The 53242-nt window shown below is 33.2% G+C and carries 45 protein-coding genes, 7 tRNA genes and 1 riboswitch; of the genes, 29 read left to right on the top strand and 23 right to left on the bottom strand.

What is annotated here, in order from left to right:
• Positions 1–109 precede the first annotated feature (109 nt).
• From M947_RS22030 to M947_RS22010, 5 genes are all read right to left on the bottom strand, one after another.
• Positions 110–430, bottom strand: a complete 321-nt coding sequence (locus M947_RS22030; protein WP_021288328.1) for a hypothetical protein — start codon at positions 428–430, stop codon at positions 110–112.
• A gap of 67 nt (positions 431–497) precedes the next feature.
• A complete protein-coding gene (locus M947_RS22025) occupies positions 498–4304 on the bottom strand; it encodes a hypothetical protein (RefSeq protein WP_021288327.1) in 3807 nt (1268 codons plus the stop codon).
• 80 nt (positions 4305–4384) lie between these two features.
• Positions 4385–4630, bottom strand: coding sequence for a type II toxin-antitoxin system BrnA family antitoxin (gene brnA / locus M947_RS22020; RefSeq protein ID WP_021288326.1), 246 nt, complete (start codon positions 4628–4630; stop codon positions 4385–4387).
• On the bottom strand, positions 4620–4880 hold the full coding sequence (locus M947_RS22015; RefSeq protein WP_021288325.1) for a BrnT family toxin: 261 nt from the start codon (positions 4878–4880) through the stop codon (positions 4620–4622). The genes brnA (M947_RS22020) and M947_RS22015 overlap by 11 nt, the downstream gene beginning before the upstream one ends.
• A gap of 139 nt (positions 4881–5019) precedes the next feature.
• Positions 5020–6630, bottom strand: coding sequence for a hypothetical protein (locus M947_RS22010; protein WP_021288324.1), 1611 nt, complete (start codon positions 6628–6630; stop codon positions 5020–5022).
• A 282-nt stretch (positions 6631–6912) separates the two neighbouring features.
• On the opposite strand from M947_RS22010, the gene M947_RS22005 reads away from it, so the two are divergent.
• Positions 6913–7881: an integron integrase gene (locus M947_RS22005; RefSeq protein WP_021288323.1), complete on the top strand. Its 969-nt coding sequence runs from the start codon at positions 6913–6915 to the stop codon at positions 7879–7881.
• On the opposite strand, the gene M947_RS23795 is transcribed toward M947_RS22005, so the two are convergent.
• Positions 7859–7990: a hypothetical protein gene (locus M947_RS23795; protein WP_021288322.1), complete on the bottom strand. Its 132-nt coding sequence runs from the start codon at positions 7988–7990 to the stop codon at positions 7859–7861. The genes M947_RS22005 and M947_RS23795 overlap by 23 nt on opposite strands.
• Complete coding sequence (ileS, locus tag M947_RS22000; RefSeq protein ID WP_021288321.1) at positions 7983–10742, bottom strand: isoleucine--tRNA ligase; 2760 nt, start codon at positions 10740–10742, stop codon at positions 7983–7985. Before ileS ends, M947_RS23795 begins: the two co-directional genes overlap by 8 nt.
• Before the next feature lie 146 nt (positions 10743–10888).
• Here ileS and M947_RS21995 point away from each other — a divergent pair, with 146 nt between their 5' ends.
• The 8 genes from M947_RS21995 to M947_RS21960 all read left to right on the top strand — a co-directional run bounded on the left by M947_RS21995 (position 10889) and on the right by M947_RS21960 (position 16645).
• On the top strand, positions 10889–11977 hold the full coding sequence (locus M947_RS21995) for a CinA family protein (protein ID WP_021288320.1): 1089 nt from the start codon (positions 10889–10891) through the stop codon (positions 11975–11977).
• 74 nt (positions 11978–12051) lie between these two features.
• A tRNA-Lys gene (locus M947_RS21990) sits at positions 12052–12127 on the top strand.
• Between the two features lie 221 nt (positions 12128–12348).
• A tRNA-Asp gene (locus M947_RS21985) sits at positions 12349–12425 on the top strand.
• Between the two features lie 246 nt (positions 12426–12671).
• A tRNA-Val gene (locus M947_RS21980) sits at positions 12672–12747 on the top strand.
• Between the two features lie 132 nt (positions 12748–12879).
• A tRNA-Asp gene (locus M947_RS21975) sits at positions 12880–12956 on the top strand.
• 137 nt (positions 12957–13093) lie between these two features.
• Positions 13094–13170: transfer RNA gene (locus M947_RS21970), tRNA-Glu, on the top strand.
• 33 nt (positions 13171–13203) lie between these two features.
• A tRNA-Val gene (locus M947_RS21965) sits at positions 13204–13279 on the top strand.
• A gap of 333 nt (positions 13280–13612) precedes the next feature.
• Positions 13613–16645 carry a MutS-related protein gene (locus tag M947_RS21960; protein WP_021288319.1) on the top strand — a complete coding sequence of 1011 codons (3033 nt, stop codon included), beginning with the start codon at positions 13613–13615 and terminating at the stop codon, positions 16643–16645.
• Positions 16646–16723: 78 nt separating this feature from the next.
• Here the strand turns inward: M947_RS21960 and brnA (M947_RS21955) are convergent, their stop codons facing one another.
• The 13 genes from brnA (M947_RS21955) to M947_RS21905 form a co-directional block, all read right to left on the bottom strand.
• A complete protein-coding gene (gene brnA, locus M947_RS21955; protein ID WP_021288318.1) occupies positions 16724–16996 on the bottom strand; it encodes a type II toxin-antitoxin system BrnA family antitoxin in 273 nt (90 codons plus the stop codon).
• Positions 16968–17261 carry a BrnT family toxin gene (locus M947_RS21950; protein WP_021288317.1) on the bottom strand — a complete coding sequence of 98 codons (294 nt, stop codon included), beginning with the start codon at positions 17259–17261 and terminating at the stop codon, positions 16968–16970. Before M947_RS21950 ends, brnA (M947_RS21955) begins: the two co-directional genes overlap by 29 nt.
• Positions 17262–17744: 483 nt before the next feature.
• Positions 17745–18041 carry a zinc ribbon domain-containing protein gene (locus M947_RS21945; protein WP_021288316.1) on the bottom strand — a complete coding sequence of 99 codons (297 nt, stop codon included), beginning with the start codon at positions 18039–18041 and terminating at the stop codon, positions 17745–17747.
• A 169-nt stretch (positions 18042–18210) separates the two neighbouring features.
• Complete coding sequence (ribB, locus tag M947_RS21940) at positions 18211–18828, bottom strand: 3,4-dihydroxy-2-butanone-4-phosphate synthase (RefSeq protein ID WP_021288315.1); 618 nt, start codon at positions 18826–18828, stop codon at positions 18211–18213.
• Positions 18829–18921: 93 nt separating this feature from the next.
• A riboswitch (FMN riboswitch) is annotated at positions 18922–19065 on the bottom strand.
• Positions 19066–19153: 88 nt separating this feature from the next.
• Positions 19154–19267, bottom strand: coding sequence for a GNAT family N-acetyltransferase (locus M947_RS23880; protein ID WP_021288314.1), 114 nt, complete (start codon positions 19265–19267; stop codon positions 19154–19156).
• Between the two features lie 63 nt (positions 19268–19330).
• Positions 19331–20212, bottom strand: coding sequence for an antibiotic biosynthesis monooxygenase (locus M947_RS23650; RefSeq protein ID WP_021288313.1), 882 nt, complete (start codon positions 20210–20212; stop codon positions 19331–19333).
• Between the two features lie 242 nt (positions 20213–20454).
• Positions 20455–20742, bottom strand: coding sequence for a type II toxin-antitoxin system RelE/ParE family toxin (locus M947_RS21930; protein ID WP_021288312.1), 288 nt, complete (start codon positions 20740–20742; stop codon positions 20455–20457).
• A complete protein-coding gene (locus M947_RS21925; RefSeq protein WP_021288311.1) occupies positions 20739–20984 on the bottom strand; it encodes a hypothetical protein in 246 nt (81 codons plus the stop codon). Before M947_RS21925 ends, M947_RS21930 begins: the two co-directional genes overlap by 4 nt.
• A 68-nt stretch (positions 20985–21052) precedes the next feature.
• A complete protein-coding gene (locus M947_RS21920) occupies positions 21053–21481 on the bottom strand; it encodes a P-loop NTPase family protein (protein ID WP_021288310.1) in 429 nt (142 codons plus the stop codon).
• Positions 21482–21530: 49 nt separating this feature from the next.
• Positions 21531–21956, bottom strand: coding sequence for a hypothetical protein (locus M947_RS21915; RefSeq protein WP_021288309.1), 426 nt, complete (start codon positions 21954–21956; stop codon positions 21531–21533).
• Positions 21957–21960: 4 nt separating this feature from the next.
• The gene (locus M947_RS23555) at positions 21961–22143 is read right to left on the bottom strand and encodes a hypothetical protein (RefSeq protein ID WP_156022387.1); all 183 of its coding nucleotides are present in this window, start codon (positions 22141–22143) and stop codon (positions 21961–21963) included.
• A 311-nt stretch (positions 22144–22454) separates the two neighbouring features.
• Positions 22455–22784, bottom strand: a complete 330-nt coding sequence (locus tag M947_RS21910) for a type II toxin-antitoxin system RelE/ParE family toxin (RefSeq protein WP_021288306.1) — start codon at positions 22782–22784, stop codon at positions 22455–22457.
• A complete protein-coding gene (locus M947_RS21905) occupies positions 22781–22999 on the bottom strand; it encodes a hypothetical protein (RefSeq protein WP_021288305.1) in 219 nt (72 codons plus the stop codon). Before M947_RS21905 ends, M947_RS21910 begins: the two co-directional genes overlap by 4 nt.
• Before the next feature lie 1095 nt (positions 23000–24094).
• Here M947_RS21905 and M947_RS21900 point away from each other — a divergent pair.
• Complete coding sequence (locus M947_RS21900; protein WP_021288303.1) at positions 24095–24556, top strand: DUF2231 domain-containing protein; 462 nt, start codon at positions 24095–24097, stop codon at positions 24554–24556.
• A gap of 72 nt (positions 24557–24628) precedes the next feature.
• Here M947_RS21900 and M947_RS21895 read toward each other — a convergent pair whose 3' ends face one another.
• Entirely contained in the window at positions 24629–25534 is a 906-nt protein-coding gene (locus M947_RS21895) for a hypothetical protein (RefSeq protein ID WP_021288302.1), read from the bottom strand.
• Between the two features lie 175 nt (positions 25535–25709).
• Between M947_RS21895 and dapE the strand changes: the two genes are divergently transcribed.
• From dapE to selD, 16 genes are all read left to right on the top strand, one after another.
• On the top strand, positions 25710–26807 hold the full coding sequence (gene dapE, locus M947_RS21890; protein WP_021288301.1) for a succinyl-diaminopimelate desuccinylase: 1098 nt from the start codon (positions 25710–25712) through the stop codon (positions 26805–26807).
• A gap of 174 nt (positions 26808–26981) precedes the next feature.
• Positions 26982–27356, top strand: a complete 375-nt coding sequence (locus tag M947_RS21885; RefSeq protein WP_021288300.1) for a RidA family protein — start codon at positions 26982–26984, stop codon at positions 27354–27356.
• Between the two features lie 221 nt (positions 27357–27577).
• A complete protein-coding gene (gap, locus tag M947_RS21880) occupies positions 27578–28573 on the top strand; it encodes a type I glyceraldehyde-3-phosphate dehydrogenase (RefSeq protein WP_021288299.1) in 996 nt (331 codons plus the stop codon).
• Positions 28573–29811 (top strand): glucose-6-phosphate isomerase, encoded by a 1239-nt coding sequence (locus M947_RS21875; RefSeq protein ID WP_021288298.1) that lies wholly within the window; start codon positions 28573–28575, stop codon positions 29809–29811. The genes gap and M947_RS21875 overlap by 1 nt, the downstream gene beginning before the upstream one ends.
• 2 nt (positions 29812–29813) lie before the next feature.
• Positions 29814–31469, top strand: coding sequence for an alpha-glucan family phosphorylase (gene glgP, locus M947_RS21870; protein WP_021288297.1), 1656 nt, complete (start codon positions 29814–29816; stop codon positions 31467–31469).
• An 83-nt stretch (positions 31470–31552) separates the two neighbouring features.
• Positions 31553–31828, top strand: coding sequence for an early set domain-containing protein (locus M947_RS21865; RefSeq protein ID WP_021288296.1), 276 nt, complete (start codon positions 31553–31555; stop codon positions 31826–31828).
• Between the two features lie 25 nt (positions 31829–31853).
• On the top strand, positions 31854–34355 hold the full coding sequence (locus tag M947_RS21860; RefSeq protein WP_021288295.1) for a sugar phosphate nucleotidyltransferase: 2502 nt from the start codon (positions 31854–31856) through the stop codon (positions 34353–34355).
• Positions 34356–34365: 10 nt separating this feature from the next.
• A complete protein-coding gene (locus M947_RS21855; protein WP_021288294.1) occupies positions 34366–36387 on the top strand; it encodes a glycoside hydrolase family 57 protein in 2022 nt (673 codons plus the stop codon).
• 10 nt (positions 36388–36397) lie between these two features.
• Complete coding sequence (locus M947_RS21850) at positions 36398–38431, top strand: alpha-amylase/4-alpha-glucanotransferase domain-containing protein (RefSeq protein WP_021288293.1); 2034 nt, start codon at positions 36398–36400, stop codon at positions 38429–38431.
• Entirely contained in the window at positions 38424–39437 is a 1014-nt protein-coding gene (locus M947_RS21845; protein ID WP_021288292.1) for a galactose-1-phosphate uridylyltransferase, read from the top strand. Before M947_RS21850 ends, M947_RS21845 begins: the two co-directional genes overlap by 8 nt.
• Before the next feature lies 1 nt (position 39438).
• Complete coding sequence (gene pgm, locus M947_RS21840) at positions 39439–41079, top strand: phosphoglucomutase (alpha-D-glucose-1,6-bisphosphate-dependent) (protein ID WP_021288291.1); 1641 nt, start codon at positions 39439–39441, stop codon at positions 41077–41079.
• A complete protein-coding gene (locus M947_RS21835; RefSeq protein WP_021288290.1) occupies positions 41079–42455 on the top strand; it encodes a glycogen synthase in 1377 nt (458 codons plus the stop codon). Before pgm ends, M947_RS21835 begins: the two co-directional genes overlap by 1 nt.
• Positions 42452–43285: an ROK family protein gene (locus tag M947_RS21830; RefSeq protein ID WP_021288289.1), complete on the top strand. Its 834-nt coding sequence runs from the start codon at positions 42452–42454 to the stop codon at positions 43283–43285. The genes M947_RS21835 and M947_RS21830 overlap by 4 nt, the downstream gene beginning before the upstream one ends.
• Entirely contained in the window at positions 43282–44742 is a 1461-nt protein-coding gene (glgA, locus tag M947_RS21825; RefSeq protein ID WP_021288288.1) for a glycogen synthase GlgA, read from the top strand. The genes M947_RS21830 and glgA overlap by 4 nt, the downstream gene beginning before the upstream one ends.
• 1 nt (position 44743) lies before the next feature.
• Complete coding sequence (gene glgB, locus M947_RS21820) at positions 44744–46663, top strand: 1,4-alpha-glucan branching protein GlgB (protein ID WP_021288287.1); 1920 nt, start codon at positions 44744–44746, stop codon at positions 46661–46663.
• Between the two features lie 190 nt (positions 46664–46853).
• Positions 46854–47888 (top strand): selenide, water dikinase SelD, encoded by a 1035-nt coding sequence (selD, locus tag M947_RS21815; protein WP_223175390.1) that lies wholly within the window; start codon positions 46854–46856, stop codon positions 47886–47888.
• A gap of 3 nt (positions 47889–47891) precedes the next feature.
• Here the strand turns inward: selD and M947_RS23550 are convergent.
• Positions 47892–47989 (bottom strand) — tRNA-Sec (locus M947_RS23550).
• Between the two features lie 55 nt (positions 47990–48044).
• On the opposite strand from M947_RS23550, the gene selA reads away from it, so the two are divergent.
• The 3 genes from selA to mnmH are packed head-to-tail and all read left to right on the top strand — an operon-like array spanning position 48045 to position 52325.
• Entirely contained in the window at positions 48045–49388 is a 1344-nt protein-coding gene (gene selA / locus M947_RS21810) for an L-seryl-tRNA(Sec) selenium transferase (RefSeq protein ID WP_021288285.1), read from the top strand.
• Entirely contained in the window at positions 49369–51249 is a 1881-nt protein-coding gene (selB, locus tag M947_RS21805; RefSeq protein ID WP_245541266.1) for a selenocysteine-specific translation elongation factor, read from the top strand. The genes selA and selB overlap by 20 nt, the downstream gene beginning before the upstream one ends.
• Before the next feature lie 11 nt (positions 51250–51260).
• Positions 51261–52325, top strand: a complete 1065-nt coding sequence (gene mnmH / locus M947_RS21800; RefSeq protein WP_021288283.1) for a tRNA 2-selenouridine(34) synthase MnmH — start codon at positions 51261–51263, stop codon at positions 52323–52325.
• Here the strand turns inward: mnmH and M947_RS21795 are convergent.
• Positions 52315–53178 (bottom strand): diguanylate cyclase, encoded by an 864-nt coding sequence (locus tag M947_RS21795; protein WP_281166953.1) that lies wholly within the window; start codon positions 53176–53178, stop codon positions 52315–52317. The genes mnmH and M947_RS21795 overlap by 11 nt on opposite strands.
• Positions 53179–53242: the final 64 nt, after the last annotated feature.

Genomic DNA, 53242 nt, shown 5'->3' with positions numbered 1-53242 from the left:
GTTTTGTAAGTATAACGGTCACGCAGTGAGCGGATAACGTTTGAGTTGAGAAATATTTGAGCCGCAAGGGTCAAATATTTCTCTCCAATGATTTGTTATGTATTTATGATTATTCATCTATTCTTTTATCACATATTTGTTTTATTTCATTAGCATTAGAACGAAACCATTTGTATGCTTTAGCTTCTGAGGAGTTAGAATTCATTAAATCATTATGTTTTTTCATTGTTATAGCAATCGAATCTAACTCTATGCCATTAGACATAAATTTTTCATGCGATTCTATGTCTAAATATCCTTCATTTAATGCTTGAACTTTGATACATATATTTTCAAGGTCTTCACCAGTCTTATAGTGTGAATATATTGAAAAAATTAATAAGCCAACTAATATCCAAACACCAATATTTTCTATAAATTTATTTTTCATAACTACCTTTTCCTATACATAACGGTTGACTTCACTGACAGGGGAACCTGTTCGGTGCAAGGATTTGTTATAAATTTTCATCTTGTTGTAAAAACTTACCTAAATCATCAATCAAAACAAAGTCAACTTTTTCTTTGTAAAATGCAGAAATGTATAGCGTATTAACAACAAAGCCTTTTTTAACTTTCCATCCACTTTTATCTTCTATTTTGAAATGCTTTAGTATTTCATCTTTATTTTCTTCAATAAAATCAAATTTTTTATTTAACTTTATTAAATATGATTTTTTGCCTTTAAGAAACTTATTCAACTCTCTATCTATCGCTGACATGTGGAGTTTCTTATTTACATTTTTAGCATCCATTATAAATACCATTTTGGTATTGGGATTTATAACAAGTAAATCTATTTCTCCACAAGATGGCTTCTGTTGAAATTTTTTAGAAAGTGTTTGGAATTTATCTATATTGCATCTGACAAACTCTTCACCTAAAGACTTTACAGCTTCCTTACATGTCAAAATTTCTAGATCTTTATCAAGTTTATCATGAATTTTAGTTAGTTCTTTTTTTACCAAATTTGTATCATCAATACTAAAAGGACTATCCCCTTCAAATAATGGAAAAGTCCAACCATCTATAGCATTTAAAAGTAATTGATGTCCAAAAAGATATTTGTCATCTATTCTTATAAAAGGAGATAAGTTTAATCTTTCCTTTTTTCTCATCAGCCTATCGATACTATAATCAATATATTTGTAATTACTATATGTTTTAAAGTCCAATGATAAAAACGCTAATATTTTTTTTATTTCACCAAGTGCTACCGTTTCTTTAAAAATATTTTTTAAATGTTCAAATATTTCTTCTACTGATAAAAGAGATAATGGAAAATATGAGTCTTTTTTAATCTCAAATCGTCCTAGAGCCATCATGACTTTTATCATATTCTCTAAATAAAACCCATACTCACTATTCCATGCTGAATTTAATTGTTCATTAAAAGGAGATGATACTTTTGTATTTTCCTCTTCTTCTGATGATTCTGTAATTGTAGATTCATTTTTAGCTGAAATGATTTGTGAACTTGTAGTTTGCTTATAATGTGCGTTAAAATCAATATCTGAAGATTTATCTATATCTATCAATTCATAGGAACTTGTAATCTCAATACCAGTTTTCGCTAAACGATAATGTAATTGATCACTTCTTTGGATTGTTTCATTTATTATTTTTGAACATGCCATTAGATAATACCAATCATGTTCAGAAATACTTTTAGCACCTTGTGGTGTTACTTTTAAAGTAGTATGCAAAATATGTTTAGCTGAAACTGCTAATTCAGACGTTTCAATTTTTTCTTTGTAATATCTTTCATGAATATCAAACTCTATATATTTTTCTACATCAAACTTCATTTGATTTTTTTCTTTTTCTCTTTTGCCTTCTATATATTCAATTTGTTTATAAGCATATATTAAGATGGAACTATCGAATTGACTAATTCTATCTTCTAGTTTTTTTTGTAAAAATTCAAAAATTAAATTATTAAGTTGTTTGGCATCTTCTACCCAATACTCTTTAGACTCAATACTAAGTTGTTTAAGATAGTTAACCATCTCTTGGTTAACATTTGCGATAAATGATGGTTGAAACAATAAAGGTTTCTGATAACCTTCAAGTCTAGCATTATCAACAGGTTTGTTTTCTAAAACAAAAGCTCTTTCTTTTATATCCCAAATATTTTCAATAAATTTAGATACCGAGTTTTTTTGAGATTGAATATTTAATGCAAGCAGTAAAGATTCAATGAATTTTTTAAAAATATATTTCTCTGGATTTATATGCTCTTTGTATCCAAATGTATTTTCTAGTCTTTCCAATTTAGATGTAATTACAACAGCTGTAAAAATTTCATTATAGATATATTTACGAATTTGCGAAGAAAAAACAATATTTTCTTTATCATCTATTTTATTCGCATATTGTAATAAATGTTCTAAATCTTCATTTTGTTTCACAAAACTATCTGGGAAAATAGATATCATAAAATCTTGAGTGTTGATATCAAAACTAAAATTCTTTAAAAATTCAAAAATACTTTCTTTATATCTATCTATATAAAAACTTAAAAACTCTGCTATAAACATAGATACTCTTATCTCTTCATCTTTTAGATTAAATCCATTAGAGGGATAAACTATCCATATAAGTTTGTTTTGATGTTTCACACACCGACCACCATCTATCATTGAAGTATCAATATATTCATAAGTCGAATTACCAAGATGAGCAATTCTATTAAATTTATTGGGAAAACTAGATTCAACTAATTCATAAATATTGTCTTGATATTTTTCATAAAGGTGTTTATGGTAAAAATCACTCCAAGAATGAGTAACAAACATCATCAAATCAGGTTGTTGACCCATTATCGCAAATGATTCATTTTCGTAATAAACTGCAAAGCTATCAAGTGCATCCATTTGTATAGGGTTATTATTGTGCAAAGATTGTCTTTTTTCTGCTTCTAAATATTGCCAAAGTGTTGTATTGTTATCTGTCTCTTTTTCACTAAGTAACTGCAAAATAGGTTTTATATCTAAAGAGTTATAAATAAAAATATTTTTTTCTTTCCAATCCTCTGCAAAACCTAACATATAGTTTAAAGTTAGTTCTTCAAAAATAATCATAATTTTAATTTCAGACATATCAATAGGTGTTTGATTCATGTTAACCATATGTTTTTTTCTCTCGAAACGAAACATAAAAAGTTCATCTACCAATTTCATTTTTTCTAACTCTTCAAATGATTTCTGTGCAATATCACCTATAGAATTTTGTAAATTATTTGAATGAGGAATGAATTTAAACAAAATAACTTTATTTGAGTCAATTTGAGCTAACGTATCAAAATATTTTGAATGAATATTTTTTGACATATCCATTAATCCATCTAGTCTATGTGGAGGACTAAAAAAATATGAAAGCATCTTCATCATTCTTTGAAACATAGAATCATTTATTCTATCCATGTATTGAAATTTTTCATTATATATTATTTTTGATGTTAAGTTATAGATAGTTTCTATGTGCGATTCAAATGGAATAATAAAAAACTTATTGTCAATCTTTGTATATAATCCATTAAAATTATTTATACCCATTTCATAAAAATATATTGAGTCTTTTAAGTCTGTATCATCAGTTTCTAATTGAGGAATTTTGGCATTGCTAACACTATCATCAATGCCAAAATCAAACATTTTTTCTGTTTCTGTTAAAGGAGGTATTTTTTTGGAGTTATGCAGGTGCTTTATATCTACACAATCAACTTCAAAAAAAGATTTATATTTATTAAAAAACTCTAAGCTCGGTATATACATGGAAGTATTTTCAGACTGAGCCTCGTAGTCACTTCTCAACTTAGTTAAAATATCTGTTTGTCGTTGTAACGAAAATAAAAATTCAGATTTAATATTATTTAATTCTTCAATATTTACTGAAAAAACAATTTCATGAAATTGTTTTAAAGCTTCGTAAGGTCGTTCAAGTGATCCATAAAAGAAATAATACTTTTCCCCATCTAAAAAAAGTGGTATTAATTTAGCCTGTTTAAATGGTTCAAAATCTTCCATCATTAAAAAATGATTAGAATATTTTTGCTCAAACCAAGATATAAATTCTTCAAACTCTTCTCTTATTAATATTTTATTTGAAAATTTCTCTTCATTGATTGATATAAGGGTATGAATAAGTAACTCACATCTAATCCCAAATTTCTGATTTGAAGGATGAACCATAGAAACAATTAACCATTGGTAAAACTCTTTTTTGTTGTATTGAGTAAATTGTTCTATTAATTCATTCTGCAAGATAAGTTCCTTTTGTATCTATAACGACTATAGTGAGCTAATAAGTTGCCGCTAGGTAATTTATTGGCTACTATGTTTTATTATACAGCTTCTTTGTGATGTTCAATTTGCATAATTTTGTCAGCTAACCAAGTTTTTATGATTGCTTGACGACTTACTCCAATGTGTTGTGCTTCTTCATCAAGTTTTTTAACCATCCATGTAGGAAAGTCAATATTAATTCTTTTTGGTTCTAAGTTAGGTCGTTTAATCGTTGATAAATCAAGATAATCTATTATATCTTTCTCATTTTCATCAAAGATTTTGTCAAATTCTTCAGCTTTCATAGATTTCAATCTCCTTTTTTCTTGCTCTTCGTGCAGAGATAATTCTAATTTTATCTTCACGAATTGTTGAAACAACAGTATAAAACTTGGAGTTAATTTTGCCAATGTTAATAAATCTTTCTTCATCTTCATAAGATGTTAAAATTTCAACCATCCTATCATCATTCCATAGAAGTTTAGCATCTTCAAAATCAATTCCATGCTTTTGCTTATTTGATAAGCTTTTGTTACTATCATATTTATATTTCATATAAGAAGTATATCATTATTATATGAAATAGTAAAACTGTGAGAAAATTTACTGTGACTGTGGATGTATAACGGTTAAAATGAGCAATCAGTAACCCGCGTGCGGGTCACTGATTGGCTCCTCTGGTTTGTTATGTAATCTACTCAAAAAAAGAAAAAAACCTTTTGAATAAATTTTTTTCTTGAGATATTTTTACTGCTTGTACTTCTTTTTCAAATGATTGAATATCCGTTTCTTTTTGTGTAATAATCAATTTTTCTTTATTTAGTTCATCTTTTTCATAGTCTTTCATCATCTGCTCCAACTTTTCAATATCCATTTGAAACATACTATTACACGCATTACAATAGAACCTCTGAATGTATCCATTTTTACGTCTTCTTTTATCTTTTTTATGTATATTTGTTTTTTCTCCGCAATTTGGACATTCTACGTGTCTTAACCATTTTGCTCTTTCAAGTTTTTTATTACTTGTTGTTTCATCTATGATTTTATTATTTAATTGACTGTTTTCAATCTCTTGTTTAACAAGTTGATAAAGTTCATTGAATTTATTTTTTTCAAACAAAGTAGAAGTCATTTTAATATTGAAATTAGATTCTAATTTTATGAGTTTCATTTTTGTATTATCAAATATGTGTACTTTATACCAGTCAGGTATATTTTCATGCATATATTTGGAATCTTTAATTAAATTAATTCCATACTGCAATCCATCACCTTTTAGTATCCAATCATTTTGATTTAATGTTGATTCTTTCACAACAAAATTTAAATTTTTTAATGCTTTATTGAATTTCGCAGTTGTAATATCTATTGAAAATTCTTTTATTAGATGTTGAAGAGTATTATAGTTACCAAGTATTGAGTTTTTTACTTTTTCGTATTCGTCCCAAGATAATCCGTCGGGATGATTATAAATATTTTGAATATCATATAAATCACCTTCATAATCCTGAACCAAAATATAGCTTTTTTCTATAGCAATTTTTCTTTTTTGTTTTAATTCTTCTTCATACTTTTGCCTCTCATTATCTAATCTTTCTTGTTCTTTTTGTTTTTTGTTTTCAAGAAATGATTTAGCATATTTATAATCTCTAGTGTATTTAAATATTTTTCCGTAATACATTTCAATGATTATTTCATCGTTTTTTACAATAATATGTCTAACTTCATCTTCCAAAGAATAATCACTTGTTGATTCATAAAGACAATAATATATTCCGTCAGGCGACGGCTCATATTGGTCATCTTCTATTGAAAATTGAATATTTTGTTTACTCGGAATAACCTCTTTAATGTAGTTGGCTATATCTTGTTTCTCTTTGCCTTGCAGGGGTAAAGGAATAGTGTCAAAGCGTTTTTTAAAAAAAGCTTCGATTTTTTCGTATCCTATAGGTTTGTTTTGTTTAGACCACCAATTTTCACCAGTATAGCTATCATTTAAATATCCATATCTCGTACCATCTCCATCAAAAACATCTATCCAGCTAACACTACCTAGTAAAGTAAAATTACCTATCTCAATGATTTCATCAAAGTCTCTTTTAAAACCCCATTCTTTTTCTTGATAAAATTCAATAGACTCTTTAAATTTTGATATTCCAATTGGTAAATTATTTATATCAAGTTTATTGATAATATGTTTACATAATCTTCTTGGGTCATTTAATTTATATTGCCATCTTGTCTCTTTCCAGTCAGGACAAGAACAAGTAAGTTTGACAATATCTGTATTATATTCATTCATGGGCAATCTTTTTTACATAACTATTTAATCAAACACATTCTATATAAAACGACCTTAAATACAACAATTAACAATCACATTTAATGTGTGTTAAAAATGCAAATTTATCAAAAAGTATGTCATTTTGTCATATTTTTTAGTCAAAAGATAAAAATACTATAAAGTGTTTAAATATTATATGTGTGTTAAGTAGATTTTAGAGAGTTTAATACACACTTTGTGAGTTAAATGTTGCATATAGTACTTAACACACAAAATGTAGCTTAAGCGGAGGGGTTTTTTATGGAAGTTAAAAAGAAATTGTTGGACATAGTAAGAGATAAGATTCGTTTTAAACACTATAGTTTCTCAACTGAAAAAACTTATGTGCATTGGATTAAGCATTACATCTTATTTCATCACAAAAAACATCCCATCGAAATGGGTAAAGCAGAAATAGAACAGTACCTTACTAAGTTAGCGGTAAAAGACAGAGTTTCGCCAACGACTCAGAACCAGGCTTTTAGTGCTATCTTATTTTTATACAAAGAGGTGCTTGGTGTTGATATAAGCGAGTGGAATATTCAGGCATTTCGTTCTCAAGAAAGAAAACATATACCAGTTGTGCTTACAAAAGATGAAGTGAAAAGAGTACTACAAAATATACCTATGGACTATAGTGTTATAGTACATCTTATGTACGGATGTGGGTTAAGAATGAATGAGGCTTTAAATCTCAGAATAAAAGATATTGATTTTGGATATGAAAAAATATATATTTGGGATTCAAAATCTTTAACAGACAGAACTATCCCTCTTCCTAAAAAGCTAAAAGAGCAGCTCTTAGCTCAAGTAAGGCTAGTTGAAAAGCTGCATAAAAATGATATAGACAATGGTTTTGGAAGTGTTTATTTACCTTACTCTTTAGAAAAAAAATACCCATCAGCAAAGTATGAAACCAAATGGCAGTACCTATTTCCTATGAAAAACATATCTAAAGACCCAAGAACACATGAAAAAAGAAGACATCACATCCATCCGCAAACTTTAGGACGAAACATAAAAGCAGCATCTCAAAAGGCAAACCTAAACAAGCGTGTAACTTCACATATTTTTAGACACTCTTACGCTACGCATCTACTACAAGCTGGGATAGATCTCAGGAGTATACAGGAGCTTTTAGGTCATAAAAGTGTTGAGACAACCATGATATATACTCATGTAGTGAGTGAGATGAACAAGGCTAAAGTTATAAGCCCTTTGGATTTCTAGACTTCTTCCCCATCTTAACAAACACAATAGCAATAGCAATTCCTACAAATATCACAGCTACTGTAACTGCGATAAATGTAGCTGAAACTGGCTCTGCAAAATTAGGCATTTACAACTCTTGCACATCTCTCGCATGTTTCATCTTCATTTGCTGCTTGGTACTTCCAGCATCTTGGGCACTTGTGAGCAGTTGCTTTTGTGATGGTAAATGAGTCATCACCAACTTTGAAGCTTCCTAGAGACTCTTTTTCTTCTTCATCAGATACTTTTGAGACTACAAACCAGTCCTCAGCATCGGTTGAGTCCATGTCGAGGATTGCTTTAGAATTACATGAGATGGCTAACTCTAAAGTGTTTTTTATGATTTTTTCTTTTTTAAGTGTATCTACTATAGTTGCAAAACTCTCTCTTGCTTTTACCATATACTCTTCATCAAATGAAGTCTCTATCTCTTTTATCTCTTCATAAACCATATCAAAGATGCTCGATGCATCTCCTTTTATGATAGCAGGAGCATTCTCAACTATCTCATCTGCTGTATATGTGAGTATCGGAGCTATTAGAAGTAGCATCGACTTTGTGATGATAGCCATCGCACTTTGAGATGCTTTTCTCTTTTTGTCACTCTTTGCATTACAGTAGAGTGAGTCTTTTGTCATGTCTATATACATTCCGCTTAACTCATTTACTATAAAGTTGTTTAGCAGACTCATTCCATGAACATAGTTGTACTCAGAAAATGACTTATGAGAGTTGTTAAAAACTTCTCTAGCAACGCTTAGTATCCATCTATCTAGCTCTCCCATCTCCGAGTACGGGCTTAGAACTTCAAGGTCGTTGATGTTTGCAAGCATGATTCTAAAAGTATTTCTGAGCTTTCTATAGTTTTCGGAGTTTTGTTTTAAAATACCCTGAGAAATCTTCAAATCCCCTTGATAGTCACTAGATGCTACCCAAAGGCGAAGTATCTCACTTCCATACTCTTTTAAAACTTTCTCAGGAGCGACAACATTGCCTTTTGATTTTGACATCTTCTCGCCCTTTTCATCGACTGTGAAACCGTGAGTTAGGACTCCTTTGTAAGGTGCTTGATGTTCAACCGCGGCACTTAAAAACATAGAAGATTGAAACCAACCACGATGCTGGTCACTTCCCTCTACATAAAGATCAGCTGGGTAATCGCCAGCATCGTAGTTGCGAGACTTTAAAACACTATACCAAGTTGAACCACTATCAAACCAAACATCTAAAATATCTGTTACTTTTTCAAGCTCGTCCGCCTTGTAGCCGCTTCCAGGATATAAAAGCTCTTCTATAGACATCGAGTACCAAGCATCACTACCTTGCATCTCAAATATCATAGCTACAAAGTTTAAAACCTTCTCATCAAAGAGAACTTCACCACTGGATTTAACTCTAAAAAATGCTATAGGCACACCCCAATCTCTTTGGCGAGAGATACACCAGTCAGGGCGATTTGCTACCATGGATTCTAGTCTTTTTTTACCTGTTTTTGGAAAGAAAAGAGTCTTTTGGACTTCACTAAGAGCTATCTCTCTTAGAGTCTTGTCTTGTGTCTTTGGTTTTTCATCTACAGATATAAACCACTGCTTAGTTGCACGAAAGATAAGAGGAGTGTGACTTCTCCAGCAGTGTGGATATGAGTGAGTAAACTTTGACTCATAAAGAAGCGCATCGCCTAAAAGTTCTAGGATTTTATCGTTACACTTAAAGATAAGTTGTCCTACAAACCCCTTGGGATTTGGAAGAAGCTTCTCTTTTACTACGGTCTCATCAAAGCATCCAGTCTCATCAACTGGCATAAGAACTTCTAAGCCGTACTTTAGTCCAACTCTATAGTCATCTTCACCGTGTCCTGGAGCAGTGTGTACACAACCAGTTCCACTGTCCATCATTACATGATCGCCTAAAACTACTGTAGAAGTTCTACCGTTTAGTGGGTTGATTGCTTTTTTGTTCTCTAGAGTTTTAGGGTCTATCTCTTTAGCTATTTCGCCTTTTACAACTCCTAACTCTAGTAGTGATTCGTGCAGATCACGAGCTACAATAAAGCCATCAGTAGTTAGTGCGTACTTCTCCTCTGGGTTTAAAGAGATGCCTGTGTTTGATGGAAGAGTCCACGGTGTAGTTGTCCAGATGACAAGGGCAGCCTTGCCACTTAGTCCTGTCTCTGCTTTTGCCTCATCGCTTAACTTAAATGCTACATAGATAGAGTGAGACTCTTTGTCCTCGTACTCAACTTCCGCCTCTGCAAGTGCAGTTCTTTCAGCCCATGACCAGTAGACTGGTTTGCTACGCTCTATAAGAAGTCCAGCTTTTGCAACACTGCAAAGAGTTCTGTATATATTTGCCTCAAATTTAAAGTCCATAGTCACATAAGGGTTTTCCCAATCAGCCAAGATACCGAGTTTTTTAAACTCATCTCTTTGTATATCTACAAATTTTCTAGCATGCTCACGACAAAGTTCTCTTACTTTAGAGACTTCTAAAAGCTCTTTTTTCTTTTTGCCACCAAGTTTTTTCTCAACTTGTTGCTCGATTGGAAGACCATGACAATCCCAACCCGGAGTAAAACGGACAGACTTGCCGGCAAAATAGTGTTGTTTTACAATGATATCTTTTAAAATCTTGTTTAGTGCATGACCTATATGAGTGTTTCCGTTTGCATATGGAGGTCCATCATGAAGAGTAAAACTAGGTGCATCTTTGCGGTTAGCTTTCATCTTTTCATAGACTTTGTTTTCATCCCAAGCATCATATCTTAAAGGCTCATTGTTTATCAGATTGCCTCTCATGGCAAAGTTTGTAGTAGGTAAAAGTAGTGTCTCTTTGTAGTCCATCTGTATCCCATATAGAGGGCATCTCTAGAAGCGCCCAATAGATTAAAATTTTTGGATTATATCTTTTGTGTCTTTAAAAGCTTCTTTAAAGCAAAGAATGGTGCTATAATAAGCCGAATTAAAATCTGATAAAAAGGCTATATTTAATGAAGCTGCATCTCATATTTATTGGCAATAAATTTTTTTACAATACCTCGCTCCAAGACTATATTATAAGAAAAGTGAGACAAAAGTGTGACTTTATAGACTCCATAACCTACTTTAAAGAGAGTGATAACTCACTTTTTTTGTACCTTGAAGAGGAGATAAATACAAATAATAAGCTCCTCATCATAACAACAAAGCAAAACTTCTCAACCATAGGAAAGCTTATCTGCACAGTTACAAGTGACAACCAAATTCTAAAAGATAATATGCTTATTCCCTCAAATAGTTCAGCTTATGAAGATAACAGTTATCTTTTAGAGTATAAAGATGCGATGATAAATGTGCTTCATATAGATGAGATGCAAAAAATGCCAGAGGTCTTATTAGCTGCACAGGAAAATAGTGCAGTTGTGCATATTTTTGAAAAAACTGGGGATGAAGCAAGTAGAATTTTAAATCCAATAGCTCAAACATTTGATGTCAATATAGATGTCATAACTCTTATAGATGGCTGGCTTAGAGTGGATATTGTGAGTAAAAAGTTTGGAGAGATGTCAAATTTTATAAGATCAGCAAAACAACTTTTACCCCAAAACCTTATAGCCGCTTCAAATATGACTCATTACATCATAGAGACACTCTCAAGAGCTCAAAAAAGAGTAACTTTTGCAGAGAGTTGTACAGGTGGGCTTTTATCTTACTACTTTACAAGAGAAAATGGAGCTTCTAAAATCCTTGATGGTGCACTGATTACCTACTCAAACTCCATAAAAGAAAATTGGCTCGCAGTAGATGCTAATATCTTAGAGAAAAATGGAGCTGTAAGTGCTAAGGTAGTAAAAGAGATGTGTGAGGGTGCTCTAAATGTAAGTAGTGCAGACTATGCACTAGCCGTTAGCGGTATAGCAGGAGACACTGGAGGAACTGAATATAAGCCAGTTGGAACTGTTTATGTGGGAGTTAGCTCAAAAACCCATCACGCTCATATGCACTTAAGATTAGATGGAGATAGGAACTATGTACAGAGACAAAGTGTGTTATTTGCGATAAAAATGCTTATTTTAATAGACAAAGAGATATTTTTTTAAATTTAGTCACAAATATCTTGACTTCTAAAATCTATTTGTCTATAATTTCGACCTCTTAACTATAAGAGGGTAAAGTCTTGTTAGCTCAGCTGGTAGAGCACGTCACTTTTAATGATGTGGCCGATGGTTCGAATCCATCACAGGACACCATTTATTTTGTACGCGAAACGAGCAAAAGCCCGTTTCACTACGTTAACACTAGGTTTTACTCAGCGTAAGGCTCATCGAACTAGTTCGATTTTAGTTATAGTATACAAAATTGCGATTATTTGAACTGCTTGTTTTTGCTTCGCCAAAAACTTCAGCACAACTAATTCAAAAAACAAATATTGATAAATTCTTGATTTTTGTTTTAATCAAGAAAAAAATCAGCGGTGGTAGTTCAGTTGGTTAGAATACCTGCCTGTCACGCAGGGGGTCGCGAGTTCGAGTCTCGTCCACCGCGCCATTTTTTGATTATTTGCACTCAAAACTTTGACTCATGTACTACAGTACACTTCGCCAAAGCTTTAAGCACAACTAATTCAAAAAAACTATTTTATACGCGAAACGAACAAAGTCCGTTTCACTACGTTAACACTAGGTTTTACTCAGCGTAAGGCTCATCGAACTTGTTCGATTTTAGTATTAGCAACTTGTTTAAAAACAAGTGACAATTTAGTTCTTTGATATTTTAAAATATTGTTTAAAAAATGGGCGTTTAGCTCAGTTGGTAGAGCGCTACCCTTACAAGGTAGATGTCACTGGTTCGAGTCCAGTAATGCCCACCATTTTTTGATTATTTGCACCCAAACTTCTAACTCACATACTTAAGTATGCTTCGCTAGAACTTTAGGCACAACTAATTCAAAAAACAAATATTGATAAATTCTTGATTTTTGTTTTAATCAAGAAAAAAATTAGCGGTGGTAGTTCAGTTGGTTAGAATACCTGCCTGTCACGCAGGGGGTCGCGAGTTCGAGTCTCGTCCACCGCGCCATTTTTTGATTATTTGCACTCAAAACTTTGACTCATGTACTACAGTACACTTCGCCAAAGCTTTAAGCACAACTAATTCAAAAAACAAGTTTTGAGATTTTCAAAACAAAAACTTATAAGCCTTATGTTTATGAAAGTGACCCTTTCGTCTAGTTGGCCAAGGACGCTATCACTTCATGGTAGAGACAGAGGTTCAAATCCTTTAGGGGTCGCCACAAACTGTTGGTGTAATAAATAGTTTAAAAGATGGGCGTTTAGCTCAGTTGGTAGAGCGCTACCCTTACAAGGTAGATGTCACTGGTTCGAGTCCAGTAATGCCCACCATTTTTTGATTATTTGCACCCAAACTTCTAACTCACATACTTAAGTATGCTTCGCTAGAACTTTAGGCACAACTAATTCAAAAATTATTTTTGATTATTTGCACCAAAACTTTTAACTCACATACTACAGTACACTTCACTAAAAACTTCAGCGCAACTAATTCAAAAAACAAGTTTTTTCATCTTCAAGTTCAAAACGTTAACTAACAATTAACACCTTACCACTCAAATTTTAACATCACAAATCAACTTACTAAACAAATCTTGCTCCTCTTAGTTTTACGCACTTTTATATGATATAATTGCCGCATATTTAACAGTGGAAAAGTACTATATGCTCTCATCAGATGTAAGTTTTATACTTAACAACAAAGAAAATTTATTAACTCAAACATATTTTGAACTCCAAACTCATTTTGAGAAAAAGTACGGCAAAAATACCGTTGTTTTTATGGAGATTGGAACTTTTTTTGAGGTTTATGAAGTTAACAACGATGAGTTACAAGTTGGTAAAGCAAAAGAGATGGCTGAGCTTTTAAATATCCAACTTACCAAAAAAAACAAAAGCATAGTTGAAAATTCAGTTAGAAATCCACTCTTAGCTGGTGTTCCCTCGGTCTCTTTTGAGAGATACTTAAACCGTCTTATCCAAGAGCAAAAATACACAATCATCATCGTAAAGCAAAAAGGAAATCCACCAAAAATTAGCAGATATATCTCACAAATTGTCTCACCCGGGACCAATTTTGAGCATATTGTGGACAATGATGATAACTTTATTGTCTCTATCTTAGTTGATTGCTACAGAGGCATCTACAATATTGGATACTCTGCCATAGATGTAACCACAGGAAAGACTTGGCTCTATGAGACACATGGAACAAGTGAAGATCCAGCATATGCACTAGATGAAGTTTTTAATCTTTTAAACATATATAGGACCTCAGAAGTAGTGCTTACTTTTTTAGATGGAGTGAGTGATCAGAGGCATGTTTTACAGTATCTTGAAATTGCCGAACATTATCACTACTGCATAAACAATAAGCGACCACGCATAGAGTTTCAAAATGAACTCTTCAAAGAAGCCTATCAAATCGAGTCACTACTCTCTCCCATAGAACACCTTGACCTTGAGCGAAACCCGATGATAACGGAAGCTTTAGCTATTTTAATCCACTTTGTAATAGAGCATGATATACATATAGTTCAAAAACTAAATACTCCGAAACTCATAGATAACCGCCGCTTTATGTACCTTGGAAATAATGCACTAGAGCAAGTTGGAGTCATCTCAAAAGATAGAAATGAATTTACACTTTTAAAGATGATGGACAAAAGTTCAACAGCTATTGGTAGAAGGCTTTTAAAAGAGAGGCTTCTAAACCCTATCATAGAAAAAGATGAGCTAGAACGTCGTTACAACCTTATAGAGAGGGTTTCATCCCATACAAGGTTTTTAGATGAGACTATGAGAGGGATTTATGACTTAGAGAGACTCTCTAGGCGGCTAAATCTTGGGCGACTTCACCCTTTTGAGATGAACCATATATATGAGTCGATGTTAAATGTAAAAGATTTGATGTTATATGCTAAAAAACATAAAATTCAAAAAACTCCTTTTCATGAGAGTGAGCTTGATGAGTTTTTAAGAGATATAACAAAAAGCATAGACTTAGATGTCTCTCGTCGTTTTACAAACAACAGTGTTGATGAAAACTTTTTGATGAGAGGAGTTGATGAGGCTGTAGATATCTTAGTCGAGCAAAACAGAGCTATGCTTATAGCATTTGGGGACATTATGGCTAAAATTGAGCAGATGCTAGAGAGTACAAATGCAAGTACATCTGGTCGCTTTGTAACTTTGGGGCTTTTAGAAAAAGAGGGTTACTATATCTCTCTTAGTAAGACTCGTTTTTCTATGATAGAGAGTGAGTTTAAAAAGCATGAAGAGTTTAAAGATTTTAGTGTTAAAAAGCTCACAAATAGCGTAAAAATAACCTCTGCCTTTACAGATACCATCTCTGACAATATCATGAAAAATCGTAGAAAAATCGTAGTCTTAGTAAAAGATAGATTTTTAAAACTTCAAGCTCTTTATGAGAGAAGATATTCTCTGCTTTTTGATAGAGTTATAGCCTATATTTCGGACTTAGATGTAGCTGTAAGTTCATCAAAAGTAGCACAAGAACATAACCACTCACGACCTATGATAATCGACGTTAAAGAGGATGAAAACTTTATGCAAGTTATGCAGCTAAGACATCCACTTATAGAGACTCAGCAAAGAGTTGGCATCTATGTTCCAAACGATATTGTAATGGGTAATCGCGCATATATGGACTTACCACATCCAAACACTGTAATGCTTGATGTTGGTGTGCATGATGGGCATGACATAAATGGTGTGCTTTTGTATGGTATAAACTCTAGTGGAAAGTCTTCACTTATGAAGAGTATCGCCATAGCTGTTTTGATGGCACAAGCTGGCTTTTTTGTAAGTGCATCTGTTATGAAGTTCTCTCTCTTTGACTCTCTTTTTACTCGTATAGTCTCAAAAGACAATCTTGCAAAAGGACTCTCAACTTTTGCAGTGGAGATGCTAGAGCTTAAAAATATATTTAACCGTGCAACAGTTCGCTCACTTATACTCGGAGATGAGATAAGTCACGGAACTGAGACACTCTCAGGCGTAGCTATAGTCTCATCTGCCATCATCAAACTCTCACAACTTCGTTCACTTTTTCTCTTTGCAACGCACCTGCATCAACTCTCAAGCATGAAAGAGATAAGCACGCTTGATAATGTAGTAAACTTGCATCTAAGTGTTGAGTACGATGAGCTAAAAGATGCACTTGTCTTTAACAGAGTTCTACAGGCTGGAAGTGGAAGTAGCATCTATGGTTTAGAGTTTGCAAAGTCTCTACATATGGATGAAGATTTTTTGAGTATTGCAAACAAGATAAGAAAAAGACTTGCAAATGACTTTGATGAGTTAGAGCTACTTGTAAAGAAAAAAACGAGCAAGTATAACAAAGAGCTTTATGTGACAAAGTGTGTTATTTGTGGAGCCATGGCAGAAGATGTCCACCACATCTCACAACGCTCACTTGCAGATAAAGCTGGTTTTATAGGTCACTTCCACCAAGACAACAAACACAATCTTATCCCTCTTTGTAAAGAGCATCATAACGAGATACACAACGGTAAACTCAAGGTTGATGGCTTTGTAATGACTTCAAAAGGTTTAGAATTAAAGTTTGAAGAGCAGATGAGTAAACCCAAAGAAGTTGAAGTAAAAGAGCCAGAAATTAATAATCCTAAAGCTCAAGATGACTCTGATGAATTTGTTTTGGATGATTGGGATTAACGGTCACGCAGTGAGCGGATAACGTTTGAATAGAGCCAATGAGTGACCGCTAGGTAACTTATTGGCTCCTATGTTTTGTTAACTTATTTTTTTAAAGCTCCCAGTTTCTTCTTTTAATCTTTCAGCAATCCAAACTTTAATAATTGATTGTCTTGTTACTCCAATCTTCTTAGCTTCCTCATCAAGTAAGTTTATTATCCATTCAGGGAAGTCAACATTGACTTTTTTAGTCTCCGTTTTTAGTTTTTTTATATCTTTAAGTCTTATTGCAGATGAGAAATCTAAATACTCAGTAATATCTTCACTATCATCAAACTTTTTATCAAACTCTTGGGCCGTTATCTTTTTCATAATTTTTTTCCTCATTTTTTCTGCATCTTCTAACACTAATAATTCTGTATATATCACTTCTTAGTGTAAAAATAGCTATATAGCATTTATTTTGAAATTTTGAAATTAAAGCATATCTTATTTCTTCATCTACAATATTTGCAGGAATAATAAGTGCATTTTCATCTCGCCATAGATTTTGCGCATCTACGAAATCAATTCCATGTTTTTCTTTATTGATTTGGCTTTTGATTGCCTCCTCTGGTTTGTTAGCACGGTAAATCATATTTTACCTTAGTAGAAAAATCAATGTTGGGCAAAAGAATAGCAATATCATTCCTATGCCTAGCAAATAGCCTTTTTTAGGATTGAAGTCCTCCAGAATCTTTGTCCATGACAAACGGAAGACTGCCTTTCCAAAATATATATCCAATAATGTCATCGAGCAGACCCAGATCAATCCTATGATAAAACACTCGGAGATGTCCTTTGGTCCAATCCAGGGTAAAGAAAACCAGGCTATCGTATAGAAAATAATGACACCGAAAAAAAACTCATCTGTTTTCCTCTACGGCGTCCAAAATGTCGTTGTAAATACCTCACGCGAAGATTCCCGTTCAACACTTCGCCTCCTGCGATGAATAGCCAATAATAAATGTCTTTAAAAGTATGCCTGTCCTTTAGGAATGATTTTCCAAGCTAAATTCAGTTAACGTTTGTCTTGATCGATAATTTTAAATTATTGTGTCTCCTCGTTTTTGTTATGTTTTTATATCATCAAATATTGTGAAATCAAATTCCCAAAAATGGTTAGTTTATTTGTAACTGGTATTGCACCAAGTTTAATTGGAATAATTTTATCTCTATTAATATACGCAATAGGGTCACTAATCTTTTGATAGTTTACAGATATATTATCAGAAACTATTGTATTGTTTTGACCAAAGTTTAAATTACCGTCTCCATTTATAGTACTAAAAGCATTAACAACAGTTAAGGATTCGCCACAAGTATTACAAAAATTTGCATCTTTAATATTTTCATTACCGCATTTTGAACAAAACAAAGATATCCTTTAATTTAATTTGACTGAACATAACTTTTAAGGAGAGCAATATTTGACCCGCACTAGGGTTAAATATTGGCTCCTATAAGACTGTTAAATAACTAAATAATCACACTAGCCAATAAATAACCATTAGAACATTTATTGACTATGAAGTTTTATTATCTTTTCAATAGTTAATTATATCTTCTACACTAATAATAGGCATAGCGTATTTTTCAGAAAATTGTTTAATATCGTCTTCTTTTGCCATTGTTCCGTCGTGATTTGTTATCTCACATAAAACTGCAAAAGGTTCTAACTTTGCTAACTTCATCAAATCAACACTAGCTTCAGTATGACCGGCTCGACCTAAGACACCGTTTTCATTCGCCCTTAATGGAAAAATATGTCCGGGAGAGACAATTTTAAATGCTCCATCGCTAGAAATAGCAGACTTAATTGTTGTAACTCTATCTTGGGCTGACACACCTGTTGTAACATTATCTTTTGATTCTATTGAAACAGTAAACGGTGTTTGAAATTTTGAGTTGTTATCCTGAACCATCATTGGAAGTTGAAGTTCATCAACTTTTTGTTTAGTTAAACATAAACAAACTATCCCGCTACACTCTCTTATTAAAAGTGCCATTTGTTCTTTTGTTAAATTTTGCGCAGAAAAAATTATATCTGCTTCATTTTCTCTATTATAATCATCTACAACAATTACGCCTTTACCTTCTTTTAAAGTTTGAAGCGCACCATTTACTCTCGATTTAAAATCGCCATTCATCATTTTTTGATTCATTTTAGTTATACCTTTAATTTAAGTAAAACTTATTGAATCAGGGCTAATGCTAAAAGCAATACTATCCTAATCATTTAACAATAAAAAGATATATTATTTTCTCTTCCATCCAGACTTTAACTGTTGGTTTTGGATTTACACCAAATCTGCTGACCTTTATAAAATAAAGCGCTCGTGGACTTCTATTTTGAAATAGTTACCACCAGTAAGGAATTTCACCTTGCCCTGAGAAATAAATTTGAATAATTTTATCTAAATTATTATTAGTAGAGAATTAGAAAGATAACGCCGCCTTTTTGTGCCATTCCATTGCTTTCTTCTCGGCTTACAATTTAGGAAAAAATTTCATTACATCAGGATCTGAATTTAGTTCCGCGAAAACTGGTAAATCTTGCTCCCTCCATTGTCGCAATATAATTCGACTTGTTTCTAATTCCATTACCTTCAGATTCCTACCTTATTAATGGTTTATAACGTTGAACCTGCAGGGTCAACTATTTCTCTACGAGAACTTGTTATGCGCCTTAATGCTTAACAACTCGTTTGCTCCTTTTTGAAACTCATAATTTGTTTTAATTATTTTCGTTTCAAAACTTTTTTCTTTCAGTATTTCTAGAATTGGTTCTAAATATTGTGACTTTTTATTTTTTAAATCAAGAAGTGGAAATATTTTAACTTCTTTTTTTGATACTCTACACATCTCTAATATTGAATCAACATGAAATTGTAAATCAAAATGTTCACTGTATAAAAATAAAAAATGTGAACTTAATACTAAATCAAAACTATCATCTTTAAATGATAGTTTTGGTAGTTCATTGTAAATATACCTTTTTTCTTCTTTTCCATTTTCATAATCTTTGATAAAGTCACTCATAGCTGTTAATCTAATATCAATTAGTTCATCAACTGATTTAATATTTTCCCAAACATAATCATTTTGATTTTGCTTTAGTTCTTCACTAACAACTGATGATGTTTCATCTATTCTTATTTGTATTTCATTTTTTGTAAATTGATAAATTGGGTCAATTGATGTAACATTCCCATTTAGTTTTAAAACTTCAAAATTAAAACTTGATGGACCATCTCCACAACCTAATATTTTATATTGTTTATACCAAAGTTCTTTACCTAATTTTTGTGCTTCTTGATGTTCTAAATTTGATTTCCAATTTAAAATAGATTTTTCATCTTTCCAATACGAAACTGTAATTCCTAGTTCTTCTCTTGCTGAATCAAATCCTAAGAATCCATTTTGTTGAGATACTAACTTTACCATTCTATCTGACATTTTACTATAACTTTTATCTTCATCAATCTTTTTTGATGTAAATATAACTGCATAATATGGTGGTTTTGGTGTATCAATTATATTTGTCATTATTTAATAGTTTTTTTTTGTGCATAACGGGGGCGCGGGTCACTGACTCCCGAATTAAAAATTTTAATTTTTCATTTGGGTGCTCTGTGCATCCGCTTGTTATCTGGCGCTGTGCGACAGATGACTAGCGGGTGTTCAACCCGCGCCCCCGTTATCCGGTCACGCAGTGAGCGGATAACGGTTGAATATAGCCAATAAATTTCCGCTAGGTAATTTATTGGCTACTATGTTTTGTTGTATCTTTATTGCTGTGGTGGCTTGTTTTGTTTAAAAATTCTTAAAATTTCTATCTCTTGTTTTATAGGTCTTACCCTGTAAACTATCGTATATTTTTTAAATGTCATATTTCTAATATTTTTATTATCAAAATATTGTGATTGTTCATATTGATATGGATTATTTGGAATGAGGTTTATATTTTCTTTTAGCTTATTTTTAAAATTCATACTTGCACTAGGTTTATCTTGTGCAATGTACTCTATTATTTGTTTTAATTGTTGTGAAAAAGTTGGCTTGTGAATGATTTTCATTTTTGTAATGATTGAGTAAAGTTATCTATATCATCCCAAAAATCTTCATTGCTAATCATTTTAACTTTGCCATTGTCAATATCATCAATATCTTGTAGAAGTTGTTTTTTTCTTTCATAGAAAAATGGATCATATTCTAAGTTTTTATCTTTTGTTACTTGCACTTTATCTTTATAATGCTCAATTATTGCTAAAAAATCTTGTACAAAATTATCTTCTATATTTACTGTTAATGTTTGCATAAAAAATCCTATTTTTCTCATTATAACAGAACTAAAATAAAAATAGATTGAGTTGTTTACTCTTGTTTTTATATCAATTTTAATTTATATGCCAATTCATATAACTCTTCTGCTTTTAAGATATTTAACTTATTAGAGTCTTTTTTGTTTCTATATGTTGAAGTCCAAATAATATTTGCATTATTTTCTTTTGCTTTATTCTTATGAATTTTTACAGTTTCACCTTTTGTTCTTGAAGCACCGTAAAGTAAATCTATTGTATCGTATTTGTCATAGACTAAGTCTAACTTATTTTTTAAATCAGCATTATCTCCCATACTAACTATGACTATGGTTTTATTGTTAACTTCAATTTTAATAATAAAATCATAGTCTTCTAAGGTTCCTTGTAAGAATTCAAATTTTTTATATTTTGTTATTAAAAGTTTTCCTAATTTTCTTAAAGTTGTTGTTTTTCCTGAATTTGCGGTTCCTTGTAAAATTATTGTCCTACTCATTATATTTACTCCTATTAATTCATGCTATCGGTAAAGATAGCATGGGTTGTTAAAATTTAAAAACATATTCTGCAACTTTTGTCAGAGTTCTATAGTCTGTTGAATTTGAGGAATCTGCCTCTAACTCTTTTTTGCCATTTTTATCCTTTACTACAACATGGACTATTTCCATACAAGCACCTTTTTCAAGCTCTTGATAATTAGTATCCATTAAAATAGTTTCATTATTAACTTTAAAAATTAATTGTTTTCCACCTGTTCTTGGATACATTTCATAGGTTCCTTTTCCAAGAAGTTGATTGTAATAATCCCCAACTTCACTTATGGCACCTTGAGACATAGTATATATATTATCACTAGTTTCAACACAAACTGGAAGTTTTCCTGCTTGTTCATCAGTAACATTTGTTTCGGAGCAACCTGTGATTATCAGAGACAAGAATACTCCAATAGCTAAAAAGTTTAATTTTTTCATGATTCTAACCTTTTAATGATGCTATTATCATTTGAGAAATAATAGATACTACGATAATTATTACGACTGTAATACCAACATTTGCCCATTTAAACTCTTGTTCACCAATTGGTAATTCTTTTTTTGCTTTCATACCTCCATAAATCCCAGTAAATATTGAAAACAATGGCATTATTCCGCCAATCACAGCTATAATAATTCCTATTTTTAGGTTACTGTCAAGCGCAATCCAAAAATGTACCAAAACGCAGTGCAAAAAAGAAGCCTAACCAGCTCCAGCCTTTTTTTTCTTCAACTTGATTTTCTGACATGAAAATCCTCCTTATGATTTTTCGACTACAAAAAAATAGTCTTATTTAAAATCACTTTAGAGGTGATGACTTTAGATACAACCCGCGCCCCCGTTATCCGGTCACGCAGTGAGCGGATAACGACTGAAGATAGCCAATAAATTGCCGCTAGGTAATTTATTGGCTACTCTGTTTTGTTATATCTTTACTAGTCAATTTTTTGAAGAATTAAATTATCAATCTCTTTTTCCGTTAAATTTTCTAGCTTACTTTTGTCATAAATATATAGTAGTTGAAGTTCATTATTTACAATTGCAAGATAGCTAATAAGTCTATATCCTGCACTTTTGCCTTTGTTTTTATCACTATTTTTGATTCTTGTTTTGAAAATATTTGATTTTAATTCAGTTCCTAAATCTTCTTTGGAACTTATGGAGTTTAAAAAGTTATCAATGTCATTGTCTATATGTTTGTATTGCTTAGAAAGCTTTTTGTATGCTTTTTTATAAAGTAATTTTTCTACAACTTGAAATTTCATTTCAAATTATCAATTTCTATAAACTTATTAGTTTTATGTCCATCTTCTTTGATAGATGAGTGTAGGTTTTGTAAATCATTTAAAAGCTCTTTTTCATAATCATTGTAACCATCAACTATTGTATAGTTTTCTACAATATTATCTTTTTTAAAAACTTCTAATAGCTCTAAAAAAATAGATGCTTTAATATCATTTACACTTAATTGAAGTTGCATAACCCATCCTTCTCTAATTTTGTATATATTATATCAAAACTTAGGTGAGCTTCACTTAAGTTTTGATTTTAACTGAACAAGAGAAAAGGTGCGATTATTAACCTTTTTTCTTGTCGCCTTCTTTTTGAGCTGGTGTTCTGTCATTTCCACAATTGCATCTATAGTCATGACTGCCATCAGTTTTTTCACATTTAGGCTTACAAGTTTCTTCTGCCATAAGAGCTCCTATAATCGTTAAAAGTTAGCATGCACAACAAGCTGTACAACAATAACATGTGTCGCAAATTTCTGTTTCGCGAACACTTTCTTCGCATCTTTCACATGTTCTTAATTCCATAGAAAAACTTACAAATTTAATCTTTTTGAACTTAAGCTTTAAATCCTCCTTTTTAAATATTTACCAACTTTTTTCAAAATAGGCATATTCAAACTTCCAGATAGGTTGGACTTTTAGATATAACGGGGGCGCGGGTCACGGACTCCCGAATTAAAAATTTCAATTTTTCATTTGGGTGCTCTGTGCATCCGCTTGTTATCTGGCGCTGTGCGACAGATGACCAGTGGGTGTTCAACCCGCGCCCCCGTTATCCGGTCACGCAGTGAGCGGATAACTATTTAATCAAACACATTATATGTAAAACAATCTTAATTAACATAAATAACTTATATATTTTTTGTGTGTTAAAAATCTGAAAACAGTTAAAATTATCATATTGTTGATAAAGATTATGAAAAGTGTATATTACTCTTAAGCTTTGAGCGTATATTAAATGCTGTATATTCAAATAAAAGAACATTATGTGCGTTAATTGGCAGATTTCTTGCATAACACACAAGATGTTACTTGAGTTATGAATACAAATCAAAAAATATTAACAGAAAAATAATTTTAGCTTATTTAATATTAGCTTGATTTTTAAGGGCTTACTTCTAAATTAATAAGTGAAAAAAGTGAAGGTTAATTTACTTGTATTTATGCTAAATAGGCACTTTATGACTGTTTTGCTTTTTGGTGTTAGTTATTAACTGTAATTAATATTGAATTAATTTTCTTGATACTATAATCTTTCTATTCTCTAAAGAAAAGGAAAAAAAATGAATATATTACATCCGCCGTTTGTACATTTCGTAGTGGCCTTACCCCTTATCGCTTTGTTTTCCCAATTTACATATTTTGTTACAAAAGATAAAGCCTATTCCAAAGCAGCATTTCGAATTGTAGGTTTTGCAATGTTGGTATCATTTCTTGCAATAATCAGCGGAATAAATGATGTAGAAAAGATTATAGAAAATCAAAATATTGTTCAAGAAGGGATAAGTGCTTTAAATACTCATAAAATATTCGGCTTTGTTGTTGTAGCTATCTTAATTGCAACTTCTGTAGTAAAGTGGTTTGCTATTTCCAAAAATTCAGCTCTTTATGAGAATATCTCTTTTGTATTGATAGTAACTTTAGTAACAGTTTCACTCTATCAAGGCAGAAGCGGAGGAATGCTTGTTTACAAATATTCTGCAGGTATTGATAATGATGTTATTATACAAAGAGGAATTGAGTAAAGGGAGGGTGTCTTTTTGTTTTTTTAACCTCCCATCTAGATGATGGGAAGAAGAGACAGTACTTTGAGCTAACTACTCTGTAAGTTCACTAAGTATATTTTTAATCATATCTTGAGTTTTGCGAACTGTTTTAATAGTAGCATCTTCTTTGATATCTAAGTCACCGATCCAGTTTTGTATAGATGGATAAGCTATATGCACAGTGTCATCACCTTTTTTCTTATAGATAACTACTGAAAAAGGAGCATAAGCACCGGCATCTGGATGATTTTTGGATACTGGGTAGATGGCATTAAATCTTATGATGGAGTATGTGTCAAAGAAGTCATAAGCGTCATGCTCAAAGACATAAGACTTTGGAACTAAAAATCCAACTGGACTTATTTCAGCTTCAAATTCTTCTTTAAAACTCTCTTTTGCATACTCATATGTATCACCATCTTCGAGTTCAAACTCTGTTGTAAACTCAGTTACTAAAGCTTCACTTGCCCCATGATTTACACTTAGGTATTTACCGTTTGGGAGTGCTTTGTGAAGTGCTACATCTACTAACTTTGAGTATGCTATTAAATCTGGATTTGTAAGAGGAATATTTGTGATTCTTGACATTCCATGTAATGAAAGAGTAGAGATATTAATATTATCTTTAGCATCTACATAGATTGACATAGTAAGTGGCGTTATTACACCAATACTTGGATATTTGTCCATAAGTTTTTTTAACAATTTATCATTTGTAAATATTGCTAAGTTGTACTTTTTATGATGAACCTTGCCATATCTTTTAGAAAAAATCGAGTTCATATTGTTATTTACGTCAACTTTTAGCCCAACATCTCCAAATGCTTTTTGAATCGTTTTAGCACTGATTGCTCCATTTTTATTTTCAACACTAAAGATTTGAAGATTTTGCTCACTTGCAAAACTAACACCTGCACTTAATACTAAACCTATAAAGGCCATATATATCTTTTTCATCACTATCCTTTAAATTTTCATAAATAAGATTTTACTATATTAATATGTAAAACATCTTAACATCTACGTGCCATTGCAAATGAATCTCTACTTTTAAAATTAAAATAAATCAAAAGACCTTTATTATTTTAAAAGTGTATAATTGCGTTTTTTAGACTAGAAATAAGAGTGTTTTATGAATGTAGTAGAACTTTTTAAATATATGATAGCTCAAAAGAGTGAGACTCCTGATGATGGTGGACTTTTAAACTTTATAGAGAGTTATTTGCCTGAGTTTACATCTAAGCGTGTGGATGTTGAAGATGTTAAAAATCTCTTTATCTATAAAAAATTTGGAGAGGGCGAGCATCTCTGTTTTGCAGGTCATGTTGATGTAGTTCCTGCTGGTGATGGATGGGATACTAACCCTTATGTCGCAGTAGAAAAAGACGGTTATATTTACGGTCGTGGCACCCAAGATATGAAGAGTGGTGTAGCCGCATTTACTCAGGCTGTAAAAGAGACAAAAGAGTTTAAGGGAACGCTCTCACTTTTGCTAACTTCTGATGAGGAGGGCGATGCCGTAGATGGAACTATAAAAGTTTTAGAATATTTAAAAGAAAATTCAATGCTTCCTGATGCTGTGGTAGTCGCTGAGCCAACTTGTGAGAAGAGTTTTGGAGATGCTATAAAAGTAGGGCGAAGAGGCTCTATAAATGGTTACATCACTTTAAAGGGAAAACAAGGTCACGCTGCTTATCCAGAGAAGGCAATAAACCCTATTCACAACATCGCTCCAAGGCTTTTAAGTATGGCTGGGGTAAATTTAGATGCAGGGGATGAGTTTTTTTCTCCTAGTAAGTTTGTTATAACTGATATTCGTTCAGGGATGCAAGTAACAAATGTCACTCCAAATGAGCTAAAGATGATGTTTAATGTAAGAAATACAACTCTTACAACTCAAAAAGAGGTAAGTGACTTTGTAGCTAAAAACTTAAATGGCTTAGAGTATGAGCTAAAACTTACACAAGGCTCTTACCCATTTAAAACAGATACTGATACAAAGCTTGTAAAAAAAATAGATGAGGCGATAGAGAGCGTAGTTGGTAAAAGAGCTAAACACTCAACTGCTGGAGGGACTTCAGATGCAAGATTTATCTCTGCTAAGGGTGTTGATGTTGTAGAGTTTGGAGTTATAAATGATACTATTCATGCAGTAAATGAGAGAACTAGTGTTAGCGAAGTGCAAGGTCTTTTTGAAGTCTTTAAAAAACTTATAAATATTTGGAAATAGGGCATGAAGTATATAATAGTTACTTTGTAACTTCTAATGATAAGATAGTCTTTACTTTTGCACTCTACTAGGATGAGCTTGACTTTAGGTCATATCTAAGAGATGTGGGTAAAGAAAGAGCAGTAAAGATAAAAAAGTGAGATAAAATAAAATAAAATTAAGGAAAATTTACAAATGAAATTTATACAAACAAACAAAGCACCTTCGGCTATAGGACCTTACTCACAAGCAGTTGTGGCAAATGGGATGGTTTTTACTTCTGGACAGATTGCACTTACTTCTGATGGAGTTATGTGTGAAGCTGATGTTGTTCTTCAGACAAAACAGGTTTTAGCTAACTTAAAAGCTGTTTTAGAAGCCTCTGGCAGTTCAATGGGAAGCGTGATTAAGACTACTATTTTTATATCATCTATGGATGACTTTGCTACTATAAATGAGATATATGAAGAGGCTTTTGGCTCTCATAAACCTGTTCGCTCAACTGTAGCAGTTAAGACTCTACCAAAAAATGCTTTAGTGGAGATAGATGCAGTTGCACTTATAAAATAAAGAGATTTTAGAATCTTTTTAAAAAGTCAACATCTTCATATATACTTGATATTTTTGGATTAAAAGCTATTTTTTATCTCTTATAGTCTTTAATTAAAGTATTTATAAAAACAAATAGTGTTACTATACATTATCACATAAGATTTTCTCTGCTAGAGAAACCTTGTGGTAATGGCAACTATTAACCCTTTGTTAAATACAAAAAAGAAAAGGATTTTAAGATGGCAATAAAAGTAGCAATAAATGGAACAGGTCGTATAGGTATAATTGTCGCTAAAATAGTTACAAGTAGAGATGATGTAGAGTTAGTGGCGATTAACACTACTGCAAAAGCTGATATGCTGGAGTATCTTTTTAAGTATGATAGTGTCCATAAAGGCGTGGATGCAAAAATCATAGATGAAAACACTATAGAGATAAATGGCAAAAGAGTTGCAATGAGTTCTACTCGTAACATTGAAGAGTTAGAATTTGGTAAGCATGGTGCCGAGGTTGTTATAGAGTGTACGGGTGTCTTTTTAACTACAGACAAGGCTAAAGCTTACCTAAAAGATGGTGTTAAAAAAGTTGTAATGAGTGCTCCTGCAAAAGATGATACTCCAACTTATGTTTTAAATATTAACACAAATGAGTACAAAGGTGAAGCAATTATCTCAAATGCAAGTTGTACTACAAACTGTTTAGCTCCTCTTTGTAGAGTCTTAGATGATGAGTTTGGCATCCAAAATGGACTTATGACAACTATACATTCATATACAAATGATCAAAATATTCTTGATGTGAAGCATCCTAAAGATATGCGTCGCGCACGTGCCGCAGCAATCAACATGATACCAACAACAACTGGTGCTGCAAAAGCTATTGCACTTGTTATGCCAAATCTTAAAGATAAGCTCAATGGTTATGCTATGCGCGTTCCAACTCCTGATGTCTCGGTGGTTGATTTAACTGTTAACCTTAAAAAAGATGTTACGGTTGAAGAGATTAATGCTGCATTTGAGAAAGCCTCTAAAACAAACTTTGCAGGTCTTTTAGAGATAGACAGTGACAAAAGAGTCTCTTCTGATTTTATTGGCTCAACATATAGTGCAACTTATATCCCTGATATGACAAGTGTTGTAGATAAAAATAGTGTTAAAGTTTTAGCCTGGTACGACAATGAATGGGGGTATAGTTCAAGATTAGTAGATATGTGTGTATTTGTAGGAAGTAACTAATGCTTACATTCTCTAGCCATTTTTCACAAAAGCTACCTTATCAAGATAAAAATCTTCTAAATGAGATGCTTGAGTCTTTGCAAAAGGAGATGGATGGAGATGAGGTAGGTTATTATAAACTACCTCAAAGCTCTAAAAAATTACTACAAGAGTTAAAACCTATGGATATAGATAGATTTTCTCAAGTAGTTGTTGTTGGGATAGGTGGTTCTTCACTTGGCATAAAAGCGATTAATTCGATCCTTAAACCGATAACTAAAGATGCAAAAGAGATGATTTTTTTTGAAAACTCTGATCCTTTAACTATCTCAGAAAATATCTCAAAAATTGATAAAGATAGAGCTTGTTTTTTTATAGTCTCAAAATCAGGCTCAACAATTGAGACAACCTCCATCTTTAAAACACTGATAAAACATTTTTCTCTTGAGTTAGATAATGCAACTAATATATTTGCCATAACAGATAAGGACTCTTATCTCTCAAAATTTGCTACATTTCACAATATAAAAGAGTTTAATATCCCGCATAATGTTGGTGGGCGTTTCTCAGTTTTAAGTGCTGTGGGTATTGTGCCGCTTTATATAGCAGGATATGATGTTGAAGCTATCTTAGAAGGTGCAGCAGAGTTTGAGATGAGCTTTTTTAATGGACATGAGAACCATCTGTTAGAAAAAGCTAACTATATATATGCCAACTCAAAAAAAGAGAATATAAATGTAGTTTTTTCATATGCAGATAGGTTAGAGAATTTTACAAAGTGGTATGTCCAGCTTTGGGGTGAATCTTTGGGCAAATTAGACAGGGATAAAAATCATGTTGGCTTAACTCCTATAGGACTTATTGGCGCAGTTGACCAGCACTCTTTTTTGCAACTAATAATTGAAGGACCTAATGATAAAAGTATCACTTTTATCAATATAGAAGATTTTAAAAACCCTTTAGAGATACCAGATATTTCGTTACATGGTATAGAACAAACTGACTTTATCAATAAACAAAGCTTTAACAAACTGATAAACGAGCAATGCAAAGCTACAATGCAGAGTGTAAGACAATCAGGTGTGAGTTCGGACATAATTACATTAGATGAGATTAGTGAAAAAAATATAGGTGCCATGATAATTTATTATGAACTGCTAACTTCATTAATAGGTAAAGTTCTGCATATAAATACTTATAATCAACCAGGTGTAGAGCTAGGCAAACAAATATTATATAAAAATTTAGGGAATAAATAACTATGAAACTACAAAATTATCATATAAAAGACAAATATACAACTTCAGTTGCGTACTTCTCTATGGAGTTCGCTATAGATCAAGCACTAAAGATATATTCAGGCGGATTGGGTTTTCTAGCAGGCTCACATATGCGTTCTGCATATGACTTAAAACAAAATGTTGTTGGTGTTGGAATATTGTGGAGTTTTGGTTATTACGACCAAGAGCGTAATGAGGACCGTACACTAAACCCAAAATATACGAGAAAGTTTTATTACTTTTTAGAAGAGTTACCTGCAAAAATCTCTGTAAGAATCAATAATAAAGATGTAGTTGTTAAAGCTTATTTACTTCGTCCTGATGTCTTTGGAACAGCCCCTATGATTCTATTATCAACAGATGTAGATGAAAATGACTTTTTATCACGAACAATTACACACAAGCTTTATGATGGAAATGAAAAAACACGTATAGCTCAAGAGATAGTTTTGGGTATTGGTGGTGTGAAAGCTTTAGAAGCAATAAATCAAAATATAGATGTTTACCATATGAATGAGGGTCACTCTCTTCCTTTAGTTTATGAGTTATATAGCCGTTTTAACGATATAAATGAGCTTAGAAAACACGTTGTTTTTACTACTCATACTCCAGAGGCCGCAGGAAATGAAGTGCATAATATACATCTCTTACATGAGATGGGTTTTTTTGCAGGACTTGATCTAAAAACTATAAGAGAGATATCTGGTTATGAACATGATGATAACTTTAGTTTAACAGTTGGAGCTCTAAGAAGTGCTAAAAGATCAAATGCTGTTTCTAAAATACACGGAATTGTTGCAAACGAGATGTGGAAAGACACAGATGGAATATGTGAGATTATATCTATTACAAACTCTCAGGATAAAAAATACTGGACAGATAAGATTCTTATACGAGCACTAGATGAACATGAAGATTATCAGGTTGAAGCTAGAAAAAAACATCTTAAAAAAGTTCTTTTTGCCGAAGTTGCAAATCAAACGGGAAAAATGTTTGATCCAGAGGTATTAACTATTGTTTGGGCAAGGAGATTTGCTGAGTATAAGCGTCCTGGACTTTTAAAATATGATTTTTATAGATTTGTAAAACTCATAACAAATGAGGAGAGACCAGTTCAGATAATCTGGGCAGGAAAACCATTTCCAACTGACTTTGGTGCTATAAATATTTTTAATGAGCTTATAAAGATTGGTCATAAATATAAAAATATTGCTGTTCTTGTTGGCTATGAACTCTCCCTATCAAGGCTTTTAAAGCAGGGAAGCGATGTTTGGCTAAATACCCCTAGAATCACAAGAGAAGCAAGTGGTACTAGTGGTATGTCAGCTAGCATGAACGGCTCCATACATTTTTCTATAAACGATGGTTGGCATCCTGAGTTTGCAAGAGATGGCAGAAATGCATTTACTATACCTGAGGTAGACCCTAAGTTAAGTATAGAAGAACAAGATAGATTAGATAACAAAAACATGATGGATATATTAGAAAATAAAATAATTCCAACATATTATGATAATCCAAAAAGATGGGTAGAAATTATGAAAAATGCTATGGGTGAAATAGAGCAGGATTTTCATTCTGGAAGAATGGCAGATGAGTACTATGTAGAGATGTTTGATTATAATAAAACACAATAAAGAAAGTGTTATAACTTCACAATAACTTCACAACTACTTTGTAAGATAGAAAATAGAAATCTTGTATTTTTAAGGAGGAGATTATGCTAAAGATAACTAAAAAAGGTGATAAAGCCTGGGTCACCTTTTCATTTCTGCCAGAATCCAAGGGTGAAGTGTTTTTGTGTGGAGAGTGGAATGGCTGGCAAGATGAAAAGATGAAAGTAAAAAAGAGTGGTGAATATTATTTGACAAAAGTCTTAAAGTGTGATGAATCTTATGAGTTTGGTTATAAGGTTGATAATAGATGGAGTTGTGATAGCCAAGTAGAGAGTGTAGAGTCGCCATTTGGATCAAAAAACTCACTTTTAAAACTATAAAAACAAATAAATTTAGGAGCTTAGCATGAAAGCAGTAGTTATGGCAGGTGGATTTGGTACTAGAATCCAACCTTTGACACACTCAAGGCCAAAACCAATGTTACCAATAATGAACAGACCTATGATGGAACATACAATGATGATGCTCAAAGATTTGGGCATTAAAGAGTTTATAGTTCTTTTGTATTTTAAACCAGAAATTATTGAGGATTACTTTAAAGATGGAAGTGATTTTGGGATTAATATAACTTATGTAGTTCCTGATGGAGATTATGGTACTGCTGGTGCAGTGAAATTAGCACAAGAGCATATTGGGAATGACAACTTTATCATTATAAGTGGCGATTTAGTCACTGATTTTGATTTTAAAAAACTCTTTGATTTTCATAAAAAGAAAAAATCTAAACTCTCTATTGGTTTAACCTCTGTTGAAAATCCCCTACAATTTGGTGTAGTTATAGCAAATAAAGATGGTGTAATTGAGAAATTTTTAGAAAAGCCAAGTTGGGGAGAAGTCTTCAGTGACACAATAAACACTGGCATCTATATAGTAGAGCCAAAAATCTTAGACTATATCCCTACAAATGAAAACTTTGACTTTGCTAAAGATTTGTTTCCTCTGCTTATGAAAAAAAACGTAGACTTGATGGCTTGTAATTTAGAAGGGTATTGGAGAGATGTTGGAAACCCTGAGAGTTATAGAGAAGTATATGATGATATTTTAAACCATAAAGTAAATTTTAAGATTCATGGTAAAGAGCAAAAATATTACGATGGAGTATTGTATAGTGATGAGATATATAAACTTGATAAATCTGTTGAAATTACAGGGACAGTTCTTTTAGGTAAAAATGTAAAAATAGGTAAAAATGTAAAATTAAACAATGTAATTATTGGAGATAATGTAGTTATTAAATCATCTTGCAAGATTAGAAACAGTGTTTTTTGGGAAGATATCAGTGTAGCAAGAGGTGCAAAGCTAGATAATTGTATTATTTGTAACAGTAACGAGATAGGTATAAATGTAACAGCAAAAGCTGGTTTGATCTTATCTGAGGGTTGTGAAGTCGGAGAGTTGACAATATTTCAACAAGATGTTGTAATTTGGCCTGACAAAAAGATAGAGGCAGCTTCAATCGTAAGTAATAATCTTGTCTTAGGTAGTAAGTATAAAAACTCTATATTTGAAGATGGAAGTGTTTTTGGTAAAAGTAATGTAGAACTCTCATGTGAAATGGTTACAAAACTAGCTGAAGCCTTTGCTTCGCAGTTTCCAATTGGCTCTAACATTATAGTAGGTAGGGATCATGATAAAAGTTCTCGTATGCTAAAGCGTGCATTTTTAGGAGGATTACTCTCTTCTGGTATTAATGTTATCGATATAAAAGGTGCCCCGCAACCTGTAATCAGACATGAAATTGTTAACAATGACTCTATAGTTGGTGGAGCTAATTTTAAAAGATGTACGCTAGATACACTTAGTTCTGAAATCACTCTCTTTAATGAAGAGGGTATGAAAATAAGTACAAGTTCATCAAACACTATTGAAAAAGCATTTTTTACAGAAAAATTTCGTAGAGTGGATTATTCTCAAATTGGTAGTATCCGTGAGACTACTCACCATGAAGAGTGTCATAGATATAAAAATGCTATAGAGGGTAAGATTAATAATGGCATCATTAAGTGTGGTACTTTTAAGGTAGTAGTGGATCTGATGCACGGCACCATAGCTGAAATAATGCCCTCAATACTAAACTCTATAGGAGTGGAAAATATAGTTTTAAACACTTACTATGATGAACATAAATTATCTAATATCGCACTCCTAGAAAAAAATAGTGCAGCAAATACATCTGCAATCGTAAAAAGTCTGGGTTTTGATATGGGAGTACTCATTCATCAAAATGCCAAAACACTGAGTTTGATAACAGAAAATGGGAAAGTGTTAAGTAAAGTAGAACTGCTCTATAGTGTCTTAGAACTTCTAAATTTATCTGCTGTTGGCAAAAAGAAAAGGGTTTTTTTGCCAACTTGGTCACCAGATATAAAGTACTTTGAAAACCTAGATATACAACGAGGCAATTACTCAAACTTTAAAGCAAAGGAGCTTATGAAGTATGATTTAATAGCTACAGTTGATGGAAATTTTGCTTTTACTGAGTTTAGTTATACTCGTGATGCAATATACTCAGTTTTAAAGATAATGGAGCTTTTAAGTTGTCATAAAGTTAAACTCTCTAGTCTTGTTAGATCTATAGAAGAGTTCTATTATAAAACTTTTAAAGTCGGTTGTGTTCAATCACTTAAGGGTAAAATGATGAGAAGGTTTCTAGAAGATGCAAAAGATAAAAAATCATCTACTGATGATGGTGTTAAAATCTGGGAAAATGATACAGACTGGATTTTAATGATTCCAGATCAATATAATGATCATCTTAATATCTATATTCAAGCAAAAGATGATGATTCTGGTGATGCTATTTATGAAAAATATAGTGATAAAATTTTAAAATGGTCAAAAGACTAAAGGATGAAAAGTGAATCTTAGTTTTATATGGCATATGCATCAACCTGATTATCGCGATGTAAGCGGTATTATGCAGATGCCATGGGTTTTTCTGCATGCAATAAAAGATTATTATGATATGCCTTGGATGCTCTACAGGCATAAGGGCTTAAAGGCTACTTTTAACATAACATCTCCGCTTATAGAACAGCTTGAGCTATATTATAACAGAGCGGATGAACATGATAAGTTTTTAGCTCTTTGGCTTAGTGACCCAACTCTTTTAGATGAAAAATCAAGAGCTTGGATTTTAAAAATTTGTAAAAGCACTCAGTATGACACTGTTGTTAAAGAGTTTCCGAGATATAAAGAGTTATATCATAGAGAACATTTTAACAATAATGAACTTTTAGATATTGAAGTGCTTTTTATTCTCTCTTGGTGTGGTTTTTATTTGAGAAAAAATTCTCAAGTTGTAAAACATTTGATTTTAAAACAAAGAGACTATGATTATGAAGATAAAGCTTTGCTTTTAAAGGAGCTCTCTGGGTTTATCTCAGGCATCTTTGATTATTATAAAAAGCTACATGAAGAGGGAGTCATTAGCATATCTACAACACCTCTAAATCATCCGATTTTGCCACTACTACTAGATATGAAAAATGCAATATATGCAAACGCTAGCACCAATATTCCTAAAGATCACATGTCACTAGCCGATGATGCAGCCTTGCAAGTTGTAAAATCAAAAGAGTTGTTTTTTAAAACTTTTGGGTTTACTCCTGATGGATTTTGGCCAGCTGAGGGATCAGTGGATGAAAAAACAGTAGCACTTTTAAGCCAGCACGGTATAAAATGGATAGCGACTGATGAAGAGATACTCTTTAAGTCTATAAATTCTCACTATAGAGATAATCTCTATAAAGTTTATCAATACAATGAGATGTGTATGGGATTTAGAGATCATCATTTAAGTGATTTGATAGGCTTTTCATATAGACATCAAGAAGCCATCTCTGCTGCAAACAGTTTTATAAATGAGCTTCAAAAGATAGAACATAAAAACAATAAAAGCACGGTTTTTATCATTTTAGATGGTGAGAATGCCTGGGAGTTTTATAAAAACAATGGCTTTGATTTTTTTGATGCACTCTATAGCAGATTAGGCAACCTAGAGTGGTGCAAAACCTTAACTATGGATGAGGTTTATGAGTTAGATAAAGTAAAACTCGAAAACTTAGCTCCTGGGAGCTGGATTAATGGTGAGTTTAATACTTGGGTTGGTCACATTGAAAAAACTAGAGCTTGGGAGCTTATATATATCACAAAAAGAGATTATCAAAGACATAAAGATAGTTTAAGTGATGAGATAAAAGATAAAATAAGTGAGCATTTTTTAGCTGCAGAGTGCTCAGATTGGTTCTGGTGGTATGGAGATGATCACTACACAGACTTCGGTGTAGAGTTTGATGAGTTATTTAGGAATCATTTGATTGAAATTTATGACTTGATGGATCTTAAAGCACCGACTGATATTTTTATACCAATATTAGAAGATAAGAGTGTTATGCATTTTTGGTTAAAACCACAATCTCATATATCTCCATACCTCAATGGAAAACATGACTCTTTTTTTGAGTGGATTGGCTGTGGTGTTATTGATGAGAGTAAACTCTTCTCAACGATGGATAGGCAAAGAGGTCCAGTAAGAAAGATACTATATGGTCAAGATAGTGAAAAAATATATATCTCATTTTTAGCTAAAAGAGATAAATTTAACAGTGATTATTTTATCCATATAATAATTGAACCTCTTAATATCAAGTCAAAATTAGCCTTTAAATCACAAAAAACATCTATTGGACCACTTGAAGTTGAAATAGCTTTTGATGATGTATTTGAGCTAAGCATAGATAAAAAGTCAATAGATACCGACTCAATATCTATAATCTTTGAAATTGAATATGATGAAAAGATTATTCAATCTCTTCCTGGTTTTGGTGAACTCAAAATTGATCTAGGTGATGATTATAGTAAAAACTGGTTTGTATAAGGAAAATAATATGCATAAAGTATCTTTGTTGTTTGGTGTACATATGCATCAACCAGTTGATAATTTTAATGAAGCAGTCGATGAGGCAATAGAACTTTGTTATAAGCCTTTTTTTGAGACAATGCTTAAGTATAGTGAGTTTAAATTTAGCGTTCACTGTAGTGGTTGGTTACTTGATAAAATCAGAAATAATAACCCTGATATATTTAAAAATATGAAAACATTAACTGATAATGGCTCCATTGAGTGGATAAGTGCAGGGTATTATGAACCAGTTCTAAGCTCAATTACATCAACAGATCGTCAAGCGCAGATAAAAAAACTAAACAAATATATAAAAAAGCATCTCGGCGTAAAACCAAAAGGTTTGTGGCTTACTGAACGCGTTTGGGAGTCATCAATAGTTCCAGATATAGCAGCTTGTGGGAATGAGTTTGTGATGGTAGATGATTATCATTTTTTAAGTAGTGGTTTTAGTGCAGATAAAATGAATGGATACTATAAAACTGAAGAGAGTGGAGCAGAGATAGGCTTGTTTCCGATTGCTCAGTCTCTTAGATATGCCTTGCCATTTTTTAGTGTAGAGCGCTCTATCGATGCAATACTAAAATGTGCAGATAATGAAAACTCTGCTGCTATAATATTTGATGATGCAGAGAAATTTGGTTTATGGCCAAAAACTCATGAGTGGGTATATGAGAAAAAATGGCTAGAGAAATTTTTAGAGACAATCATAAATCATCAGCAGATAAAAACAGAGCATTACAGTGAGTATATGAAGCAAAATCGTTCTTTAGGTTTAGCATATTTGAACAATACTTCGTATTTTGAGATGGGAGAGTGGAGCTTAAAGCCAAAGCAAACTATAGCCCTAGAGCGTTTAAAAAGAGCTCTTGGAGATGAGTATTTTAATGAGATGGCAGTTGCCTTTGTAAAAGGTGCTACTTGGAAGAACTTTTTTATAAAGTATAGTGAGAGTAACTATCTTCATAAACGGATGTTAAATCTTAGCCTAAATCAATATGACTTAGATGAAAATTCTTTAGAATCACTCTACAAACTACAAACAAATGATGTTTTTTGGCATGGAGTTTTTGGAGGTCTTTATCTTCCAAACCTAAGAGATAATGCTTATAAATATCTTCTTGAGATAGAAAAAACAAGAGCCAAAAATCATACAGTATATGAGGTTTTAGATATAAATAAAGATGGATATGATGAACTTAAAGTATTGACCCAAAATTTAAGTGTTGTTTTTTCAACAAAACATGGTGCTCAAATGATTGAATTTGGCTCTTTTGATACTCTTTTTAATTGGCAAAATACACTTACAAGAAGAGAAGAGGCTTATCATGAGAAAATTTTAAATCCAAAAACAGTAGAAACAACAGAGCAACATAGTGAAGATGAGATAGAGACTATACATAGTGATTTAGCGGTTATAGATGAGAGTTTAAAAGATGAGCTTATATATGATTGGCATCCAAAATATTCATTTATAGACCATTTTAGTTTTGAGGATTTTTTACTAGAAAATTTTAAAAACCTTACTTTTAGAGAAGTTGGTGATTTTGCAAATCAAGCCTTTTTAAAAGAGGAAAATAAAAATATTTTTACAAGAGTTGGCGGATTGTATTTAGATGCAGCATATCCAACAACCTTAACAAAAGAGTATCTGTTTGATAAAAATAAAATAGAGTTAAAGTTAGATGTAGATAGCAAATACGATCAAAAACTCTTTTACGCTATGGAGTTTAATCTTCATTTTGCACATCCATATAAAGTGACTTTTAACTCTAAAACGATGGGTGATGGCTTTAGTGAAATTGATTGTAATGAACTTCTTATTGTTGATGATTTTACAAACAGACTCTTAAAACTAACAATAAACAGGAAGTGCAATATATATGGATATATCTTAAATACAGTATCTCAAAATGAGAGTGGCTTTGAGAGAGTAGCACAAGAAATATCTTTTATATTTACAACTTCATATAAATCAAACTTAAGTTTAAATATTGCATTAGAGGTGATAGATGTCTGAAATAAGATTAGATACAATTAATAATAAATATGTGATTATTGCACCAGAGAGATTGCATAGACCTAATTTACAAAACTATACTAAGCGAAAAGAGTTTAATCCAAATTGTCCATTTTGTGAAGGTAATGAATATATGACTCCTAATGAGGTCTATGCCCTGAGATATAACGAACCAAATAAAAGAATGTGGAGAACAAGAGTAGTACCAAATCTTTATAAAGCAGTTCAAGTTGAGCTTGAAGATATATCTCAAAGGGATGGAATATTTGAGTATAAATCTGGTGTAGGTGCTCATGAAATTTTGATAGACTCTCCTTGTCATGATTGTGATATTTATGATTTAAGTGCTCTTGATGTTGAGAATTGGTTACGTAGTATGATCATAAGAATAGAAGATTTGAAAAATGACAAAAGACTTATATATTTAAGCATCTTCAAAAATTTTGGGCAAAATGCTGGAGCTACGCAAGATCATCCTCATACTCAACTTCTAGCACTTCCTATCATGCCTAAGAAACAATTGGCTTTTTTAAATAGAAATGCAGAATACTATGCCCGCCATGGACGAGGAAAGATAGAAGATGTAGTTCATAATGAGATTAAGGCAAAGAAAAGAGTTTTATACATTGTTGGAAACTTTGTCTCCTTTTGTCCCTATGCAAGTGAGTATCCATTTGAAGTTATGATAGCCCCTACTAAAAATATATCGAGCCTAAACAAGTGTTCGAGAGAAGATATCATCGACTTGGCAAATATAATAAGAATGACATTTATAAAATTAAATAAACAGCTTGGAGATTTTGATTACAACTTATATTTTGATATAGCACCCTTAAACTTAAACTTTGAGACTGAGAAATATATGTCAACTATTGATAAAAATTACCGTTTTACCTTAAGGATAACTCCTAGAATCTATAGACTGGGTGGTTTTGAAGTCTCCACTGGAATGTATATAAATAGTGTTGAGCCAGAATACTGTGCAAGACTATTAAGAGGAGATTAAAATGGTAAATGTGTTAGCGGGTAAGGTAGCTCCAAAAAGTGAACTTATAGATGTTGCACGGCTTGTAGGTTCTTACTATGAACTAAATCCAGACTCTAGTAAAGAGGCGCAGAGAGTTAGTTTTGGGACTTCTGGTCATCGAGGAGATGCGCTAAAGAGAAGTTTTAATGAAGCTCATGTGATGGCAATAACTCAAGCAGTTTGTGAGTTTAAAAAGAAGATGAGTTATGATGGTGTTATCTTTGTAGCAAAAGATACTCATGCACTCTCCACCGTTGCACAGATGACAATTATGAGAGTCTGCGTGGCAAATGAAGTGTCAGTGGCTATATCTAAAGATGGTAACTATATACCTACGCCCTTAGTCTCTTTTGCTATCTTAGAACACAACAAAAAAAACGTACAAAAGGCTGATGGGATTGTTATAACTCCATCACATAACCCTCCCTCAGATGGTGGTTTTAAGTATAACCCGCCAAATGGTGGACCAGCTGATACTGATGTGACTTCATTTATAGAGATGCGTGCAAATGAGATACTAAAAAACAATCTCAAAGACGTAAAAATAGTTAGTTATGAAGAAGCTTTAGCATCTAATTTTTTAAGCGAGTATGACTATATAACGCCATATGTGGAAGCGCTTGGCGAAATACTAGATATGAACTCTATTCAAAAATCAAATCTAAAAATAGCAGCTGATGCTCTTGGTGGAACAGCTATAGCTGTATATGAGAAAATAAAATCTCATTATAATCTTGATATGGATGTCATAAATCCATATGTGGATTATACTTTTTCATTTATGACGCTTGATCATGATGGCAAGATTCGTATGGATTGTTCTTCCCCTTACTCAATGGCTTCACTACTTAGTCTAAAAGATAGCTATGACTTGTGCGTTGCAAACGATACAGATGCCGATAGACATGGAATAGTTACGCCAAAAGGTGGACTTATAAATCCAAATCACTATCTTAGTGTTGCTATTTGGTACTTGTTTAAATATAGAGAAAATTTTACAAAAGATTTAAAAGTTGGAAAAACATTAGTTTCTAGTTCTATGATAGAGCATGTCTGTAAAAGCTTAGATAGAGAAGTCTATGAAGTCCCAGTTGGATTTAAGTGGTTTGTTGATGGACTATATGATGGCTCTTTAGGCTTTGGTGGTGAAGAGAGTGCAGGGGCTTCTTTTCTTCGTTTTGATGGAATTGTTTGGAGCAGTGATAAGGATGGCATTATCATGGCGCTCTTAGCTGCTGAGATTATGGCAGTAACAGGTAAAGATATAGCAGATATTTATGAGGATTTTGAAGAGGAGTTTGGCAAATCCTACTATGACCGAATAGATGCACCTGCTAGCTTAGAGCAAAAAAAGATACTAAAAACTCTTAGGGCTGAGTCTATAGATATAGAGTCACTCGCTGGTGAGAAAATCCAGAAGGTCTTAAGTAGTGCTCCTGGAAACGATGCAGAGATTGGCGGACTTAAAATTGTTACAAAAAATGGCTGGGTGGCAATGCGTCCATCTGGAACCGAGGATATATATAAGATATATGCAGAGAGTTTTATCTCAAGCGAGCATTTATCACAAATTCAAAAAGAGGCTCAGGCTATTATGCAAGAGCTGTTTAAGACTCTATAATGAAGATACTTTTTGCTTCAAGTGAGATGTTTCCCTATGCTAAGAGCGGTGGTTTAGCAGATGTTGCCGCCTCACTTCCAAAATCACTAGCAGAGTTTGTAGATATATCGACTCTTATACCATTTTATGGTTTTATGAAAAAAGAGGGCTTAGTACTTGTGTTTAGTGATAAGATTAACTTAGGCGGAGTCTCTTATGGGTTAAAATTTTATAAAAAAGATAACACAACTACATATTTTGTGCAAGCTCCACTACTTAGTGATACACAAAATCTTTATGCAGATGAGTCGGGAGATTATGCAAACAATAATTTGCGTTTTGGTGTTTTTTGTAAAGCAATAGTAGTTTTAGCAAAAAAATTAGATGTAGATATCTTGCATCTAAATGATTGGCACACAGCTCTTAGCTCGCTTTATCTAAAAGAAAAAAAATCAAAAATCAAAACTGTGTTAACTATTCATAACCTTGCATATCAAGGAATTTACAGTAAAAGTTCATTAAAAAAACTCTCTATAGATAAAAAATACTTTAATGTTGATGGAGTAGAGTTTTATGACAAGGTTAATTTTTTAAAAGCTGGTATAGCCTATAGTGATGCTATCACGACTGTTAGTCCAACTTATGCAAAAGAGATTTTAACACAAGAGTTTGGATGCGGTCTTGAAGGTTTTTTAGAACTTCATAAAGATAAACTCTATGGAATATTAAATGGCATAGATAAGACTCTGTTTAATCCAAAAACTGATGAGAGTCTGTATAAAAAATATGATTATAGTAGCTTAGATAAAAAAGAAGAAAATAAAAAAGCTTTTTTAAAAAACTCCTCTTTAAAAAATCCAAAACTCCCACTTTTTGTTATGGTAACCCGTCTGGTTGAGCAAAAAGGTATAGATTTAGTCATAGAGTCGCTAAAAAAAATATTGTCAAAAGAGTTAAATCTATTTGTAGTGGGAGAGGGAAGTGCAGAGTTTGCAGTCAAGCTTGAGAAGTTTTCAAGTAAGTATGAAAACTTTGAGTTTACCAATATCTATAATGAGGAGTTGTCTCACAGGATTTATGCTGCTGCAGATTTTTTACTAATGCCATCAAGATTTGAGCCATGTGGACTAAGCCAAATGATTTCAATGAGTTATGGAACCCTGCCTATTGTTCATGAAATAGGCGGACTAAAAGATAGTGTTAAGGATGGAGTTGATGGGATTATATTTAAAGAGGAGAGTAAAAAAGATTTACTAAGAGCTGTCAAAAGAGCCATAAAACTCAAAAAAAATAGTGAAAAATTTGACTCCATGAGAATAACTGCTATGAAAAAAGATCTCTCATTTACTAAGAGTACACTTAAGTATATAGAGCTTTATAAAAAGACTTTAGGATGACTTTAGTTATAGATGCAGGTGGTACACACCTTCGTGCTGAGATTTATAGAGAAGATAAACTACTCAAAAAGTTAAATGAAAAAAGTTCGGCTGTAGGATTAGCATCGTGGATTGAGACAATAATCAAAGAGTATAGTGATGTAAAAACTATTTGCATCTCTTATGCAGGTCAAGTAAAAAATGGAGTTATAATTTCTGCTCCAAATATCAAAGTAGATATACATGAGATAAAAGAGTATTTTAAAGAGAAGTATGAGATTGGACTTTTTATAGAGAATGATTTAAATTGTGCAGTTCTAGCGGAGGGTACTTATCTTAAAGAAGAAGATATTTGTGCCGTCTACGTTGGAACTGGTCTTGGCCTTGGAGTTGTTAGTTCAGGAAATCTCATAACGGGCTTTAGTGGAGTGGCAACAGAGTTAGGACATATACCATATAAAGAAGCTCCTTTTGAATGTGGATGCGGTAAAGACAACTGCATTGAACTCTTTGCATCAGGTTCAGCTTTAGCTAAATGGAAAAAACATAAAAATATAGATAGTAAACTAACTCTACAAGAGTTAAAAGAAACTCCAGAGTTTAGTGAAATATACGAAGAGTTTGAACTTGCACTGCTTTATGCAATCTCAACTGCCATAACACTTTTTAATCCAAAAGTTGTAGTTTTAGGTGGTGGAATCATAGAGTCAAATCCAAAACTTGAGAGTATAATAGCTTCAAAGATAAAAAACTATGCTATGCCAGTTGCACTTGATGGTGTGAAGATAATGACAACAAAACTAAAAAATGCACCAACTATCGGTGCTTTAATGCTAAGGGATTCAAAATGAGTAATAAAAATTTAAATATACTATTTGTAGCATCAGAGGTTGTCCCATACGCTAAAACTGGTGGCCTAGCAGATGTTGCAGGAGCACTTCCAAAAGCTATAAAAGAGTTGGGACATAACATCATAGTTGTGATGCCAAGATATTACCAAATAGACACAGCAAATCTAACAAAACTACAAGAGCCTTTGGGTGTTCCTATGGGTGTGATGGGTGAGTTTTGGGCGGGCGTTTATACAACTATGATGCCCAATAGCAAGGTGCCAATATATTTTATAGACTATGAAGAGTATTTTGGTAGAAGTAAGCTTTATGAGGATGGGGACGGAAATGCATATAAAGATAATGACAACCGTTTTATATTTTTCTCTAAAGCAGTTCTTCAACTCTCTAAGATGCTAAACTTTGCTCCAGATATAGTTCATGCAAATGATTGGCACACTGCAACTATTCCACTTCTTATGAGAACTAGGTTTGTTCATGATTTTGCACATACTAAATCAGTTCTAACTATACACAATCTACAGCATCAAGGTCACTTTTTTAAAGGCGCTGTAGATGTTTTAGAGGTTGGTTGGGAGTATTTTAATGCACATGATTTAGAGAGTAATGATGGAGTAAACTTCTTAAAAGGCGGAATATCAAGAGCAGATGCAGTGACAACTGTTTCTAAAAAATATGCACAAGAGATTCAAACTCAAGAGTTTGGTTTTGGACTTGAACATCATATGCAAGCTCACGCACATAAGATATATGGCATCTTAAATGGTGTGGATTATGATGAGTGGAATCCAGCTGTAGATAAACTCATTGCTAAGAAGTATGACGTGGATGATATGAGTGGCAAGGCTGTGTGCAAGCGAGATATTCAAAAGCACTTTGGATTTGAACTTAGAGAAGATGTAGCTTTGATAGGTTTTGTTGGAAGATTTGTAGAGCAAAAAGGTATAGCTATGATAGCTTCCATCCTTAACTCTATACTAGATTTTGATGTTCAAATAGTTGTGCTTGGAACTGGTGAGAAGTGGGCAGAAGACTTCTTTAGCACGACTTCTTATTATCGTCCAAACTTTGCTGTGCATGTTGGCTATTCAGATGCACTAGCTCACAAGATAGAAGCGGCAAGTGATATGTTTTTGATGCCCTCACTCTTTGAGCCATGTGGATTAAACCAAATCTATAGTCTTAGATATGGAACCTTGCCGATAGTCAGAGCTACAGGTGGTTTGGATGATACTATCCATAACTATGATGAGTTTCATGAGAGTGGGAACGGCTTTAAGTTTTACGAAGCATCTAATGACGCACTTTATCACACTATAAAATGGGCATTAGATGTTTACTATAACTCTTCTGACTCATTTCTTGCTATGCAAAAGAGAGCTATGAGAGAGTATTTTGGTTGGGATAGTGCGGCTTTAGAGTATGTAGATATTTATAAAAATATACTAGGAAGATAAGATGAACTATGATATGTTTTACGATGTGACTCTCTTTAGTGACTTGGATATTTATCTCTTTAAAGAGGGAACTCACTCAAAACTCTACAATCATCTAGGTGCGCATCTATATACAAGAGATGGAGTAGAAGGCACATACTTCTCTCTCTGGGCTCCAAATGCAAATAGTGTCTCAGTTAGAGGGGATTTTAACTCTTATGATATACACTCTCATCCACTAAAACAAAGAGATGATGAGTCTGGGATCTGGGAGGGATTTATCTCTAATGTTGAAGAGGACATGACATATAAGTACCATATAAGCTCAGGTTCTGAAAATGCAAATCCAGACAAAGCTGACCCCTTTGCTTTTTGCTCTGAGGTAGCACCTGCCTCAGCTTCAAAGGTTTATGAGCTTGATGGATATAAGTGGGATGATAAAAAATGGATGAAAAAAAGAGCAAAAAACAACTCTCATAAAGCACCTATCTCTATCTACGAGGTTCATTTAGGTTCTTGGAGAAGAAAAGTACAAGAGGATAATCGCTACTTAACTTATGTAGAGTCCGCAAAAGAGTTAGCACTTTATTTAAAAGAGATGAATTTTACTCATGTGGAACTTCTACCAATTACAGAGTTTCCATTTAAAGGCTCTTGGGGTTATCAAGTAACAGGCTACTTTGCACCAACAGCTAGATTTGGCACACCTCATGAGTTTATGCAGCTTGTAGATATTATGCATGAGCATGATATCGGGGTTATCTTAGACTGGGTGCCATCACACTTTGTGACAGATGGGCATGGTCTTATGAACTTCGATGGAACTTGTCTTTATGAACATGAAGACCCTAGAAAGGGTTATCATCCTGAGTGGAAGAGTGCTATCTTTAACTACGATAGAAACGAGGTTCGTGCTTTTTTGATAAGTTCGGCAATATTTTGGCTTGAGAAATACCACATAGATGGCATAAGAGTAGATGCGGTTGCTTCTATGCTCTACTTAAACTATGCAAGAAAAGATGGAGAGTGGGTGCCAAATGAAGATGGTAGTAATGTAAATCGTGGAGCAGTTAAGTTTTTAGAGCAGTTAAATGTGAGAGCTTATGGAGAGTTTAGCGATATTATGATGATTGCAGAAGAGTCTACAAACTACTCAAAAGTATGCGGAGCTGTGAGTGATGGCGGGCTAGGGTTTGGTTACAAGTGGAATATGGGCTGGATGCATGATATTTTAAAATACATGAAGCTTGACCCTATCTATAGAGAGCATCATCATAAAGATTTGACATTTAGTTTTGTCTATATGTTCAATGAAAACTATGTACTTCCACTTAGCCACGATGAAGTTGTTCATATGAAAGGTTCTTTGATAAACAAGATGCCCGGAGATAACTATAAAAAGTTTGCAAACCTAAGAGCACTTTACTCTTTGATGATGTCTCATCCTGGGAAAAAACTACTCTTTATGGGTGGAGAGTTTGCACAGTTTGCGGAGTGGGATTATGAGAGAAGCCTAGATTGGCATCTACTAGAGTATAAAGAGCATAAGGGGGTGCAAAACACTGTAAAAGAGTTAAATAGGCTCTATAAAATAGAGTCATCACTGCATCTTAATGATGTTGAAGAAAATGGTTTTGAGTGGATAGATGAGAATGACTATCAGGCCAACGTTATCTCATTTATCAGGTTTGGTACAAAAAAAACAAAACCTATCATCATAGTATGTAATTTTTCAGACAAAGAGCACATAGGTTACAACTTAGGCGTACCAACAAAAGGGACATACAAAGAGGTCTTTAGCTCAAACAATGAAGAGTTTGGTGGCTATGGTTCAGCAAATACAACTCCTATAAAATCACGAAAAGAGAGTTGTCATGGAAGAGAAAACATGATAAAAATCAACCTTGCATCACTGAGTGTTAGTTATTTTAAGAGATGCTAAATTAAAAAGCATAATCATTTTTTTACAAATAAGGTAAAATATTTTTTACTCTATTAATATTACTTTAACATTATTGTAAGTAAAATGCTTCTTAGACATTAGCCTATGGAATAGGTGTACATAGATGCCGAACTCTTTTTTTACGCACTCTTTGAACCTCTCATTTCATAAATAATTTTAAGGTTACTAAATGAACAATCAATATAGATTGACCAAGTTCGTTCAAGCAGCTGGTTGAGCAGCAAAGATGGGTCCGGGGGATCTAAAACATAGTGTTTGTTCACTCATTCCAGATGATAAAAATGTTCTTGTAGGTTTTGAAAACTCTGAAGATGCTTGTGTATATAAACTGCACGACGACGAGGCTCTTGTGCAGACTCTCGACTTTATAACGCCTGTGGTGGATGACCCATTTATCTATGGCAAGATAGCTGCTGCAAACTCGCTCTCAGATATCTTTGCAATGGGAGCTGAGGTTAAAACGGCTCTAAATATAGTAGGTTTTGATAGTACAAATCACACTAAAGAAGTCTTAGTAGAGATATTAAAAGGTGGAAATGAGAAGATAAAAGAGTGTGGTGGAGTCCTTATGGGTGGTCACACGATAGAGTCGCCTGAGATGTACTACGGACTTAGTGTAACTGGGCTGATTCATCCAGATAAGATTTTAAGAAACAACACTCCAAAGATAGGGCATGTTTTAGTTCTTACAAAGCCCATCGGTATGGGGATTTTAACTACAGCTATAAAGAGAGATTTGCTAAGTGAGCCAACCATGCTTGAGGCTATAAAGGTGATGCAAGAGTTAAACTATAAAGCGTCAAAGCTTCTTCGTGGATTTAATGTGAGTGCTTGTACTGATGTGACAGGTTTTGGGCTTTTAGGTCATGCTTTGGAATCTACAAACGATGGAGTTGCTATAAAGATAGATGCAAGAGAGGTTCCAATAATGGCTGATGCAATTGCCTTGTCACTTGAGGGTGTAGTGCCTGGTGGAACTAAGAAAAACATGGCTTACTTACAAGACAAAGTCACATTTGCTAAGAGTGCAGAGCATCTTCGCTTGATGCTCTGTGATGCGCAGACTTCTGGCGGTCTTTTAGTCTCGATGGATGAGCGAGATGCAAAAGAGTATATAAAGATGATAGAAGAGTATAGTTTTGGATATGCGAGAATCATTGGAAGTGTAGAGCCAAGAGGCGATAGAGCTATTGAAGTTTTTTAACTTTGGTGAGAAGGCGAAGGAATCGAACCTCCCGAGGCTTTGTCAGCAAAACCTCCATCAGGGTTGAAGCCTGTGGCGTCCACCAGGATCACATGCCCCCCAAAGTAGAAGTGAAGCTTACATCACAAAGTATAAAACCAAGATAAAAGGGTAAAAATGTTTTTACTAAAATCAATCCCTAAAGTTGACAAATTTATAGCTAAGAAAGAGTTTAAAACACTAGGAAGCGCTTTAGTTATGAGTTTGACCAAAGAGTTGCTTAGTGAGTTAAGAGAAAATATACTAAATGGGAGAGTCACTACTTTTAGTGAAGATGAGCTAGTAAAAGAACTTCTACAGAGATACACAGAACTTACCAAGCCATCACTTCAAACACTAATCAACGCAACTGGCATCATAGTCCATACAAACCTTGGAAGAAGTCTTATAGATGCAGATGCCTTTGATAGAGTAAAAGAGCTTATGACAAACTACAATAACCTTGAATTTAACTTAGAGAGCGGTAAACGAGGGGAGAGATACTCTCTTATCTCAAAGAGTGTTTGCTCCCTTTTAGGATGCGAAGATGTACTTATTGTAAATAACAACGCAAGTGCAGTTTTTCTTATCTTAAACACCTTTGCAAGGAAAAAAGAGGTAGTAGTTAGTCGTGGGGAGTTGGTTGAGATTGGTGGTAGTTTTAGAGTCCCTGATGTGATGAAACAAAGCGGCGCAAAGCTTGTTGAAGTGGGAACTACAAACAAAACTCATCTCTATGACTACGAAGATGCTATAGGTAAAAAAACCTCTATGCTTATGAAAGTTCACAAGTCAAACTATAGCATTGAGGGTTTTAGCTCAGATGTAGAGTTTGGTGAGATTGTAAAGCTAGCATGTGAAAAAGGTCTAATTGATTATTATGATATGGGAAGTGGACATCTTTTTGACCTGCCTTACGGGCTTGATGAGCCATCAGTTTTGGACTTTATGAAGCTAAATCCATCACTACTAAGTTTCTCAGGGGATAAGCTTTTAGGAAGTGTTCAAGCTGGCATTATAGTTGGTAAGAAAAAATATATAGATATGTTGAAAAAGAATCAACTCCTTAGAATGTTAAGAGTAGATAAACTCACTTTAGCACTGCTAGAAGAGAGTTTTAAAGCGATTTTACTGGGTAATAAAGAGCAGATTCCAACTGCAAGAATGCTCTTTCGCTCAACCGATGAGCTAAGAGAAGATGCCATGCAAGTTCAACAAAAGCTTAAAAAAAATATAAAAACTAATATAGTAGATACAAAAACTCTTATCGGTGGTGGAACTACTCCAAACAAAACCATCCCAAGTGTAGCCTTAGTTATAGAATCAAAAAATATAAAAGTTAAAAAACTTCAAAAACTCTTTCGCCAAAAATCAATCATCGGCCGCATCGAAGATGATGAGTTTTTGCTTGATTTTAGAACCATACAAAAAACACAGCTCCAACAAGTAGTAGATGCTATAGATGAGATTACAGATGTCTAACTTAATCATAGGAACTTGCGGACATATAGATCATGGTAAAACCTCACTCATTAAGGCACTTAACGGCTTTGATGGAGATAGTACAAAAGAGGAAAAACAGAGAGGCATCACTATAGATTTGAGCTTCTCAAATATCACAAAGCTTGAGAAAAACATTGCCTTTATAGATGTCCCAGGTCATGAGAGACTTGTAAAAAACATGATAGCTGGGGCTTTTGGCTTTGACTGCGTGCTCATTGTTGTGAGTGCATCTGAGGGGATAAAACCGCAAACTATAGAGCATCTTGAGATTTTAAAACTCCTTGGTGTTAGAGATGCTGTTTTGGTTTTAAGCAAAGCTGACCTTATAAGTAAAGAGGAATTGCAGATAAAACTTATAGATATAGAGGGGTTTGTTGCATCTTATGAGTTTGATATAAAGTTTACTATGGGCGCTTCTATATTTCAAGAGGAGACAATAGAAGAGTTAAGAGATAGACTTTTTAAACTTGAAGCTAGCTCAAAACAAGAGGAGAACTTCTTTAGATACTATGTTGATAGGGCCTTTAGCCTAAAGGGTGCTGGAACTGTTGTAACTGGGAGTATTTTGGGTAAACCTATAGCGGTAGATGAGAAGCTCTTCATTTGTGATCTGCAAAAAGAGATAAAGGTAAAAAATCTACAAGTTCACGAGAGAGATGTAGAAGTCGCAAGTATCTCAAATAGAGCTGCTATAAATATAAGTGGTTTGGATGCTAAAAGTGTGCAAAGAGGTTTTCTCATAAGTAAAAAAGGATATCTTAGAGGTTTTAAATCCATAGATATCTCATTTAACGCAATATCTGACAAGGCACTGCATCACAACAGAGCCTACTCCATCTTTATAGGCTCAAAAAAACTAAATGCTAAGGTTTTACTCTTTAGCTCAGAGGACTCACTTCAAAGCGGATATGCAAATATCAAGAGTGATGAGGATATCTTTAGCATCTTTGGTGAAAAAATTATTATCCGTGATGGTAATGAGAGTGTGGCTGGTGGAGTTGTGTTAAACCCTATCAATGATCCGATGAAAAAACAGCAAAAACTTCTTCTGCTTGAGGCGCTCTATAAAAAAGATATAGCAAAAGCTTATGAGATTTTAACCGAAGTACATAAAAAAGGCTTGGGTTTAATCTCTTCAGCTCAAAGATTTGCACTCTCTCACTCTAATGCATTAAAGACCGCAAAAGAGCTAAAAAACTCTTTCATTGATGAAAAAGAGCTTGTTATCTACCCACTCTCTACAAAAGAGATAATCTATAAAAATATAAAGGGAATCTACACAAAAAACCAATACGCACTACTCTCAAACTCATCCATAAAACTCCGCCTAAAGTGGGCAAGTGAGGGCTTTATACAAGTGGTTTTAGATGAGCTAGAAGAGGAGAGCTTTTTGATTAAAGATGCAAATCTTTATAGAAGTAGCCAGATAAAAGAGGACTTTACTAGCTCACTCTTAAACATTGTCTTAGAGCGACTTGAAAAAGAGTCCCTTGCTCCTACAGCTCCTTACAACATTTACGATGATTTAAACTTAGATAGAAAGATGGGTGATGACATACTAAAGAGTCTTTGTGCAAAAAAACAGGTCATAAGACTGCAACACAATATTTTTATACATCACCAAAGTCTAGCAATGATGGTAGATGCCATGAGGGGCATTATCAAAAAAGAGGGTTATATAGATATCGCAAATCTAAAAGAGAAGTACGATCTAAGTAGAAAGTATCTAATAGCATACTTAGAGTATCTAGACAATTTTTCAGACATCACAAGAGATGCAAATAAAAGGATGCTTTTAAATATAGATATAATATCACATGAAAATAAAAATCTTTTTTAAAAATGTAAACAATGTCTAGTAGTGATTTTAAGTCTATAGTTTTAAACTCTACACCGCTTATTGATGTTCGTGCTCCTATAGAGTTTGAAAAAGGCACATTTAAGAGTGCTGTAAATCTGCCACTTATTAGTGATAAAGAGAGACAAATAGTAGGCATCTGCTATAAACAACATGGTAATAGTGAAGCTATAAAACTAGGGCATAAGCTTGTTAGCGGTGCTGTAAAAGAGGAGCGTATTAAAGCTTGGTTGGATTTTATAAAACAAAGCCCAGATGCTAGACTTTTTTGCTTTAGAGGTGGCGAGCGCTCTAAGATATCACAAGAGTGGCTAAAAGATGCAGGATGCAATATAAAGCGACTCAAAGGTGGATATAAAGCCTTTAGAAATTATCTTCTAGAGCAAACAGAAGAGTCTTGTACAAGGTTTAAGCCCATCATACTTGGGGGTTATACAGGTTCAGGCAAGACTATACTGCTAAAGGCTTTAGAAAACTCCATAGACCTGGAAGGTTTAGCAAACCATAGAGGCTCATCCTTTGGCAAAAAAATTACTCCTCAACCTTCGCAGATAGATTTTGAAAATAATTTGGCTTATGATCTTATACAAAAACTTGAAAAGGGTTTTAAAAATCTAGTTTTTGAAGATGAAGGTAATCGAGTGGGAAGCCTATTTATCCCAAAAAATATTGCAAACTATGTCTCACAAGCACCTCTTATCATACTTCAAACTCCCATAAAGAAGAGGATAGAGATAACTTTTGATGAGTATGTCATTGAAGCTCAAAAAATGTATGCTAGTGATTTAGAGCAGTGGAAGAGAGAGATGCTAGGAGCTATGCATAGAATAGAGAGAAGGCTCGGTAGCCAAAGACATAGAGAGGTCTGTAAGAGCTTTGAAGACGCTTTTGCAGAGCAGATGCGAAGTGGCTCATTAGAAGTGCATAAAGAGTGGATAGAGACTCTGCTAGTTGAGTATTATGACCCTATGTATGACTATCAAATCAAAAAACGAGCTAAACAAGTAGAGTTTAGAGGTTCATACCAAGAAGTTTTGGAATATTTAGCTACTCTTTAGCACTGACTCTATTTCTACCGCTGTTTTTTGCGATATAAAGGGCATCATCGGCCCTTTTTAAAGCTTTTTCGATATCTGGTTCATTTTCTACATCTATTTGAGCTACACCTATACTTACTGTAAAGTTGAAATCTTCATCTTTTGGAGAGATAAGAGTAAAAGACTCTACTTGTTTTCGCAACTTCTCAGCTAAGAGAGTAGCGTCTTGGAGTGCTGTATTTGGTAGAAGTATCACAAATTCTTCGCCTCCGTATCTACAAACTATGTCACTTTTTCTTTGACTATCAAGTAGAAGCCGTGATAGATTTATCAGTACTTCATCACCAAACTGATGTCCAAAAGTATCGTTTACTCTTTTAAATCTATCGATATCTATCATAAGAATAGAGAGGTTCTTCTTCTCTCTTTTGGAGATATATAGCACTTCTTGAGATATCTCAGTAAAGTATCTTCTATTGTATAATTTAGTCATAGGATCAGTTGAGGCTAAGAGTTTCAACTCAATTTGTTTGAGTTTTTCTTCTTCTTTTTCTTGTTCCATTATTTTAAATTTATATGCAACCAAATAAGAAAGAAGTAGTGCTTCTATGATAAGCCCAATACTTGTGCCATGAGAAGATACATAGTTATAGCCTACAAAGCCAATGAAATATAAAAGAGCATAAACACTAAAAATCAAATAAAATGTATGAGCAAATAGAAATATTTTTATGAGTTTATCACCTTTTATGTAGAGACTAATACTAATCCACATAAAAAGGACAAGGGCATAACTAAGGGATAAAACGATAATCTCTAAGGCACTAGTAAAATTTATGAGTCCATAGACAAAGTTTGATAGAGATACAACTATAATGCTAGATAATTGTCAAGCGCAATGGGAGTGTTAGAAATTTCGTGTCAGTTTGATAAAATAC

The sequence above is a fragment of the Sulfurimonas hongkongensis genome, assembly GCF_000445475.1.
In the GTDB taxonomy this organism is placed as follows: domain Bacteria; phylum Campylobacterota; class Campylobacteria; order Campylobacterales; family Sulfurimonadaceae; genus Sulfurimonas; species Sulfurimonas hongkongensis.
This window is presented reverse-complemented; position numbering and strand designations above follow the sequence as displayed.

Bases quoted from the DNA above. Each gene is read 5' to 3' on its own strand.
- glgA (WP_021288288.1), top strand. From the start codon at position 43,282: ATGAGTAATAAAAATTTAAATATACTATTTGTAGCATCAGAGGTTGTC.
- M947_RS21895 (WP_021288302.1), bottom strand. From the start codon at position 25,534: ATGAAAAAGATATATATGGCCTTTATAGGTTTAGTATTAAGTGCAGGT.
- M947_RS22010 (WP_021288324.1), bottom strand. From the start codon at position 6,630: ATGAATGAATATAATACAGATATTGTCAAACTTACTTGTTCTTGTCCT.
- M947_RS23795 (WP_021288322.1), bottom strand. From the start codon at position 7,990: ATGCCTAATTTTGCAGAGCCAGTTTCAGCTACATTTATCGCAGTTACA.
- M947_RS21915 (WP_021288309.1), bottom strand. From the start codon at position 21,956: ATGAAAAAATTAAACTTTTTAGCTATTGGAGTATTCTTGTCTCTGATA.
- M947_RS21845 (WP_021288292.1), top strand. From the start codon at position 38,424: ATGTCTGAAATAAGATTAGATACAATTAATAATAAATATGTGATTATT.
- M947_RS23650 (WP_021288313.1), bottom strand. From the start codon at position 20,212: ATGACAAATATAATTGATACACCAAAACCACCATATTATGCAGTTATA.
- brnA (WP_021288318.1), bottom strand. From the start codon at position 16,996: ATGAAAAAGATAACGGCCCAAGAGTTTGATAAAAAGTTTGATGATAGT.
- mnmH (WP_021288283.1), top strand. From the start codon at position 51,261: ATGTCTAGTAGTGATTTTAAGTCTATAGTTTTAAACTCTACACCGCTT.
- M947_RS22005 (WP_021288323.1), top strand. From the start codon at position 6,913: ATGGAAGTTAAAAAGAAATTGTTGGACATAGTAAGAGATAAGATTCGT.
- ileS (WP_021288321.1), bottom strand. From the start codon at position 10,742: ATGGACTACAAAGAGACACTACTTTTACCTACTACAAACTTTGCCATG.
- ribB (WP_021288315.1), bottom strand. From the start codon at position 18,828: ATGAATCAAAAAATGATGAATGGCGATTTTAAATCGAGAGTAAATGGT.
- M947_RS21875 (WP_021288298.1), top strand. From the start codon at position 28,573: ATGCTTACATTCTCTAGCCATTTTTCACAAAAGCTACCTTATCAAGAT.
- M947_RS21905 (WP_021288305.1), bottom strand. From the start codon at position 22,999: ATGCAACTTCAATTAAGTGTAAATGATATTAAAGCATCTATTTTTTTA.
- M947_RS21960 (WP_021288319.1), top strand. From the start codon at position 13,613: ATGCTCTCATCAGATGTAAGTTTTATACTTAACAACAAAGAAAATTTA.
- M947_RS21995 (WP_021288320.1), top strand. From the start codon at position 10,889: ATGAAGCTGCATCTCATATTTATTGGCAATAAATTTTTTTACAATACC.
- M947_RS22030 (WP_021288328.1), bottom strand. From the start codon at position 430: ATGAAAAATAAATTTATAGAAAATATTGGTGTTTGGATATTAGTTGGC.
- gap (WP_021288299.1), top strand. From the start codon at position 27,578: ATGGCAATAAAAGTAGCAATAAATGGAACAGGTCGTATAGGTATAATT.
- M947_RS21900 (WP_021288303.1), top strand. From the start codon at position 24,095: ATGAATATATTACATCCGCCGTTTGTACATTTCGTAGTGGCCTTACCC.
- dapE (WP_021288301.1), top strand. From the start codon at position 25,710: ATGAATGTAGTAGAACTTTTTAAATATATGATAGCTCAAAAGAGTGAG.
- selB (WP_245541266.1), top strand. From the start codon at position 49,369: ATGAGATTACAGATGTCTAACTTAATCATAGGAACTTGCGGACATATA.
- M947_RS23880 (WP_021288314.1), bottom strand. From the start codon at position 19,267: ATGGAATTAGAAACAAGTCGAATTATATTGCGACAATGGAGGGAGCAA.
- M947_RS21835 (WP_021288290.1), top strand. From the start codon at position 41,079: ATGAAGATACTTTTTGCTTCAAGTGAGATGTTTCCCTATGCTAAGAGC.
- M947_RS21925 (WP_021288311.1), bottom strand. From the start codon at position 20,984: ATGCAAACATTAACAGTAAATATAGAAGATAATTTTGTACAAGATTTT.
- M947_RS21850 (WP_021288293.1), top strand. From the start codon at position 36,398: ATGCATAAAGTATCTTTGTTGTTTGGTGTACATATGCATCAACCAGTT.
- pgm (WP_021288291.1), top strand. From the start codon at position 39,439: ATGGTAAATGTGTTAGCGGGTAAGGTAGCTCCAAAAAGTGAACTTATA.
- M947_RS21865 (WP_021288296.1), top strand. From the start codon at position 31,553: ATGCTAAAGATAACTAAAAAAGGTGATAAAGCCTGGGTCACCTTTTCA.
- M947_RS21830 (WP_021288289.1), top strand. From the start codon at position 42,452: ATGACTTTAGTTATAGATGCAGGTGGTACACACCTTCGTGCTGAGATT.
- M947_RS22015 (WP_021288325.1), bottom strand. From the start codon at position 4,880: ATGAAATATAAATATGATAGTAACAAAAGCTTATCAAATAAGCAAAAG.
- M947_RS21910 (WP_021288306.1), bottom strand. From the start codon at position 22,784: ATGAAATTTCAAGTTGTAGAAAAATTACTTTATAAAAAAGCATACAAA.
- glgB (WP_021288287.1), top strand. From the start codon at position 44,744: ATGAACTATGATATGTTTTACGATGTGACTCTCTTTAGTGACTTGGAT.
- selA (WP_021288285.1), top strand. From the start codon at position 48,045: ATGTTTTTACTAAAATCAATCCCTAAAGTTGACAAATTTATAGCTAAG.
- M947_RS21930 (WP_021288312.1), bottom strand. From the start codon at position 20,742: ATGAAAATCATTCACAAGCCAACTTTTTCACAACAATTAAAACAAATA.
- M947_RS21885 (WP_021288300.1), top strand. From the start codon at position 26,982: ATGAAATTTATACAAACAAACAAAGCACCTTCGGCTATAGGACCTTAC.
- brnA (WP_021288326.1), bottom strand. From the start codon at position 4,630: ATGAAAGCTGAAGAATTTGACAAAATCTTTGATGAAAATGAGAAAGAT.
- M947_RS21860 (WP_021288295.1), top strand. From the start codon at position 31,854: ATGAAAGCAGTAGTTATGGCAGGTGGATTTGGTACTAGAATCCAACCT.
- M947_RS21950 (WP_021288317.1), bottom strand. From the start codon at position 17,261: ATGATTTACCGTGCTAACAAACCAGAGGAGGCAATCAAAAGCCAAATC.
- M947_RS21920 (WP_021288310.1), bottom strand. From the start codon at position 21,481: ATGAGTAGGACAATAATTTTACAAGGAACCGCAAATTCAGGAAAAACA.
- glgP (WP_021288297.1), top strand. From the start codon at position 29,814: ATGAAACTACAAAATTATCATATAAAAGACAAATATACAACTTCAGTT.